44 protein-coding genes and 2 pseudogenes are annotated in these 46,302 nt (G+C 63.5%); 35 read left to right on the top strand and 11 right to left on the bottom strand.

Annotation, left to right across the window (positions count from 1 at the left end; genetic code table 11):
• Positions 1–54 precede the first annotated feature (54 nt).
• From BKN37_RS06665 to BKN37_RS06655, 3 genes are read left to right on the top strand one after another with little or no spacing between them, the layout of a single operon-like run.
• Positions 55–951, top strand: coding sequence for a hypothetical protein (locus BKN37_RS06665; protein WP_071023582.1), 897 nt, complete (start codon positions 55–57; stop codon positions 949–951).
• A 27-nt stretch (positions 952–978) separates the two neighbouring features.
• Entirely contained in the window at positions 979–1,593 is a 615-nt protein-coding gene (locus BKN37_RS06660; RefSeq protein ID WP_083341621.1) for a hypothetical protein, read from the top strand.
• On the top strand, positions 1,590–3,095 hold the full coding sequence (locus BKN37_RS06655) for a pyruvate, phosphate dikinase (protein WP_071023580.1): 1,506 nt from the start codon (positions 1,590–1,592) through the stop codon (positions 3,093–3,095). Before BKN37_RS06660 ends, BKN37_RS06655 begins: the two co-directional genes overlap by 4 nt.
• A 9-nt stretch (positions 3,096–3,104) precedes the next feature.
• On the opposite strand, the gene BKN37_RS29060 is transcribed toward BKN37_RS06655, so the two are convergent.
• Complete coding sequence (locus BKN37_RS29060) at positions 3,105–3,404, bottom strand: hypothetical protein (RefSeq protein ID WP_071023577.1); 300 nt, start codon at positions 3,402–3,404, stop codon at positions 3,105–3,107.
• A 438-nt stretch (positions 3,405–3,842) separates the two neighbouring features.
• Here BKN37_RS29060 and BKN37_RS29755 point away from each other — a divergent pair, with 438 nt between their 5' ends.
• From BKN37_RS29755 to BKN37_RS06625, 5 genes are all read left to right on the top strand, one after another.
• Positions 3,843–4,370 (top strand): hypothetical protein, encoded by a 528-nt coding sequence (locus tag BKN37_RS29755; RefSeq protein ID WP_242657120.1) that lies wholly within the window; start codon positions 3,843–3,845, stop codon positions 4,368–4,370.
• 71 nt (positions 4,371–4,441) lie between these two features.
• Positions 4,442–6,073, top strand: a complete 1,632-nt coding sequence (locus tag BKN37_RS06640) for a PEP-utilizing enzyme (RefSeq protein WP_083341620.1) — start codon at positions 4,442–4,444, stop codon at positions 6,071–6,073.
• Positions 6,074–6,455: 382 nt separating this feature from the next.
• Complete coding sequence (locus tag BKN37_RS06635) at positions 6,456–7,406, top strand: hypothetical protein (protein ID WP_071023575.1); 951 nt, start codon at positions 6,456–6,458, stop codon at positions 7,404–7,406.
• Positions 7,407–7,443: 37 nt separating this feature from the next.
• Positions 7,444–9,063: a PEP-utilizing enzyme gene (locus BKN37_RS06630; protein WP_071023572.1), complete on the top strand. Its 1,620-nt coding sequence runs from the start codon at positions 7,444–7,446 to the stop codon at positions 9,061–9,063.
• A gap of 177 nt (positions 9,064–9,240) precedes the next feature.
• Positions 9,241–9,900, top strand: a complete 660-nt coding sequence (locus BKN37_RS06625) for a TetR/AcrR family transcriptional regulator (protein ID WP_131823531.1) — start codon at positions 9,241–9,243, stop codon at positions 9,898–9,900.
• 644 nt (positions 9,901–10,544) lie between these two features.
• Here the strand turns inward: BKN37_RS06625 and BKN37_RS06620 are convergent.
• Positions 10,545–12,161, bottom strand: a complete 1,617-nt coding sequence (locus BKN37_RS06620) for a phytoene desaturase family protein (protein WP_071023568.1) — start codon at positions 12,159–12,161, stop codon at positions 10,545–10,547.
• Between the two features lie 69 nt (positions 12,162–12,230).
• Between BKN37_RS06620 and BKN37_RS06615 the strand changes: the two genes are divergently transcribed.
• Together BKN37_RS06615 and BKN37_RS06610 are read left to right on the top strand one after the other, a co-directional pair.
• The gene (locus BKN37_RS06615; protein ID WP_242657119.1) at positions 12,231–12,908 is read left to right on the top strand and encodes a TetR/AcrR family transcriptional regulator; all 678 of its coding nucleotides are present in this window, start codon (positions 12,231–12,233) and stop codon (positions 12,906–12,908) included.
• Positions 12,909–13,225: 317 nt separating this feature from the next.
• Complete coding sequence (locus BKN37_RS06610) at positions 13,226–14,068, top strand: hypothetical protein (RefSeq protein WP_423212771.1); 843 nt, start codon at positions 13,226–13,228, stop codon at positions 14,066–14,068.
• An 8-nt stretch (positions 14,069–14,076) separates the two neighbouring features.
• On the opposite strand, the gene BKN37_RS06605 is transcribed toward BKN37_RS06610, so the two are convergent.
• Positions 14,077–14,712 (bottom strand): TetR/AcrR family transcriptional regulator, encoded by a 636-nt coding sequence (locus tag BKN37_RS06605; RefSeq protein WP_071023562.1) that lies wholly within the window; start codon positions 14,710–14,712, stop codon positions 14,077–14,079.
• A gap of 217 nt (positions 14,713–14,929) precedes the next feature.
• Between BKN37_RS06605 and BKN37_RS06600 the strand changes: the two genes are divergently transcribed.
• The 7 genes from BKN37_RS06600 (at position 14,930) to BKN37_RS06570 (ending at position 21,934) form a co-directional block, all read left to right on the top strand.
• Positions 14,930–15,976: a DUF7064 domain-containing protein gene (locus BKN37_RS06600; RefSeq protein ID WP_071023559.1), complete on the top strand. Its 1,047-nt coding sequence runs from the start codon at positions 14,930–14,932 to the stop codon at positions 15,974–15,976.
• Between the two features lie 30 nt (positions 15,977–16,006).
• Positions 16,007–17,119: a phosphotransferase family protein gene (locus BKN37_RS06595; RefSeq protein ID WP_071023557.1), complete on the top strand. Its 1,113-nt coding sequence runs from the start codon at positions 16,007–16,009 to the stop codon at positions 17,117–17,119.
• A 105-nt stretch (positions 17,120–17,224) separates the two neighbouring features.
• Positions 17,225–18,832, top strand: a complete 1,608-nt coding sequence (locus BKN37_RS06590) for a phytoene desaturase family protein (RefSeq protein WP_071023555.1) — start codon at positions 17,225–17,227, stop codon at positions 18,830–18,832.
• Positions 18,833–18,991: 159 nt separating this feature from the next.
• Entirely contained in the window at positions 18,992–20,101 is a 1,110-nt protein-coding gene (locus BKN37_RS06585) for a phosphotransferase family protein (protein WP_071023553.1), read from the top strand.
• A gap of 8 nt (positions 20,102–20,109) precedes the next feature.
• On the top strand, positions 20,110–21,069 hold the full coding sequence (locus tag BKN37_RS06580; protein ID WP_242657118.1) for a DUF7065 domain-containing protein: 960 nt from the start codon (positions 20,110–20,112) through the stop codon (positions 21,067–21,069).
• Complete coding sequence (locus tag BKN37_RS06575; RefSeq protein WP_131823530.1) at positions 20,951–21,652, top strand: LLM class flavin-dependent oxidoreductase; 702 nt, start codon at positions 20,951–20,953, stop codon at positions 21,650–21,652. The genes BKN37_RS06580 and BKN37_RS06575 overlap by 119 nt, the downstream gene beginning before the upstream one ends.
• Positions 21,653–21,934, top strand: a complete 282-nt coding sequence (locus BKN37_RS06570; protein WP_071023545.1) for an LLM class oxidoreductase — start codon at positions 21,653–21,655, stop codon at positions 21,932–21,934.
• Here BKN37_RS06570 and BKN37_RS06565 read toward each other — a convergent pair.
• The 5 genes from BKN37_RS06565 to BKN37_RS06545 all read right to left on the bottom strand — a co-directional run bounded on the left by BKN37_RS06565 (position 21,931) and on the right by BKN37_RS06545 (position 27,969).
• Complete coding sequence (locus BKN37_RS06565; protein WP_083341616.1) at positions 21,931–22,578, bottom strand: TetR/AcrR family transcriptional regulator; 648 nt, start codon at positions 22,576–22,578, stop codon at positions 21,931–21,933. The genes BKN37_RS06570 and BKN37_RS06565 overlap by 4 nt on opposite strands.
• Positions 22,559–23,584 carry a DUF7064 domain-containing protein gene (locus BKN37_RS06560; protein WP_071023541.1) on the bottom strand — a complete coding sequence of 342 codons (1,026 nt, stop codon included), beginning with the start codon at positions 23,582–23,584 and terminating at the stop codon, positions 22,559–22,561. The genes BKN37_RS06565 and BKN37_RS06560 overlap by 20 nt, the downstream gene beginning before the upstream one ends.
• The gene (locus tag BKN37_RS06555; protein WP_083341615.1) at positions 23,557–25,260 is read right to left on the bottom strand and encodes a PEP-utilizing enzyme; all 1,704 of its coding nucleotides are present in this window, start codon (positions 25,258–25,260) and stop codon (positions 23,557–23,559) included. The genes BKN37_RS06560 and BKN37_RS06555 overlap by 28 nt, the downstream gene beginning before the upstream one ends.
• Before the next feature lie 273 nt (positions 25,261–25,533).
• Positions 25,534–26,250, bottom strand: coding sequence for a TetR/AcrR family transcriptional regulator (locus BKN37_RS06550; protein WP_071023539.1), 717 nt, complete (start codon positions 26,248–26,250; stop codon positions 25,534–25,536).
• Between the two features lie 72 nt (positions 26,251–26,322).
• Positions 26,323–27,969, bottom strand: a complete 1,647-nt coding sequence (locus BKN37_RS06545; protein ID WP_071023536.1) for a GMC family oxidoreductase — start codon at positions 27,967–27,969, stop codon at positions 26,323–26,325.
• A gap of 135 nt (positions 27,970–28,104) precedes the next feature.
• Here BKN37_RS06545 and BKN37_RS06540 point away from each other — a divergent pair, with 135 nt between their 5' ends.
• The 18 genes from BKN37_RS06540 (at position 28,105) to BKN37_RS27620 (ending at position 43,563) form a co-directional block, all read left to right on the top strand.
• On the top strand, positions 28,105–28,899 hold the full coding sequence (locus BKN37_RS06540) for an SDR family NAD(P)-dependent oxidoreductase (protein ID WP_071023534.1): 795 nt from the start codon (positions 28,105–28,107) through the stop codon (positions 28,897–28,899).
• Between the two features lie 42 nt (positions 28,900–28,941).
• Positions 28,942–30,042 (top strand): TIGR03857 family LLM class F420-dependent oxidoreductase, encoded by a 1,101-nt coding sequence (locus BKN37_RS06535; protein WP_071023532.1) that lies wholly within the window; start codon positions 28,942–28,944, stop codon positions 30,040–30,042.
• Positions 30,039–30,410 (top strand): FAD-dependent oxidoreductase, encoded by a 372-nt coding sequence (locus tag BKN37_RS06530; protein ID WP_071023530.1) that lies wholly within the window; start codon positions 30,039–30,041, stop codon positions 30,408–30,410. Before BKN37_RS06535 ends, BKN37_RS06530 begins: the two co-directional genes overlap by 4 nt.
• Before the next feature lie 67 nt (positions 30,411–30,477).
• Positions 30,478–31,482, top strand: coding sequence for a phosphotransferase (locus BKN37_RS06525; RefSeq protein WP_083341613.1), 1,005 nt, complete (start codon positions 30,478–30,480; stop codon positions 31,480–31,482).
• A gap of 193 nt (positions 31,483–31,675) precedes the next feature.
• Positions 31,676–32,329 carry a cysteine hydrolase family protein gene (locus tag BKN37_RS06520; protein ID WP_131823529.1) on the top strand — a complete coding sequence of 218 codons (654 nt, stop codon included), beginning with the start codon at positions 31,676–31,678 and terminating at the stop codon, positions 32,327–32,329.
• A 69-nt stretch (positions 32,330–32,398) separates the two neighbouring features.
• Complete coding sequence (locus BKN37_RS06515; protein WP_131823528.1) at positions 32,399–32,617, top strand: hypothetical protein; 219 nt, start codon at positions 32,399–32,401, stop codon at positions 32,615–32,617.
• 189 nt (positions 32,618–32,806) lie between these two features.
• On the top strand, positions 32,807–33,733 hold the full coding sequence (locus BKN37_RS06510; RefSeq protein WP_242657117.1) for an MlaE family ABC transporter permease: 927 nt from the start codon (positions 32,807–32,809) through the stop codon (positions 33,731–33,733).
• Between the two features lie 65 nt (positions 33,734–33,798).
• A complete protein-coding gene (locus BKN37_RS06505) occupies positions 33,799–34,605 on the top strand; it encodes an ABC transporter permease (protein ID WP_095407012.1) in 807 nt (268 codons plus the stop codon).
• 22 nt (positions 34,606–34,627) lie between these two features.
• Entirely contained in the window at positions 34,628–35,713 is a 1,086-nt protein-coding gene (locus tag BKN37_RS06500; protein WP_071023521.1) for an MlaD family protein, read from the top strand.
• Positions 35,713–36,774 carry an MlaD family protein gene (locus tag BKN37_RS06495; RefSeq protein WP_071023518.1) on the top strand — a complete coding sequence of 354 codons (1,062 nt, stop codon included), beginning with the start codon at positions 35,713–35,715 and terminating at the stop codon, positions 36,772–36,774. Before BKN37_RS06500 ends, BKN37_RS06495 begins: the two co-directional genes overlap by 1 nt.
• Positions 36,762–37,733, top strand: a complete 972-nt coding sequence (locus BKN37_RS06490) for an MlaD family protein (protein ID WP_194074144.1) — start codon at positions 36,762–36,764, stop codon at positions 37,731–37,733. The genes BKN37_RS06495 and BKN37_RS06490 overlap by 13 nt, the downstream gene beginning before the upstream one ends.
• Entirely contained in the window at positions 37,733–38,857 is a 1,125-nt protein-coding gene (locus BKN37_RS06485; RefSeq protein ID WP_083341624.1) for an MlaD family protein, read from the top strand. Before BKN37_RS06490 ends, BKN37_RS06485 begins: the two co-directional genes overlap by 1 nt.
• Positions 38,858–38,901: 44 nt before the next feature.
• On the top strand, positions 38,902–39,855 hold the full coding sequence (locus BKN37_RS06480) for an MlaD family protein (protein WP_423212769.1): 954 nt from the start codon (positions 38,902–38,904) through the stop codon (positions 39,853–39,855).
• Positions 39,852–40,805 (top strand): MlaD family protein, encoded by a 954-nt coding sequence (locus BKN37_RS06475; protein ID WP_071023516.1) that lies wholly within the window; start codon positions 39,852–39,854, stop codon positions 40,803–40,805. Before BKN37_RS06480 ends, BKN37_RS06475 begins: the two co-directional genes overlap by 4 nt.
• A gap of 33 nt (positions 40,806–40,838) precedes the next feature.
• A complete protein-coding gene (locus BKN37_RS06470; protein ID WP_083341612.1) occupies positions 40,839–41,600 on the top strand; it encodes a hypothetical protein in 762 nt (253 codons plus the stop codon).
• Between the two features lie 209 nt (positions 41,601–41,809).
• A complete protein-coding gene (locus BKN37_RS06465; RefSeq protein WP_071023586.1) occupies positions 41,810–42,391 on the top strand; it encodes a hypothetical protein in 582 nt (193 codons plus the stop codon).
• Between the two features lie 54 nt (positions 42,392–42,445).
• Entirely contained in the window at positions 42,446–43,036 is a 591-nt protein-coding gene (locus BKN37_RS29750) for a hypothetical protein (protein WP_242657115.1), read from the top strand.
• Between the two features lie 143 nt (positions 43,037–43,179).
• Positions 43,180–43,563, top strand: coding sequence for a hypothetical protein (locus BKN37_RS27620; RefSeq protein WP_083341611.1), 384 nt, complete (start codon positions 43,180–43,182; stop codon positions 43,561–43,563).
• A gap of 240 nt (positions 43,564–43,803) precedes the next feature.
• On the opposite strand, the gene BKN37_RS30260 is transcribed toward BKN37_RS27620, so the two are convergent.
• The 3 genes and pseudogenes from BKN37_RS30260 to BKN37_RS06450 form a co-directional block, all read right to left on the bottom strand.
• Entirely contained in the window at positions 43,804–44,358 is a 555-nt protein-coding gene (locus tag BKN37_RS30260) for a hypothetical protein (RefSeq protein ID WP_423212770.1), read from the bottom strand.
• 464 nt (positions 44,359–44,822) lie between these two features.
• Positions 44,823–45,875, bottom strand: a pseudogene (locus tag BKN37_RS06455) (lytic murein transglycosylase); the annotation flags it as partial.
• A 126-nt stretch (positions 45,876–46,001) separates the two neighbouring features.
• Positions 46,002–46,302 (bottom strand): annotated as a pseudogene (locus BKN37_RS06450) (ABC transporter ATP-binding protein); the annotation flags it as partial.

Raw genomic sequence — 46,302 nt, 5'->3', positions numbered from 1 at the left:
TGATGGAGTCGATACGCCGCTTGGGCGATGCCGAGAAAACTGGAAGGACCGTCGATGTCTGTGACCGCAGCTACCGATAACACCTGGGGCCCGCTGTCTGAACCGATTCACCCCGACGCCGCCGGTGCCGGTGACCCGGTTTGGAAGGACAACGCCTACCTCGCGTTCTGGGACGTCGATGCACAGGTATTCGGCACGTTGCACGTCTCGACGTCACCCAACGCGCCGAGCGCCCGCCGCGCGCGGTTCAGCATCTCCGTTGCCGGCCGTGTCGTGGAGGTCGTCGAGTCACTCGGCAACGGTTCGTTCGACAGCAACAGCATCCACTTCGGTCTGGACGGCCAGGCTCGCATCGACAACCCGAGCGTGCGCGCCGAGCTTATCAACGCCCCGCTGTTTGTCCCCGCTGACTATGCCACCACCGACCTGATCCCGCCGCTGGTGCCCGGTAAGCCGCTGCAACACTTTCAGCAGGCGTGCACCGTCGTCGGCAGCGTAACCATCGGTGACGCGACGGTGGCGATCAACGGATACGGTATGCGTGACCGCACCTGGGGTTTCCGTGATGAGTCTGCACAGTGGGTCGAATACGCCGGGCTCATCGTTGCCGACGACACGTCGTTCATCACCGCCATTAAGTTCGTCGGTACTGACGGCGCCCTCGCGATAGATGGTTTCGCCATCGACGGTGAGCATTCGGCCTCTATCACCGGTGCGACTTTCGCGCGTAATGCTGCCGCACAGTACCTGCGGGCCCGGCTGGAGCTCTCCGACGGCACCACACGAACGGTGTCGTTGCAAGACCGCCAGGCAGGATTCTGGGTGCCCATGGGCCCGGCCGAAACCGAAGGCCCGGCGTTTGGGACCTATGACGACTTCATGACGCTGGAGAGCGATGGCCGCACCGTCGGTGGCCTCTTCGAGCAGGGCATCATCCACCGGGCTGCCTAGCCACGCCCCCGAACACAAGGGTTCATCATGATGAACGATCTTCAGGTTCTGCAGGCGGCGCGGCTCAAGGGGCGCGCTACCGACGCCGATCTCACCGCCGCAGCGGGGATCTCCGACAGCGATGTGGCGACGTTGCTGCAGTCGCTGATCGACGCAGGCGAACTGGACCGTGCGGGTTCACGTCTCAAGCTCACCGCCGTCGGTCGCGCCCGACTCGAGACGCTGCTGGCCAGTGAGCGCGCCGAGCTCGACCCTGAGGTGCTCCAGGAGCATTACCAGGAATTCGACGTGATCAACGCGGAATTCAAGCAGTTGGTCACCGACTGGCAGCTCATCGACGGTGTGCGCCCCAACGACCACAGCGACGCCGACTATGACGCGGACATCGTTAAAAGGCTCGTCGACCTGCATGAACGCTTCGCGCCACTATTGGGCCGGCTTGTGCAGCTGGTGCCTCGGCTCAGCCCATACCCAGCCCGGTTCGGCTCGGCGCTGGAGAAGTTGGCGGCCGGAGAACGCAAGTGGTTCGCGCTGCCGCTCATCGACAGCTACCACACGGTCTGGTTCGAACTGCATGAGGAGCTGATCGGTGTTGCGGGCCTAACCCGTGCCGACGAAGCCGCGGCCGGGCGGGCCGAATGACATCCGAGGCGCTCGATCCCGCACCGCTCCTCACCCTGGACGGCAGCACCCCGGCGGGCCGGGAGCTGCTCGGCGGCAAGGCCTGGAGTATCCATCGGATGATGGCCCTGGGAATCCCGGTACCGCCGGCCTTTGTCATCACGACCGAGGTCTGCAGGCGCTATTACGCCGCGGACGAGACGCTGCCGGAAGATGTCTGGCAGCGCGTGCCGGACGCGATCGCAGAACTGGAGAGTGCAACGGGGCGGCGGTTCGGTGGATCGGCCAGCCCCCTGCTGGTGTCGGTTCGCTCGGGTGCCGCGACGAGCATGCCCGGAATGATGGACACCATCTTGAACCTCGGTGTGACCGCCGATGTCGAACGGGCCATCGCCGAGGAGAGCGGTGACGCTGCATACGCAGCCGATACCCGTCGCCGCTTCCTCGAACAGTTCGAGAAGGTCGTCGGATGTCCGGCGCCGTCCGATCCCTGGGAGCAGCTGCGACTCGCGGTGGTCGCCGTACTCGAGTCGTGGAACTCCAAGCGCGCCAAGAGTTATCGGGCAAGACGGGGGCTCTCGCACGATGGCGGTACCGCGGTCACGGTGCAGGCGATGGTGTTCGGAAACCTCGATGATCGCTCAGGTACCGGCGTATTGTTCTCCCGTGATCCGCTCACCGGGGCGGCGGAGGCCTACGGTGAATGGCTGCCTCGTGGTCAGGGTGAGGATGTCGTCTCGGGGCGTGCCGACGCACTGCCGCTGGATCGTCTGGCCGCGACGATGCCGGAGGTCCACGCCGAGCTGATGGAGGCTACCGCACGCCTCGAGTCAGACAGCAGAGACGTGCAGGACATCGAATTCACCGTCGAGAGCGGCACTTTGTGGCTGCTGCAGGCGCGGGACGCCAAACGGTCGCCCCAGGCTGCCGTTCGGCATGCCGTGCTACTGCAGCGCGAGGGCATCATCACAACCGTCGAGGCGCTCGACCGTGTGAACCCCGATCACGTCCGCGCTCTGCTTGCACCGCATCTCGACCCGACCGCCGTTCGTAGCGCCACGCCGATCGCCGCCGGCAAACCGGCCTGCCCAGGCGTTGCCACCGGAGTCGTGGTGACCAATGCCGATGAGGCCGAGGAACGCGCCGACGGGGGCGAGGCGGTCATCCTGGCGCGTCCCACCACTGATCCCGACGACGTCGCGGCGATGTCGGTCGCAGCGGCGGTCCTGACCGAGTTGGGTGGCTCGACGTCGCATGCCGCCGTCGTCTGTCGTGAGATGGCGGTGCCCTGTGTGGTCGGCTGTGGCACCGGGAACCTCATGGCGCTCGCCGGTCGGACCGTCACCGTCGACGCGACCGCCGGAACGATCTTCCCGGGGGAGGTGCGGGTCCTGGCAGCCACCGTAGCGGACGACCTCGATCTTGCGTTGCTCACCGCATGGGCACGTGAAGAGCAGGGGCCCGCCGCCCAGGGCTCGCTTCCTGAGCTGCTGCAGCGCCGCAACGAGGCAGCGCGCCGATGAGCCGGTGCGTCAGCGAGTCTCGGCGCCCCGGCTGCGTTTGAGGCGCTGGTAGTTGTCCCACCAGACCTCCTGGTAGGTGCAGTGTGTCACCCGGCCGTGCTCGTCCTCCCAGCGGAAGACGCTGTCGGCAAACCCGATGTTCGGCCAGGAGTGCATTGGGGACACGGCCAGTGCGCGGCCCTCGAAACGTGAACGGGCACCGGAGGAATCGACGATCTCAAGCTGCTGCCGGCTGGCAGTCCCGAGGACCGGGTGGCGTTCAATGACCCGGCGGCGGACCTCGGTGATCCGACAAACCGTACCTTTCAATAATCTAACGTGGGTTATATTCTTGTCGACATGAGGCTGCGCGGAACTCTGCAGGCGTTACGCGGGTTCGACGCATGACGGCGGGCACCGGGTCCGTGTGGCGGGTCCGAACGGGCGACAACCCGTTTGATGTCGACCCGGCCGTGGACCTGTTGTGTGCGGTCCCCGAGGGTATTCCCGGCTGGAGTGAGACGATGTTTTTCCACGTCTGGTCGCCAGCGGAGAACGTCGGCATCTTCATTCACATTAGGACGGTGGCTCGGCGATCTCGACCTCTGGTGGGCGCAGGTGATTGCGCTGTTGCCCGACGGTGTATTACTCGTGAATCGGTCGTGGGGTCGGGCGGGCGATGAGCGTGGACCGGCGACCGGGAATCTTCGCGTCGCATGTCTGGAACCGCTGCGGCGCTGGCGGCTCACCTTCGACGGTGCCGGAGCGATGACCGATCTGGGTTCGATGGCGGTGGCGCCGGTGGGCGCGGGGACGGCGCGGGATTTCGGCTTCGAGGTCGAACTCGAGGCGGCAGCCCCGGTTTGGGATCTACACGCGGCGCTCGGCATTGACGGTCTGAACTGGGTCAACGGTTTGGTCAACTGGCGGCTGGACGGTCGGGTCGACCATCGCACCTACGCGTTTCAGGAGGCGGGACGGTGCGAGACCGGCGGGGACGTACGGGTGACAGGGCTGGAGAGCTACGTCAGCCATGAGCCGCGGCAGCTTCAGATCACGCTCGGCCGAGCCGCCGGATCGGTGCACACGATGGATGCCGAGTGGTTGCACGGCTATACACTCACCTTGCTCGAGCCCAACGAAAACATCAACGGCGTCGATATTTCCGTTCAGCAGGGCCCGCTGATCATCACTCAGGGTACGGTCCGGGTGGTGGCGTCAGACGGTGAGGTCGGCTACGGCGTCATCGAGCGGGACTACCGCCCCTCGATGCTGCCCTCGCCGGAAGAACGTTGAGATGACCGGGGTGGCGACGACCGTATCCCCAGGTGTGTACCACCGAATGAGAAGAGATGGGGTAGCGGCACATGCTTGACGACCTCGAGATGAGTCCGGCTGCACGCGAGAAAAACCCGATCCACGCGGGCATGTGCGATCCGTCGGTGGGATGGTCCACCACGAATGCCAGCGAGGCGCTGCCCGGGGTGGTGACCCCGCTGACCTGGTCGATTTTCGGCGACGGCGTCGAGCGGTCCATGCGCGGTGCCTTCGCCGACATGGGGGTCCTGCGAGAGTCCGAATGTGTGCCGCCTGCACGTACCGAGCAGCGGTTGTGGGATCTGTGGTACGGCCGTGCGGCGGGGAACCTGAACACGTTTCGGTTCGTCGGCGACCGTACCCCGGGTACCAGTGGTGACGCGGTTGAGGAACAGATCTTCGGCCGAGTGCGGCCGGGCGTGACATCGAAGAAGGTCTATTCGCGCTATCCGATCGTGGCGGTCAAGATGCCCTACAGCGCATTGCGCTGTCAGGCACGGCTCCGCGAGGCCACCGCCACCATCTACCCGTGGTGGCAGCGCTCGGTCGGCGGTGGCCGACCGACCGAGCTTGCCCAGGCCCAAGCCTTGTTGCGTGAGGCGGTCCAGAACTTCGAGCGGGTCATGCGGCCGCACACCCTGGCAGCGATGCTATGCCAAGCGCTCTATGACCAGGTCCGTGCCGCCGCGGAGCGGGCGCACCGCCCCGGGCTGGAGATTTCCCTGGTTACCGGATATGGCGATATGGCGGAAACTGTCGTGGTGGGCGATCTCTGGGCGGTATCACGAAACCGCCTGTCGGTCGAGGAATTCGTAACGCGACACGGGTTTCACGGCCCCAACGAGGGCGAGCTCTCCGCGCGCGTGTGGCGGCTTGACCAGGCGCCGCTGGAACGTCTCGTGGCCGCCTACCGCGAGATGCCCGACGAACGCGATCCACACCGCGTCGTCGCCGAGCGTGGCGACGAGCGCCGTCGGGCCGAGGCCGAGCTGATGCGTGCCTTGCCGTCGTGGCAACGTCCCCCGACACGGGTCCTGTTGGACATCGCAGCCAACCTCATCCCGCTGCGGGGGATCGGTAAAGCGTCGTTTCTGCAGTGCCTCGACGTTGCGCGCGTTGCCGCGCGCGTCTGCGGCGAGGTGCTGACGCGGTCGGGTGCCTTTGCCGTTCCCGAGGACGCATTCTGGCTCACGGTCGATGAACTCACCGGGGCGCCGGCACCGGACGTGGACGCCCTGATCGCAACCCGGCGTGCAGTGACCGACGAATACCGCAGGGTGGGCGTACCCGAGGTGTGGCAGGGCACACCCCGGCCGTTCGTCCTGGCCGCAACGGCCGATCGGATCGACGGCGAGATCAGCGGTGCGGCAGTGTCTCCCGGAGTCGTGGAAGGCACTGCGCGACTCATCCTCGATCCCGAGGCCGACGAGGAGCTCAAGCCGGGTGAGATCTTGGTGTGTCGGACCACGGACCCAAGTTGGGCGTCGCTGATGATGGTGGCCTCGGCGCTGGTGATCGACATCGGCGGAGCGATCTCGCACGGTGCGATTGTTGCCCGCGAGCTCGGAATCCCCTGCGTGATCGGTACGCGCACCGGTACCCAGATCCTGCGCACGGGGGACCGAATCCGCGTCGACGGCGAGCGTGGTGCGGTGGAAATCCTCGCGCCAGCCGCACCCTGAAGGGTGTTGGGGTTTTCCCGAAAATGTGGATACGGTTGGCATCGGCTGCAATCAGCTCCGCGTTCCCTGGCCAGGTTTGCCGGTAGCGGCATTCGCGCTTGAATATTGACTTAGCTCCCCAGCGAATCATGTCCGTCACGTTCGCGGCGCGCCTTCCACCGAATGTGAGAACGCCTGTTAAGTGTTCGTTCGTCACACCCTTCGGACGGCGAGGGAAGTGCGATTGGAAGCGGGCGTCGCGGTTCTCGGTGCGGAAGATCCGACACAACGGTGGTCGTGTATAGCCATTGGAGGTATACTAGTAGACATGCCGAGTCAAAGGCCTGCCTCGACGGAGGCTCAGGTGTCCGGCGACGAGGAAGACCGATTACGGAGTTGACCCATGCCCAAGAAGTCCGAGTGCGGGCTCGAAGCGCCCCACGACCCGCCAGCCGACGTGCCGCTGTGGAGCGAGAACTTCGCCTGGTTGTGCCACGACGCGGAAACGGGAGCGGGAATTCTGCTGCACCTTGGGCGGATGCCGCACCGTCAGTCGCTATGGCGCAGCACCGTCGTCGCGTACCTTCCGGATGGCCAGCTCGTGGTGTCGAAAGCGGTCACGCCCAGCCCGGGCAGTGCGTTGGGTACCGGTAACCTCACCCTGACCTGCCGCGAGCCGATGCGCGAGTGGTCACTGCGATTTGTCGGGGTTGGCCGGCCGACCAGCCGGACAGCGCTAGGGCAGGGGCGGCTCGTGGACGCCGAAGTTGTGCCGCTCGAGATCGATTTGACGTTTACTGGGCTGACGCCGGTGTGGGACCTCGGCGCGATGGAGAGCCTCGGTGACACCCATTACGAACAACACGGGCGGTTCACTGGCACCATCACGGCCGCAGACCGTCGGCACGGTATCGACGCCAGCGGTTATCGCGACCACACCACCGGCAAGAGAGACCTCACCGGGCTCGGCGGTCACGTCTGGACGCACGCACTGTTCCCGAGCGGCCGGGCGTTTTGCGCATTCCGCGCGTTCGCCCCGGACGGCACGGTCGTGCTCAATGACGGCATCCTCATCGAGGGCGACCAGCTCACACCGGTCAGCCCTGTCGACGTCCCTGTTCTCACCGATCCGCTCGGCGGGCCGGAATCAGGCGCGATCACCCTGGAGGGGCACAATCCGATCACCGCGACCGTGCTGCACAGCGTGCCGATCAGCCTCGGTGAGCCGAACGACTTCTACCTCGGGTACGACGCCGACCTCGGGCGCAAGGTCATGGTCGATTGCCCCGCGCGATTCGAGTGGAACGGTGAGACGACCTTCGGTTGGCTAGAACGTAGTGCCATCCTGCCGTGATGAGCACGATCGAGACCTGCACGGCGGTGGAGAACAGATGAACCCAAGTGAGAATTTCGTAGACCCCGTCGACCACACCAACTGCGACCCGGCGGTGGCGTGGACGTCTGGCAACGTAGCGGAAGCCTTCCCCGGGGTGTGTACGCCGCTGGGCTTCAGCTTCATGCACGCCCCGGTCGAGCTCGCTCTGCGCGGCGCCTTCCGCGATATCGGGGTGCTGACCGACGCCCAGCTCGTCGTCCCGGAGCTGGTCGAGGAGCAGTTCTGGTCGGTGTTCGCGGGGCGGGCCGCCGCAAACATGGACCAGTTCCGCGCGCTGGCCGATCTCACCCCGGGCACGTCGGCGACCGCGGTGGAGAACCAGCTGTTCGGCTACGTCCGCGCCGGCATCGTGGACAACAACAGCTATCGGCGGTACCCGGTGATCGCCGTGCGGGCGCCACTGCTGATCGCCAGGTTGAGCCGGGCTCACGATGCGTACTTCGCGGAGGTGCGGCAGTGGTGGCAGACCGTCGTGCGACGCGTCGCGACCGCCGGCCAGGCGGAGTGTCTGGACATGCTCGAGGTGACCCAGGAACGATTCGGCCACATGATGCGGCTGCATTTCCTGGCCACATTCGTCGGCAATGGCCTCGCCGACCGGTTGGCGGCTCTGGTCGCCCAGCATGGCGAGCTGGGGCTGGAGGCCAAGCTGCTCTCCGGGGTGGGGTCCGAGGAGGCCGACGTCGCGGAGGATCTCTGGGAGCTGGCACACGGCGGACTCGACCTGCAGGTTTTTGTGGACCGGCACGGCTACCACGGCCCGCAGGAGGGCCAGATCGACAGTGTTTCGTGGCGTGAGAGCCCCCAGCTGCTGGCGTCCCGTCTTGCCGAGTACCGCGCCATGGGACGCGATAGCGCCCGAGCACCCCAGCAGCGTGCTCGTCAGCGGCGGCAGGAACGGGAGGCCGCCGAACGGTTGGTCAGGGAACGTCTGCGGTGGACATCCCGGGTCCAGCTGCGACCGCTGGTCAAGGCGGCGAGCCGGTTCCTCGCGCTGCGCGAGCAGGGCAAGGCCGGCTACCTGATGATGTTCGACGCTGCCCGGGCGTGCGCCAGACGCCTCGGCGACCTGAAACAGGCCGACGGGCTGCTGGACCGCGCCGACGACGTCTTTTTCGTGACCTACTCTGAGCTGAAAGCGGGGCCGCCGCCCGCTGGCCGGGCGCACATTTCGGAGCGCCGGGCCCGGCACGAGCTGCGCCAGAATCAGCGACTGCCCGAGTCCTGGGTCGGGGTGCCAGAGCCGATCCCGCTGGGCGGCCCCACCGGCAGCGGCGCCGAGGCCGGAACGGTGATCACCGGTGTCGGGGCCTGCAACGGAGTTGTCGAGGGGCGCGCCCGCGTGATCACCGACCCGGACGAGATCGACCTGGACGAGGGCGACATCCTGGTTTGCGAGGCCACCGACCCTAGCTGGATCTCGTTGTTCATGGTCGCCTCCGGTGTGGTTACCGACCTCGGCGGAATGCTCAGCCACGGCGCCATCGTGGCCAGGGAGATGGGAATCCCGGCCGTGGTGGGTACCCGGACCGGGAGCCGGACCATCGCTGATGGCCAGCGCGTGCGGCTGGACGGGGACAACGGCACCGTCGAAGTCCTGGGCGGAGTGGAGTGACGGCCTGTGGGGACCGAGGGGCTTCGTAGACTGCCGCACTGTGATCCAGAATCGCGCATTGTCGATGAAGCCCCCATCGCAGCTTGACCCCGGACACCTCACGCTGGTCCGCTGTGCGCTCTGGAACGGTCCCGAGTTCGGTGCCGAGTGCGTCGGGGCAGCAGGAGGCACGACTTCGTGAGCGCCCCGTATCGTCCGAGCGGCATAGCAGCGGGGCTGTCCCCCGATCAGGTGGTCGAGGCGGCGCTCGAGCACATCGAACGTCACGGGTACGAAACCCTCACGATGCGCAAGCTCGCTACTGAGCTGCACGTCTCGCCCATGACGATCTACCGCCATGTGGCGGATAAACGCGCACTATTGAGTCAAGTCGCCGACCATTACTTCGATGAGCTCCGTGTCCCGTCCGTCATGGCCGATTGGCAAGACTATTTGGGCGAATGGTTCGACGCGCTGCACACCTTGATGCTCCGCCGTCCGGTGCTGGCCCACGTCATGGCTGAGCAGCCACTCGACGGGCCCGTGGCCTGGAAAGCCGCCGACCACGTCATCGGGGTTCTCGCCGATAACAGGTTCACGCCGGCAGAAGCCGGGGAACTGTTCACCGCGCTGCTCAGCTACACAATCGGGTTCACCCAGCTGCGTCGCGGACGGTCGGCTGACGACTCTTCGATCCAAGCGGCTGATCGCGATCAATTGCGCGCTGAGTTTCCGCATCTGGCCGAAGCAGTTGAGAGCTACGGCAGATGGCTGTCCAGGCCGTCGTTCGCCCACGGGGTGCGATTGTTGATCGAGGCCTGGACGGCCGAGCGAGGCGCGTCACCGTCGATCCCGTAGTTCTTTGCGGATGGGTTGCCGAATCTCGCACCGTTTCAAGGGATCGAAGCCCGGCTGACCGGCCCTTCCGGGAGCAATGATCAGAACCTGTGGATGGGTCTCGGCGAGTGGTGTAGGAAAGGGCGGTTTCTCACACTTGGCGACGAAGCTAATCACATTGACTTCGTTATGATCTCGATTTCCAGTCCAGACAAACGTCAACCGCCCGTAGTCGACACCCGCCCGAGCCTGGACCCGTAGAATACCTGCATCGGCAAGTCTCGGCCTCCCTGCAATTCTTCAAAGTCAGGATGCCCAGCGCCCTGGTCTCCAACGAAGGGGAAACTGATGCTTGGAATCGCCCGCTTGTCGACGCCGAAAATCACGCATGACTACGTCACCGGACTGATCCGCCGTCAAGCTACTCATGCGATAACCCACCGATCTTCCAACAGGCCAATCCAGCAGAACTCGGCATCCCACATTGAACAAAGAGCAACAAATGCCGGGTCACAGCGGTTCGGTGCCAGCGTTCTCCCAGCACGATTCATCAGTCGAAATCCTCACGCCCCCACCGAGATCAGGCTCAGGGGCGTTACCGGGCCACCGTCCCGCTATCCCAGATGGCTCCTCGTATAGGGGTCCTCCGGTCGTCTACGTCCGCCTCAGTGGCCTTTGGCCAGGTCGCGCAGCACGGTTTGAGCGGCGAGTTTTCCGGGCAGCGCGCAGACCCCTCCGACTGGATGAGTGCCTGCGCCGCTCAGGTATAGGCCGTCGACGGGAATGCGGTAACCGCCAAGCCCCGGTGCAGGCTTGAGAGGCCCGAAGCGGGTGATCAGCGGATCGACGTGGTAGACGTTGCCCGCCGGGGCGTTGAAGCGCTTCTCGATGTCGGGTCCGCCGAGCACGGCGCGGTCGACCTCCAGGCTATCGAGCCCCTCATAGTACTGAGCCGTGTCACGCAGGACGGCGTCACCGACCTTGTCCCGCACGTCCTCCCACGGGACCTCTGGAGTCACCGGGATCACGCCGGACCACAGCCAAAGGTTGCTGGAACCGGCTGGCGCCTGGGTGGGGTCGACCGCGGAGGGAATGATGGCGCAACTGACCGGTACCGGGTCGGGCCATTGGCCACGCACGACTGCGTTCCAGGCGGCGTCTTGTTCCTCCAGGGTGTGCCAGGCGATCAAGTACTTGCGCAGGTCCAGGCCGTCGTTGCGCCACGCTTCGTGGCGGCGCATCGAAACCTCGCCGTTGAGAGCAACATTGATCTTCAGCGACGTGGCGTGGGTCTTGCGGATCGGGATGTCCCTGGCTCGCGCAGACATCTTGAAGTCGAGCACCCCTTCGGGGAGCAGCTCGTTGAGTGTCACCACCGGATTGCAGGTGGTGAGCACACCCTTGCGTGCCCGGATCGTCTGGCCGGAATCGAGGAGTACCCCGGTAACTCGATTGCCGGACATGACGAGTTCGCTCACCCGGCTGTTGGTGTGGACCGTGCCGCCCAGCGCGGTCAGGCAGCGATGCAATGCGGCGGGGAGCGCTCCGGTGCCACCGATCGGCATGGCATTGGAGACCCGTTGCACCACACCGAGGTAGATCATCGCCCATGCGGTCATGTCGAGGCGCATCTGGGAGAACGCCGCCATCGCAGCCAGCGCGCCCTTGGGCAGTTCTGACTCGAAGGTCTCCTCGAGGAACTCGGTGTGGGACGCGGTGGCGAAGTGCCGCAGCGACCACAGCTGCTTGGGGTGTCGGGCTGCCCGAGCCACGGCACGACCCATCTCCTTATTCCACGGCCGCAATGGATGGGACTTCATGTAGGCGACCACCAGGTCCATCGCGGGGTCGAGCGCGTTGGCCAGGTCGAGCCAGGCCCGAGCGTCCTTCGGGGAGAAGCGACGAAGCTCATCGGCGGTGCGGCTGGCGTCCTTCCAGATCGCCAACGAGCTGCCGTCGGGTGCTAGCTGGACGTGTGCCGGGTCGACCGAGATTTGGCGCAGGCCGTATTTGTGCAACTCCAGTTCCTCGGCGACACCGGAGAGTCGGAAGATGCCCGTGAGTTGGATTGCACCTTCGTTGAAGAAATGACCCGGAGCGCTGGGCAGTGTGGCGTTGGTTGATGTCATCCCACCGACGGTGGGGGATGCCTCCACAACGGTTACCTGGTGTCCCTCGCGTGCCAGGTAACAACCCGCCGTCAGACCGTTGTGGCCTGCTCCGACGATTACGAAGTCAGTCTCGCGGGGGAGGGGCGTGACTGCCGGTGTCTCAGTCTCCATGGGTCGATCATGGCGAAACTCGATTCATAAATCAAGAATAATTTTTGCTTCAGATGCGATACTTCGATCATGAACGCACCAGCCGGACCGATGGGCCGCCGTGCCCGCCGCAAAGCCGAGGCCAAACGTCGGTTGCTGTCGGCGGCTCGGCAGGCGATCGCCCAATCCGGCATCGTGGGGGTGCGGATCAGCGACGTGACCGCGCTCGCCGATCTGGGCTTTGGCACCTTCTATAGCTATTTCGAGTCCAAGGAAGCCCTCGTCGATGCGGTTGCCGAGGAGGTACTTTCCGGGCTGGGAGCCACGATCGGCGGCGCGGCGTTGGAGTTCGAGGACCCCGCCGAGGCCGCCTCGGCGTCGTATCGCAGATTCCTCCGGTTCGGTCGCGACCAACCGGAGTTCGCCAAGATCATCGTCGAACTCGACCGCGCCAACGACATGTTCGAAGATGTCGTCAGGCCGTGGGCGCGCGAGACCCTCGAACGCGGCCAGCGGCTGGGGCGTTTCGATATCCCGAACGTCGAACTGTGCTTGACCTCCGTCGCGGCCTCAGCCCTCGCGGTGATCAGCGGGATCCTCAGCGGCCACATCGCGGCGGGGCCCGATACGGAATCGAGCGGAGCCGAGATGATGTTGCGGGCGTTCGGTGTCGACCGGGCCGCTGCCCACCGAATCGCATACCGGGAACTGCCGGCTCTGGGGTCGATGGGCTCCGACGGACCGGCCGGTGAGCCAAGCGGCAACTGACCTGCGCGCGAGTGGTCTGTCCGCGGTGTCGACTCGGCGACTTGCCGGCGTTCCGCGCGCTGCGCGACGTGTGTCGAAGCCTCAGATCCCGCGCGAAGCCCGGCGAGATCCATCGTGGATGAATAAAGATTCAATATTGATGTTTTGCTCATGCCGCTGTACCGTCAGTGCGCAGCCAGGCCGAGAGCCATCGGCCATGAGGTGCCTACCGCCGTCGAGGGGGCGCGCGGAATCAACGTCGGATGTGAGGATCGACCGTGACATCTTCGGTGAGCGTGCTGGCCGCAACGCCAATTCCCGAACACCCGGGGACCCCGATGCCGTTCTGGCCGGAGATCCTCTTCACGGTGTTCCTGGGCATACCCGTGGTTTTCGGTGTTTTCTTCGCGATCCGGCACCTCATCATCGGGCGGGGGCCGTTGCTGGCCTACTGCATCATTGGCGGCGGGATCGCATGCCTGTTCGAACCGATTGTCGATCTCTTGGGCATGGCCTACATGCGTGAGCATGCAACACTGACGACGTTCTCCTCGATGGGCCGAGACTTCCCGCTCTTCATTAACTTCGTCTACATCTGGTACGTCGGCGGGTTGGCGTATCTCGCATATCGCATCTACTCCACCGGGGTCACTCGAAAAGGTCTGTTCGCGCTCTACGTGATCGACGTGTTCATCAATATCTGGCTGGAGAGTCCCGGTGTGTTGATGGGTGCCTACGAGTATTACGGGCATCAGCCGCTGAACTTCTGGGGACTGCCGCTGTGGTGGGTGTGCGTCAATCCGGTCATGCCGATGACAGCGGGCGCGTTGATCTACCGGCTGGCTCCGCACCTGCACGGGTGGAGGTTGGCCCTGATCATTGCATTCATCCCGATGGCGGACGGTATCGCCAACGGTGCGACTGCATGGCCGATGTGGACGTCGCTGAACCTCGATGCCCCGGTGGGGGTCGCATACCTGGCATGGCTGGTCACTCTCGGATTGGCACTGACCTCGGTGTGGATCCTGTCGTTCGCGGTGAGTCGCCCCGATGATGAGGTATTCATCAAATCGAAGGTCGGCTTGCTCAAGGCCGCGATTTTCGGGACCCCTGGCGAGACCGTCTCGGATGCGTCGGCCGGTCAGCACGCCGACGGCATAGCGGTGCCGGCCGCCGGTTGACGGCGCGGTTAGGTGGCTGCTGACCCCGCGGTCCTCGTCACGATCGCGGAGGCCTCGTCGGGGCGCACCCCGAGGGACGCGAGCACATAGCAGGCGAACGCCTCCGCGGCTTCGGGTTGGTGGCGTCCATCGAGGATCTCGCGAATCAGCGCGAACGCACCGCCGATCACCGCCGTCAACAGGACCTCGACATCGGGGACGCTGAATCGGCCGGTGGCGATCCCGCGTTCTACGGCCATCCGGGCATACGGGTGTACGGCCTGCCCGAACAACGCTTCGGAGTGCGCGATATTGACGATCAGTCGAGCGAGATCCGGCTCCCGGCGGGCCAATCCGATGACGCGCACATTAGCCATCGCCACGATCTCGGCGGGATCGGTATCGTCACTGGTCTCGGTGATGGTCGCCGACGCCAGATCGGAGAGAGTCTCGGTGATGATGGCCTCGACCAGCTCGTCCTTGGACGGAAAGTAGTTGTAGAACGATCCGAGTGCGACGTCGGCGAGTTCGGTGATTTCCTGCACGCGCAGGCCGGAGACACCCTTGGCCGCAATCAGGGTGCGTCCCGCGTCGAGCAGTTGGCGCCGGGTCCGCAGTTGCTGGCGCTGGGTGCGCGTCACGGTGTCCTGTTTCTTGGGGGCCATAGCGGTAATTATCGTAGATGAACCGATGTTCAGTATTGATACGTTGCTCACGTTCGGCTACGCTTAATGGCGGTTAGATTTGTGATCCGGCTGACAAATCCGGTCTGGGGCTCACCGCAGACTATCTCCCCCACGGCTCTTCAGGGCCGTCTGGTGGAGCCTGCGGGAGCGGTCGGACCGCCGCGCCCGTCGATGTGACGTTGAGAGGATTTGCGATATGGCATTTCGTACGCACCCAGGTGACACCGATATGGTGCTGCCTCTGCCGAAACCTGGTGAGCGTTGGGATCCGCACCTGATCCACACGCACTATTTCGGCTTCTCCGTGCCCGAGGCGGCCATCGGGGCATTCCTCTACGTGCGCTACCAGCCGGCGTATCCGCTCTCTCAGGGTGGGGTGTGCATCTTCCAGGGCACCGACAATGTCGAGTACGCCGATATGGCGTTCATCGACTACGAACTCACCATGCCCTGGCCGACCGTCGAGGGCAACACGATTACGACCGACAACGGGCTATCGATCGAGTTCCTCGAGCCTGGACGTACGGCACGTCTGCGCTATGCGGCCGGTGACGGACGGATGTCGTTTGACCTGCTGGCCGACGCGGTGACCCCGTTGTTTGCCCGTGGCCACGTCATGCCGGGTGAGGAAGCTCACCACGATGCATCCCGGGAGTCCGGCGGCACCGAGCAATTCATGCATGTCACCGGACAATTGCTGCTCGACGGGACGAACTACGACGTCGACTGCTATGCACCGCGCGACCGATCGTGGCGCCAGGTGCGCGTGGAGAAACGCGGCGCGGTGCCGGTGCCGCCGGTCGGATGGTCGCCGATGTACTTCGGCGAGGACCTGATCTTCAACCAGATCAGCTTCGAACCGCTCGACACCGACCCCGCCTGGGCGGGCCTCTACGAGGTCGGCGACAGGCCCTCGCACCACTTCGCCTGGGTCCAACGCGGGCAGGAATCACGCGAAGTCGTGTCGGTGCGACGCAACGTCCTCGAATACCACTCACGTATCCACATGGCGACCCGCCAGGAGATCACGGCCGAGGACGACCACGGCGACACGTATCGGTTCCGTGGCGAAGCGATCGCTGCGGCGTCGCTACCGGCTTGGCCCAACGCATCTTTCCACGACAGCCTCTACCGCTGGGAAGACGAGCAAGGTCGCGTCGCGCACGCCACCTATCAGGAGATCTGGTTCGACGACTACCAACGGGCCATGGTGCGCCGCAGTGCGCAGACCGCCCGAACGTAACCGGCAGCCCGCAACCCACGGAGGACCCCTATGGCACTGCAGAATTCGATCGATACCGACGCCGCCGCAGAACGGCTGGCCACATGGTTGACCACGCAATGGCCGGGTGTGCAGAACATGAAGGTGCAGGACCTGACCGTCCCCGCCTCGGCGGGCCTGTCTAATGAGACGGTGCTGTTCAACGCCGCATGGCAGCGCGACGGTCAGTCAGATTCCAGGGCGATGGTCGCCCGGGTGCAGCCCACCAGCGAGGGTGTGTTCCCGACCTACGACCTCAAAAAGGAGGCGAAGGTCCTCGGCGTACTCGGCGCCAACGGGGCCGTGCCGGTGCCGGAGATCTACTCCTACGCCGAGGACCGCTCGGTATTCGGCGCACCGTTCATGGTGATGGAGCGCGTTGACGGACGGATCCCCTCCGATGACCCGCCGTTCACCGCCGGCGGATGGGTGCTCGATCTTGAGGCGTCGCAACGAACCAAAATGTGGCAGAGCACCATTGAGGTGCTCGCCAGCATCCACGGCACCGACTGGAAGGGCCTAGGCTTAGATTTCCTCGATACGCCGGATTACGGCAGCGGGCTCGACGCCCAGCTTGCGTACTGGGCTGAATTCTTCAACTGGGCCGCCGCGGGCGAACCGAACCCCACCATCGAACATGCGCTCACCTGGCTGGTCGACCACAAACCCACCGACACCGAAGACAAGGTCCTCAACTGGGGTGACGCACGAGTCGGCAACGTCATCTACGGTGAGGACCTCGCTCCGGTTGCCGTGCTGGACTGGGAGATGGTCACTCTGGCCCCCAGGGAACTCGACCTGGGCTGGTGGTTCTTCCTGGAACGCCACCACACCGAGGGCATCGGGTTACCGACGCCCACGGGCATCCCTGACCGCGCCACCACCGTCGCTCGGTACGAGGAACTGACCGGCTACCGGGTGCAAAACCTCGAATACTACGAGATATTCGCGGGAGCGAGGCTGTCCATCATTATGGTCCGCGCTGCTCACATGATGATCGCCGGCGGCCTGCTCCCGCCGGACGCGCCGATGGCGGTGAGCAACCCGGCTAGCCAGCTGCTGGCCAAGTTGCTGGGCCTGCCCGCACCCACCGGGACGACCACCTCGTTTATCGGAAATCGCTAGATTCCGTGGAGTATGCCTCGCTGGGCAGGGCAGGAAGCCTTTGCGGTCGAGAGTGATTCGCACGTGTACCTGAACCACTCTCGCCCTCAGAAATAAGGAATTCGCATGAACAGCAAGATATCCCGCGATGTCATTGTCATCGGTGCGGGCCACAATGGGTTGACGGCCGCGGCGTACTTGGCCAAGGCCGGCCGGAGGGTGACGGTGCTGGAGGCCTCGCCGGTCATCGGCGGGATGTTGGGATCGAATTCCATCATCCCCGGCGCGCCGAATCATATCCACAACGAGGGCGGTATCCAGGCGTCGCTGTTCCGGGCGTCGTCGATCACCAAGGACCTCAACCTGGACCGCTACGGGTTGGTTCAGTTACCGGCAGACCCGTATCACGTGCACCTTGAACCCGAAGGTGCATCATTGGCATTCTGGCAGGACCCGCGACGCACCGCCGAAGAGATCCGTCATTTCTCGCCCCGCGATGCCCGCGCATTCCTCAAATTCGCCACCCTGTTGGATGCGGCGATGGACATCGGGCTTCCACTGCTGCTGGGCCACCCCACCCGTCCGGCCGCGCGCGCGGTGAGCGCAGCCGTCACCCAGATCGCCAAGCACCGGCGAGAACTCGCGCCCCTCACACGGTTCTTTGTCAGCGGTCACCAGGAAATCATCGAAGAATGGTTCGATCATCCGCTTCTTCGAGCCGCTTTAGCGGCGATGCCGCCGTTCTGCTGGATGACCCAGGATGGGACCGGCTGGGCCCTGATCTACCTCGGTATCTGCCACCGCATCATGAACGCCAGATTCCAAGGCGGGTCGGTGTCCTTGCCCAGGGCGCTCGCCGCGTGTCTGAAGGACCACGGCGGTGACGTGCGACTGTCCGCTCGGGTGGAGGAACTGATCGTCACAGGCGGTGCGGTTACCGGGGTGCGGCTAAGCGATGGCGAGGAGCTCTCGGCGGGATACGTGATGGCCGCGTGCAGCCCCGTCGTGACGCTGAACAGACTGCTACCCGAGGGGACCCTGTCGGAGGATCTGGAGCGGCGCGCCTCGGTCATCCCGACAACCAACACCGGAGCAGGCAACCTCAAGGTCGATTTTGCCTTCTCGGGTCGTATCGAGATGACCAAGCACAACAGGTGGCGTAAGGATGGCCTGGACTTACGTGAACCCGTGGTGAGTTGGCACACCTACGACGAACACCTGCAGGGATGGAACGACTCGGTGGCACGACGCTGGCCCGCCAAGATTCCATTCATCTCGATCGTCCCGACAGCCATCGACCCCACACAGGCCCCGGACGGGCAGGACACGTGCTGGATCTGGTCGGGGATTGTCCCGTCGCGTCCAGACGTACCGTGGTCCGAGGTTCGCGAAGACATCGGCGAACAGGTGGTCAACGAATGCGCGCAGTACTACGACAACTTTCGGGAGGCCGAGATCGGTCGAAGGGTGTTCCTGGCGCCCGATCTTGCTGAGCGTTTCAATGTGCCCGGCGGCAACGTCTACCATGTCGATCCGTTCCTGCTGCGCTTCGGGCCGGCACGGCCGGCGATCGGATTATCCAAATATGAGACTCCGGTACCGGGCCTGTACTTGACCGGCGCGGGCACTCACCCGACGGGCGGTATCAGCGGAATTCCGGGACAACAGGCGGCCTTGCGGCTGCTTCGCAGGTCGCAAGACCCCGCAAGGCCCCGGCTCGCGCGGCGCTCATGACTCGAACGGCGCATGGCGGCGGGAACGGTCGTCTGGGCGGAGGGGCCGCGCTGGTCCTCGGCTCGGCTCCTGGCTGTCGATAGCAGCCGGGGTGCAGCTCAACGCACCAGGGATTCTTAGCGAACTGACGCTCGGATATGACGTTCAAGGAGGGTTTGGATGGCGCTGAAGAACAATTTGGACGCGGAGACGGTGGCCGCAAAAGTGGCGGGTGCATTGACCCGCCACCTCGACGGCGTATCCGACGCCCGCGTGCATGGGGTGGAATTCCCCAGCACGAACGGCATGTCGAACGAAACACTGCTCTTCGAGGCGAGCTGGACGGCAGCAGATGGGCCGCAGCGTGAGTGCCTCGTCGCTCGGGTGCAGCCGGCCGGACCCGCGGTGTTCCCCCGATATGACCTGGGGCTGGAGTTCACGGTGATGAGCGCCCTGGCACGCGGCACGGATGTGGCCGTGCCGAGGATGTTCTTCCATGAGCCGGATCCGGATGTGTTGGGGGCGCCGTTCCTGGTGATGGCCCGGGTCGAGGGCCGAGTGCCCTCGGATGACCCACCCTTCACCACCACCGGGTGGGTGCTGGATCTGACGCCGGGTGAACAGGAGGAGCTGCACCGCAACGGCTTGCGGACGATGGGGCTCATCCATGCCGTCCACCTTGACCAGGTGGGGTTGGGGCAGTTGCGTGACCATCCGGAATCTGGGGTGGATGGCCAATTATCGTTCTGGCGGGACACTTTCGGATGGGCGTCGGAAGGCCAACCCAACCCGGTGGTCGAAGCAGCGCTGGACTGGGCCGAGGGCAATCGTCCGAACGATACCGGTGCCCCCGTGCTCAACTGGGGTGACGCGCGGATCGGCAACATGCTGTTCGCCGGCGACCTGACGGTGGCTGCCGTGCTGGACTGGGAGATGGTGTCGGTGGGTCCGCGTGAACTGGACCTGGGTTGGTGGCTGTTGATGCTCCGCTACTACTCGGAAAGCCTGGGTGCGCCCCAGCTGCCAGGATTTCCGACCCGCGACGAGGTGATCGCCGAGTATGAAAACATCGCCGGTGTGCAAGTCCGAAACCTGCACTATTACGAAGTTCTCGCGGCTCTTCGGCTGTCGATCCTGATGCACCGTGCAGGGAACCTGATGATCTCCGCGGGCCAGCTTCCGCCGGATGCCCCGATGCGGTTGAGCAATCCGGCGAGTCATCTGCTGGCGCGGCTCCTGGATTTGCCGGCACCGACCGGTGAAGCGCAGAGCTTTGTGGGGAATCGATGAGCGCAGCGATGAAGCAATACGACTACGACGATGAAGGGAGCCACGACACGGGCACCGACGCGCCGGACTGGCAGGAGAGCGTGTTCGTGCACTGGTATGACCGCCAGGCCGGGGTGGGGGGAGTGTCCCGCATCGGTCACGAGCCGAATCGTCCGGGTGGGGGTACTAGTGCGCTGCAATGCTTTGTCGCAACCGCCGACGGTGTGCGTTTCCGTCGCAACGACTATCAGTTGCCGCTGGAGCCTCCCGTGGCCGAGCGGGCATTCCGCGCCGGCGGCTCGAGCTGGCTCGTTGATCAGGGCAGACCGCAACTGGTGATCGATGAGCCGGGCGTGACTGCGGACCTGGTCATGGACAACTTCTACCCGTTGACCGACTTCTTCCCGCCGACCAGCAGCATGGCCCAGGATTTCGCCGCGGATCACTACGAAACCTCGGGTCGTATTCGTGGCAGCGTCCGCATCGATGGCCGCAGCTACGACGTGGACGGCATGTACCATCGTGACCACTCCTGGGGCCTGCGCAAGACCATGACGTTGAAGAGTCATCGGTGGATATCCGGCACTTTTGGGCCTGAGCTGTCCTTCGGATCGATCCTGTGGCATGCGTCTGACGAATCGCTGGTGAAGGTGGGATACCTGGTGCGCGACGGGCAGATTGACTACGCCGCTGATGTCGACGCTCTCGCGTACCTGGAACCCGATGGTCTTACCCACCGCGGCGGGGAAGTGCGTTGGACGATGCCGACGGGTGAGACGCTGGAGATGCGTGCGGAGTTGATGGACGCAGTGGTGGCTCAACTGCACAGTGTCTACTACATCGATGCCATCTGCGATGTCCGCCACCCGGATGACGGACGTCTGGGGATGTGCGACTTCGAGATCAGCAACAACGCGCGGATGGGTACCGGTGCGGTCGGCACGGCGATCAGCGCGACGTTGCAGGACGGCTTCAGCAGACGCAGCTGAGGCTGCCCCGGGCCGCACCCAGGATCCGGCGCCGGCGCTGCAGCAGGCAGTTGACGCCGAGCGGCTGGGTTTCCGACGGGCGTTCGTGTCGGAACGGTTCGACCTCAAGGAAGCCGGAGCGTTACTGGGTGGTGTTCTGGCCCGCACGAGCCGACTGGAGGCCGGGACGGGAATCGCGGCCGCGGGGGCTCGGAGCCCGCTGATGGCGGCTGCCATGGCCGCCACGTTGCAGGCTGCTTACGGGCATCGATTCATCTTCGGACTCGGACGCAGTTCGGGGCCTTACCTGGCTGGGCAGGGCATCCGGGAAATGGGGTTGAGGGGATTCGAGGACTACTTCGACTTGCTGCGACGCTTGTTCCGGGGCGAGGAGGTCACCTACCAGGGCCCAGCGGGGAATTACCAGGGCATGCGCACCGTGGACCCGAAAGCGTTTCGGATCCTGTACTACATGATCACGGCGAACGACCTCGATGAGGAATACACCCGCGCCATTGCGCATGCGCGCCTGGTCACCTATTCGGTCGGAATGCCCGCCTTTGCCCAGGCTTACATCACCAACAACGGTTGGGATGCGACGTAGATGCGGCGTCTGCTGGACGATCAACGGTTCCAGTCGATGGGACGGCCGACCGTCGATCAGACCTACCACCGTTCCGACCTGATCGAGGTGTCGAAACGGGTGCCCGAAGAATGGGTGCACGACACCTGTGCCATCGGATCGCTGTCACACTGCCTGGACAAACTCCGCCAGTACCGCAACGCGGGCGCCGATGAGATCGGCTTCTACGGCAGTACCCCGGCCGAGAACGCACGGCTGATCGATGGCTGGCGCGGGAGCGTCGATCGTAGCCCATCAGGCTAAGGGCCGTAGGTGCCGAGCAACCGATACAACGACGTCCGGAAGCGGTGCTCGGCCGAGTCGGCGTTGAAATGACCCGCGATGTGGGCCAGCGCGGGCAGCATCGTCGTATTGATCTCGCGGACCCGATACGTGTCGTGCAGGCGCTGACCGGTGCCGGGTAAGGAAGCGCCGAGGGTGTAATACGCCAATGTCACAACCGTATCTGCTGCCGCATCGGCATCGAAGCCGGCATCCAGCAATATCCCGACCAGACGGTTGGCGTGGCGGTGGAAGTGGGGACCGGCGACGGCCTGCTGGGCGACGATTGTGGCCACCGCGGGCAAGGCCACGAGCTTCGCCCGCATCGCCACGAAGAAATCCAGCAGCGAGTCCTGCCAGGTGATATCGGTGCGAGCATCGGGTATGTCCCCCAGAGCGGCGTCGGCGAGCAACTCAAGCACCTCGTCCTTGCCGGAGACGTGGCGGTACAAGGCCCTCGGTGTGCACCCCAACCGGTCGGCGAGTACGCGCATCGATACCGCTTCCAGCCCGTCGGCATCGGCGACCGCCGTAGCCTCGGCGATGATCGCGTCGAGAGTCAAGAAATTGCGGTAGTCGCGCGGCTTGGTGCGAGTGCCGCCGCCGTCACGACTGGAAGTTGGCACGGATGAAGTCCGTCCACATCGCCACTTGGCTGTCGCCGTGTCCGATTCGGCCGTCGCATTCCCAGCGGGTCAGGCCGATGCTCATGTGCACATTGGACCAGGTATGCCAGTTTGCGCCGGCCCGCACCCGCCCTTCCAGTCGGTGCTCGGTCCCGGTTTCGTCGACCACCATGACGTGATGCGCGGCCTGCCGACGACCCGAATCGTCCCATTCGGTCTGGATGTGTGCGGAAGTGATGGTCCGTAGCACGCCGTCCTGCCATACCCAGCCACGGTTCATCGCCTGTGACATCGCCGGCCGCTCGGGGAAACGGTCGCGCCAGCGCGCGGTCGCGGGATCCTCGAGTCCGGTGACGTGAATGGCGTAGTCATCGCTGAACATCGCCATCAGCCAATGGATTCCAGAAACCACCGTAGGATCTTCGGTTCGTGCCTCACCCCACGAGCGGTCGCGCACCGCGAGGCTATCGACCGGGTATTGCTGGCCGCGCAGCGTGAGGGTTCCCGTGCTCCGCATCACCTGGTCGAAGTGTCGGTTCGATGGCAGCATCGCCGGCGGCATGACCGCGGTCTGCGTGACATCGAACGAGTTACCGCGGGTCGGATCGTCATAGGAGATCCGGATCGACCTCAAGGGTTCGAGCACCTGGTAGCGGAAACCGTTGGGTAAGGTCACATCGCTGAGGTCACCACCGTCGTCGGTGATCGCAGTGTCGGGAACGAAGTCGCGCATATCGAATAACTCGGCCTCGAGTTGGGAACGCTTGAATCCCTGCCAGCACCACGCGCCACCACTCATCGTCCGCATGTTCGGATGCAGCCAAATGTAGTTCAGGCAGTGAATATCTGCCTCGGGAACACTGAACCCGGTGAACACCGTCTCCACCAGCGCGGGGTCGGTATTGTCGACGCGGGCCTCGCGGTGCATGCCTTCGTCGCTGGCGCGGGTCTCGCCGAACGAATCGGCGACCTGCGCGTTCATGAAGTACGAGGTGTTCTTACCCATCGCGCTCCTTGGTTGTCCTCGTCATCTGGGTGAGCTGGTTCCAGCACGGTGACGGTGCCGGCTCCGCCGTCGATCCGCACCCGGTCGCCGGTTCGCAGCAGTGCCGTTCCGTTGCCGGTTCCGATCACGCACGGCAACCCCATTTCACGGGCGACGATGGCGCCGTGCGACGACGTCGACCCGACGTCGATCACGGCACCCGCGGCAAGGTAGAACGCGGACGCCCACGAGGGATCGGTGGTACGGCACACCAAGATCTCGCCCTCCTCGAGATCGTCGCAGTCGCTGGCAGAGGCGAGTACCCGAGCTCTGCCCTCGGCGATCCCGCCCGCGGCGGCGGTACCGGTGACCTGTGAGATCCGCTCGTCACTGCCTGCCGACGCGGCGATCGGCTCAGGCTGGCCGATCCAGCAGTCCGGCACGTCGATCTTGGTGTAGGCCGTATGCAAGGCGCGGCGGTGGTCCACCAGGATCCGCGCATCCGCCGGTGCGCTACCGCGCACCTCGTCGATGGTCAGGAAGAACACGTCACGCGGCTCATCGATGACACCCTCGGTGACTAACTGTCGGCCGCGCACGCCGCATGCCGCGCGGGCGCCGTCGAACGCCTTGGCGAGAGCGGCTTTCCCCTCCTCGCGAAGCGGGATGAACGTCGCCGCCAGCTTCAGCAGCAACCAGCCGACGGGGCGCTTGGCCCTGGGCAGCGCACGGATCAGTTCGCGTTGAGCGGCATGGCGGCGGTAGGTCCGTTCCCGTGACTGTGCAGCCGGGTCCGGCCGGCCGGTGAGCGCGCGGTACTTGACGATGAGCCGCTCTACCGGGCGGGGATCCTCGCGCCAGGACGGATTGGACACCTCCACCTCGCCCGCGCAGCGGAAGCCGTACTCGGCGAGGAACTCGCCCAACGACGCCGACCCCCGCGCCACCCGTTCGAGTGCTGACACCAGTTCCACTTCGACCATCTGTCCGTAGCCGGTGGACAATTCCAGCTCCAAACCTGGTTTGCCCGCGCTGACTGCAAGCTTACCCAACGCGTCGAAAATGCCCTGGGCCACAAAGGTGCCCGCGACGTGGACCCGCATCGCGTACTCGAGCATCTCGAAAGATTCGTCGAACTGCGCCTCGACTGGACGGGACAAGCCAGCGGGCGACGTCGCGAAGCGCCACCAGTCGTCGATGCGGGACACCATCTTTCGCAACCGCTTCGGCAAGCCCAGCACAGTGATCGGCGCCTTGACCGCGATGATAGGGTAGCGCCGCGCCGAGGTGGTGTCCTCGACATTCTCGCGGGTGGAGCCGAAGATCTGCTCCTCGAATGCCGCGCCCGATGAGCCGGGGATGAGATCGCTGACCCTGCGGAAGTAGTTGATGCCCGCCGTGTAGCGGCCGTAGAACACCGCAGATGTCGCCTCGCCCGGTGTTGGCGCGACCACGACTTCCGACCGCTTGAGCACCCCGAGGTCGTAGAACGTGCCGTTGACCGCGAGGTCGGAGATCGGCAGCCACAGCGTTGCGCCGAGTGGGCTCATCACACCCTGGTAATTCTCCCGGGTGTTGATCGTCGACCAGGCGTCGTTCGGAGCGGATTGATGATGCATCGGGTTTGGGGTGTGCAGGTCGAGCGCCGGCGCGTCGCGCGACTCCGACAGAGGCGAATCGCCAGGCAGATCAGACATGGGTGAAGTATACGATGTGTACTTCGTGTTTCGCGACCGATGGTTCGAATGAGTTCTGTGCAAGTTGTTGGCGATCCGTCCGCCTAGGTAGCTGTCATCCGGGCAACAAGTCGCTGGGCACGTCTGGCATGGGAGTTACCGATTAGTGCGTGTCTGATAGATAGGGAAGTCAGAGGGTGACTGTGCCTAGGACGCACCTCAGGCGCGATATACCTCAAGCCTCAGGCATAACACCCGAAACATTTGTCAGAGACGCCCTAGGCGTCACCGTGCTCATTCAGGTCGATTTCCCTTGTCTCGGCTCGGTTGAGCTTTTGTGGGCGTGCACGTTGACCGGCTAGGGGACGGAGCACGCGGCACTTGCTGGCGCAGCGCTTGAACAATCAACGCGAGCCCAGCACGGAAGTCCTCCGGAGTGTTGAGGGTATCTCCTGCTGAGATCGACAGCAGAGTCGCAAACCGCACCGGCTCTGCTGAGAGGCGGCTGAAACGATGGGCGCGGGTCTCAGGGGCGCGGCGATACGCGGCACGACGGTGGGCGTACCCGGTTGCGAATGCGCTAAGCGTTGCGAGCCCGCTGCGGACGCCGTTGTCGTCGAAGCCGGCTGACCGCAATGCCCGGGCGATTCGTTCCATCGCGTCGAGAACCGCGGCGGCGTCGACCGGTTGGATGGCCATGATCTCGGCAAGGTGGGTGTGGGCTTCGAACTCAGCCCCGACCGCGAGAATGACCTGCTGGATTGCTTCGTGCCAGGGCAAGTCGTCGGTCGCTGGCAGCTCGACGTCCGCGAGATAGGTGTCGACGACGGCGCGGAGCAGTTCCTCCTTGGTGGCGACGTGACGGTAGAGCGACATCGGTGCCGCGCCACACGCGGTCGCGAGTTTGCGCATTGTCAGCGTGTCTACCCCGTCGGACTCGATCATCGTGATCGCGGTTGCAATGATCGAGTCACGGGTAAGCTGCCCTCCCCCTTTAAGTGATGCCGGCATCAGAGGATTGTCGCATTGGTGCGGATGCTGGTTGAGATCCGGGAGAGTCGGTGCCGTCGCCAGCCGGATGCATCAGTGCGTTTGGCGCCGCGTTGCGGCGGTGCGGTTGGCGGCGTTCGCGTCGCGATTCAAGATGATATCGGCGGCATGCCAGGCCATTGCGAGGATGGGGCCGTTGGTGTTGCCCGATGGCATCACCGGCCAGATTGAGCCGTCGACGATCCGGAGTGCATCGAGTCCCCGTACGCGCAGCCTGGCGTCGACAACGTAGCTGTCGTCTGGGCCCATAGCGCATGTGCCGCTGGCGTGGAATGCGCAGTTACCGTTACGGATGGCGTATCGAATCACGTCCTGATCGGTGTTGACGTGGGGGCCCGGGTAGGTCTCGTTTTCGACGAGGTCGGCTAGCGGGGATGCGGTGACGATGTCACGCAGTCGTCGCAGGAGGTCGACGGTGGCGCGTTGATCCTCGGGCTCTTGCAGGTAGGCGGGGTCGATCGCAAGTGGAGCATCAGGGTCGGCGCACGTAATGTGCAGGGACCCTCGACTTTCAGGACGGAGGATGTAGCCGCCGATGCTGAATCCTGGAAGCGCTTCGGGGGTGAGCTCCTCGACCATCGTGCCTTTGCGGAGGCTGAACGGGGCGACGAGGAACATGGCATCGGGTCGCGGGAACTCTGGGCGGGTGCGACAAAACGCCATGACGTCATAGGCGGGGAGGGCGAGCACACCCCGGCGGGTCACCAGATAGCGTGCACCGGTGAGTGCTTGTCGCAGCGGTGTGCTGATCTGCCGGTTGTAGCCCAGTCGTTCCCGCAGCCGCCACTGCGGGATGATCGCCCGGTGCTCTCGGAGGCGCGATCCCACCGCGGGTTGCTCTATCACGCAACCGACACCGGCTCGGGCGAGCACCGCTGGGTCGCCGACGCCGGAGAGTTCGAGTAGCCGGGGTGTCTCGATGCTACCGAGCGAGAGGATCACCTCTTGGCTGGCACGAAAGTCGTGTTCTTTGCTCCTGTAGCGTGCTCGCACTCCAACGACCCGGTTACCGTCGAGCAGGAGTCTGATCGCTCGGGCGCCGGTCACGATGTCGAGATTTGGACGGCCGGCGGCGCGTCCGAGGAAGGCGCGAGCGACGCTATAGCGTCGCCCGTTCTTGATCGTCGCCGGCGCGTAGCCGATGCGCTCCTCGTCGGTCGCGTTGACGTCGGGCACCCGACGGATGCCCAGCTGATGCGCCGCCTCGATCGCCGCCTCGCAGACTGGCTCGCGTACCGGGCTCACCGAGATGTGCAGTGGTCCATCGGCGCCGCGAGTGGCGCTTGCGCCGAGCTCGTGATGCTCGATAGCTCGATAGGCAGGCAGGATTGTGTCCCATCCCCAACCTGGGTTCCCAAGCGCCTCGACCGCGTCATAGTCAGCGGCGTGCCCGCGGTTCCAGAGCATGCCGTTGACAGCACTCGATCCGCCGAGGCCGCGTCCGTGCGGCCAGTTCTCGCCTCCGCTGAGGTCACCGAACGGAAGGGTGGGGTAGCTGTAGGAGAGCCGCGGTGAGGTTAAGGCGAACCGCAGACCTTTGGGAATCCCAATCCGCGGGTCCCGATTTCGACCGCCGGCCTCCAGCAGCAGAACGGTCGCGCCAGTGCCGTCAGTCAACCGGTCCGCAAGGACACAGCCCGCCGAGCCGGCCCCCACGATCACGTAGTCATAGCCAAGCATTCGCTTTCCAATGGTTGCGTACACGTACGCTTCATGGTACCTATTAAATATGTTCGCTGCCAATCTTGAGCCGACCACAAATGCCTCACGCTGGCGCACGGGCAGCACAGCAATGTGCCCGGAGGGAAAGTAAGCGTGGGCTCAGCGGAGCGTCGCACCTACGCGCTCGTCACGGGCGCCTCATCGGGCCTCGGCTGTGAACTCGCCCGGCAGCTCGCCGCCCAAAGACATGACGTCCTTCTGGTCGCGCGGCGACGCGACCGGCTTGAGCGCCTAGCGCAGGAGATTCGCCGCGATCACGGCGTCCTCGCGGAGATGATGGCATGCGATCTCGCCAGTGCGGAGGGTCGGCGCCAGCTGGTCGATGACATCGACGCCCTTGGCGCCCAAGTGGATCCGCTAGTGCTATGTGCTGGCTTCGGAATTGGCGGGAGCTTTATCGCGCAGGGCGCGGAACGTCTTGAGGCGATGATTCGGACGAACGTCGAAGCAACGATCATGCTTGCCCATGTGTTCGCGCGGCGGATGGCGGCGCGACGGACTGGGCGCATCCTGATCATCTCGTCAATCCTTGGCAATCAACCGATGCCGAACGTCGCTGTCTACGCGGCCACCAAGGCGGCGATCACGTCTTTTGCCGAGGCGCTCAACGAAGAGCTTCGCAGATGTGGTGTGACGGTGTGCGTCGTGCTCCCTGGATCGATCGAGACTGAATTCGCCGATGTCGCGGGGCTTGACCGCGCCCAGCGACGGATGCCCGGAGCGCTGGTCTCCACCCCAAACGCTGTCGCAGCCAAAAGCCTCCAGGCGCTCGAACGCGGCGCCCGCACGACCATTCCCGGCGGCCCCGCGGTGCGCGCGCTGCATTGGATGGGTGGCCACGCGCCGCGGGCGCTGTGGCTGTCGGCCGCGCGGCGTCTTATGGCATGAATCCGCGCTTGGCATTTGTCAACCAACATCGAGGAGACAACGATGAACAGCGACGATCTCGGCCCCCCAGGGCAGCTCGCCCCAGTGGTAGAGGACCTCAGCATCTATCTCATCTGTGGGCGGGTGACGACGCGGCACGAGCGCGGGTTCACTCACGTCGGCACCGCATTGACCGATGCGCAGGCTGCTGAGCGTCTCGGCTTTCGCCGTGGGTGGCTCAGCGAACGTTTCGACCTCAAGGACGCGGGCGCGATCCTCGGTGGTATCGCCGCGCGGACCACGCGTTTCGGCGTTGGCACCGGGGTGTGGTCGGCGTCCTCGCGGCATCCCATGGTGGCGGCGAGCTTCGGTGCGACGATGAACGCCCTCTACGGGCCGCGGTTCGTGCTTGGCTTGGGACGTGGTGTGCCGTTGCCGGATATGCCGGAGTTCTCGTTCGGCCAGTTCGTCCACTACGCAGAAACGGTCAAGGCACTCTGGTGCGGTGGCGTGGTGGACTACAACGGCACCCAGCTGAGGACCGTCGATGCCCTGGGTGAGGTGCCTAAACCAGAGATCTGGGCGTGTGGGTACGGGCGCCCCAAGTTCGCCAAGGCTGCCGCGCACGAGGTCTTCGATGCGGTGATGCTCTATCCATTTTTGACGGTTGAGGCGGTGCGCACCGTGGTCGAGCGGCTGCGCAATGCGTGCGCGGACCGCGGTCGTGACCCGGAGTCACTGCGGATTTGTCACCCAATCGTGGTAGCGCCGGAGCTCGATGACTTCACGACGCGCGCTTACGCGCACGCGCGTGCGGTGACCTACCTCGAATGGCCCGGCCACGGCGAGTCGCTCTGCGACTCCAACAAGTGGGACACTTCGGTGCTCACACAGCTGCGCGAGCACAAGCAGCTGCAAGGTAAGAACGCCGACCAAGATTTCCACCGCGCCGAGCTCCTGGAGCCTGCACGGCTCGTGCCGGATGAGTGGATGGAAGAGTCGTGCGCGATCGGCACCGCGGCGCATTGTGTCGACCGACTCGCCGAGTACCGGGCTGCGGGTGTGGACGAGATCGCGATCTACGCCAGCACCCCGGCCGAAAATGCGGAACTCATCGCCCGGTGGCGCGAGCGCGCAGCGAAGCGACAGGCGGCGGCGGTATGAGAATCACTGACGTCGACGCGGTCGTTGTCGGGTCGGGCTGCGGCGGGCTGATCGCCGCGACCAAGCTGCGTGAAGCGGGCCTGGACCCGCTGTTGATCGAGAAGACGGAATATGTCGGGGGCACGGCCGCGTGGGCGCTCGGCGGCCTGTGGTTCCCCGCGAATCCACTCGAGCCCGAGGCTGGCATCGCGGACTCAGTCGAGGACGGCCTGGCGTATGTGGAGGCCGCAGTTGGAGACCAGGGCCCGGCGACGACGCGCGCTCGCCAGGAGGCCTACATGCGTGGCGGTCAGCGTCTCATCCAGCGCCTCACTGTCTACCCGCAGGACACAGCCACGCTAGCGACGTTCCTCAAGTCGAACGCCTGAGCGTCAACGATTGCAGCGATATCTCGCACCGGAGCGCGGCGACAATCGAGAGGAGCGACAAGTCGCTATGCCAGTGACCGATGAGACCCTAGCGCCCGCCGAGAGGCTCGAAGATCTGACCCCCGACTGGCTGACCACCGCACTGCAACACGGTGGGGTCGTCGCGCCGTCGGCGCGGGTGGCCGGCGTCGAGGCCACCACGATAGGCACGGGGGCAACTCGGCTCGGTAGTCCGATGCACCCTTACCCATTCCGGGGTGAGGGGCCGGCGTCGGTGATTGTGAAGCTCCCGTCGACCGATGAGGGCAGTCGGCAGCTGGGCGCGGCAGTCGGCATCTACGAAAGCGAAGTCCGCTTTTTTCGGGAGATCGCTTCGACTGTCGACATTCGGGTCCCAGACGTCTACTTCGCGGCGCTGGAGTCCGATAGTGGCCGGTTTACCCTGGTGCTGGAGGACCTTGGTGGGTTCGCAACAGTCGGTGACATGATCGCAGGCGCCAGACCGGAGCAGGCCGAGCTGGCGCTCGCTGAGCTGGCCGGCTTGCAGGCGCCGCGCTGGAACGACCCCGAGCTGACGCGCCTGCCCTGGCTCGCCGACACGACACGTACCCGGATGCTGTTCGCCATGGTGGCCCCCGCCGTGGAAAATTTCGTCGAGCGCTTCGGCGAGCGGCTCAACCCTCGCCATGTCGACTTGATCCGCCGACTCGCACCCCTCGCCGCGCAGGTGCCAGACCTCGTTTGGCGACCGCCGTTCGTGGTGTGCCACGGCGACTACCGCGTGGACAACTTGATGTTCGGCAACACCGAGGACGCCCCGCCGATCACGGTGATCGACTGGCAGGTCGTACGCGTGGGGCCACCGCTGCTCGACGCGGCGACTTTCATGGCATCCTGCGTCGAGCCCGAGTGGCGCCGGGCCAACGAGCACCGGCTTTTGGACGCTCACCACCGTCGCCTCGTGGAGCGGGGCGTGTCTGGCGACAGCCGCGATGACGTCCGCGATGATTACCGCTGCTGCTCGCGGTGGCGATGTCGGTCACCCTACAGCGGACCGACCGCGGCGACATGATGTGGGCGCGGCTGGTGTCGGGTGCCGCCGAGTTGGTGACTGACGCCGGCGCGACGGAGGTGCTGGGTTGAGGTGTATTCGGTGGCTGCTGCGAGATGCCGGTCGCAGGCGCGTCGCGACGACGAGCGGTTAAGCCCGGATACGTCATCGAGATACCAGCAGATCCGTTCCAACCCCGTGAAGGAGGCCAGTCGTGACTGCAAGCACCGGCACCATTGAGACAGTTGACGCTGTACTTGTCGTCGACATGCAGAATAGTTTCCTGCACACCGATGGCGCACTGTACGAGTGCTTCGGTCAGCCGGTGGTCAACATCCCGGAGACCATCGATGCCAACGTTAGGCTTGTGAATGCGGCGCGTGCGGCGAAGAAACCGGTCGTTTTCACCCGTCATCGCTTCCGCCCAGTGTATGTCGACGCTGGGGTGATGGTGGCCCACAGTTACCGGACCGTGCTGGACGGCGCACTTCTCGCAGGCACCTGGGACAGTGCCATTGTCGACCCGCTAGAACCACGTCACGAGGAACTCGTTGTGGATAAGTCGCGGATGGACGGCTTCTACAACACCGATCTCGAGCTGATCCTGCGCGGGTACTCGGCACGGCGCATTGCTGTTGCGGGCGTGGTTACCAATGCTTGCGTCGAGACTACGACCCGGTCAGCCTCCATGCGCGACTTCGACGTCACAGTCCTGTCCGACTGTTGCAGCACCTATTCCGACCGTGATCAGCAAAACGCCCTGGAGGTCCTGGCCCGTTACGGCTTTGCGAAGGTCTGCGCCCTCGCCGAGTTCCTTACGTCATCGACACAGCAGGCAGCCAAATTGTCGGACACTGAAACCCGCTAGGATCTCGGTCGCGCACGGCGTTTCCGGCTCGACGACATGATGTTCGGCTCGCCGCGCGGCACACCACCGGTGACAGTTATTGACGGGCACGCAACAAGCTCGCTGGCCCCGCTGCTGCTGACGGTGGGGACGTCGGCGACGGTGGAGCGCTCGGCGCGCGGCGTCCTGATGTGGATCGGGGCGCTGACTCTATTGGCCTTGTGCAGCAACGTATCCCGGATCGTCATCGTGGATCGGCGTGGCCTGTTTGACGGGCTGCGGGCGTGCGTGGCATTGCGTCACCCCTAGATGCCATGTGAACGGATGACGGTACGGCTCTCCATCCGCCAGCCAGCCGCCGCCCGGCTGGCAGAAATTTTTTGAGATCCTATTCAAAAATGCGGTAGGCATGGTGTACCTTTCGACAGGAACCACGGGAGCTGTGAGCCGAAGCACAGTTAGAACACCCTGGTCGACTAGGGGAAGGTTGAGCGTTTTATGCCAACGGAGACCACGCGCGAAGCGGGTCAGGCAGCGACAAGCACGGTTGGCCTTCGCGAGCCCGGCAGCGCCGGGAGCGATCGTCGCTCCGCGGCATTGACTCCGCTCCGCGCCAGCGTCACTAAGACGGCGTCGCAGGTTGGCGGCATTCCTGCGCGCAGTGTTGCGACAACGGGGCGCGCCGTTCTCATGGCGGCCGAGGTTCTGCGCTACGCCGTGACCGACACACTCACATTGCGGCTACCGGTCGGCGAGCTTATCGTCCAAGCTTGGAGCTTGCTCAAAGTCACCGCGGTGCCGGCGGTGCTGATGGCGATTCCCTTCGGGGCGATGATCGCCGTTCAGGTCTCGGGCCTCGTCAACGAGGTGGGAGCCAACTCGCTCATCGGGTCGGCAATCGGGGTCGGCGTCGTTCGGCAGGGTGCACCAATGACCGCGGGCCTGTTGATGGGGGGCGCCGCGGCCTCGGCGATCGCCTCAGATTTCGGGGCAAGGGCCATCCGTGAGGAGCTCGATGCGTTACGGACGCTGGGAATCGACCCAGTGCGGCGTCTGGTCGTGCCGCGGTTTCTAGCGCTTGTGCTCATTGCGCCGATTCTTTGCACCATTGTCATCGCATCAGGAGTCCTGGCGGCCTTTATAATCTCGGTGACCGTTAATGACGTCACTCCGGGAAGCTTCTGGCTGTCATTCGGGGCATTCGCGAAGATCGTTGACGTTTGGTTTGCGATGATCAAAACCGTTAGCTTTGCTGGATTTGTCGCAGTGATTTCCTCGCTGCGCGGTATGGAGGCCAAGGGTGGCCCGCGAGGTGTCGCAGATGCAGTGAACGCATCGGTCGTGCTCAACGTCGTCTGTATTGTGACCGTGAATCTCGCAATCACCCAATTCGAGACGATGTTCTTCCCGATGGCGGTGGCATAGTGGCACTGTCATCGAAAAATCTCCATGCGGCACCATCAAAGTATCTCAACCTGCGCCTGATACCGATCGCACCTCTCCAAAAGCCGTTCACCACTGCCGGTCAGTGGGCGGCGTTTATTGCACAGACCCTGTGGTTATTGCCGGTAACCGTCCGCCGGTACGGGCGAGAAACTCTGAGGGTGATGAATAGTCTGGCGTGGGGGCGGGGATCACTCGTCGTCGACGGTGGCGTGATCAGTGTCTTGACGATCTTAGGCGTCACGATCGGCGCCATGGTCGCTATCGAGGCCTATGCGACCCTCGATCTGATTGGGCTGGGAGCGCTGTCCGGAATCATTGGTGGATGGGGAAACGTTCGTGAAATGGCACCGTTGGTGACCGGAGTCGCATTCGCGTCTCAGGCTGGCTGTCGGATGACTGCCGAGATCGGCTCCATGCGGATCGCCGAAGAGATCGACGCTACCGAGGCAATGGGGCTCCGAGCAATACCGTTCGTCGTGGGTACTCGCCTCGTTGGCGGAATGCTGTGTGTGGTGCCGGGGTTTCTGCTCGAGCTGATAGTGGCTTTCTTTACGTCCTACGCTGTGATTGGCCTGTCGTACCACCAGCCAGGCGGAACATACGATCACTACTTTGTTCAGTTCCTCTCGCCGACGGATATCGGATATTCCCTGCTTAAGGCCGTAGTTTACTGCACCGCCGCTACGTTGATTCATTGCTACTACGGCTATTTCGCGTCGGGCGGCCCTGTTGGTGTCGGTCAGGCTTCTGGGCGCGCTATCCGTGCAAGCCTTGTCGTGATCATGGTCCTGGACATCATGACGACCGTCATGATCTGGGGTTGGACGCCAAGTTTCGAGTTCAAGGGCTAGGTGAGCAACGTTGTTATTCCGGATGTCGGCGGAAGCCGAGGCGCGTCGGCTGACCATCATCGGTGTGGTCCTCGCGTTGTGCTTGGTCGGGGCGTGGGGGCTGATTGTCATCAACCCATTCGGTGGTCGCGGGGCTGACCGCATTTCCATCGTTATGGACCTGCCGTATCTAGGCGAGGGTGTCACCACGGGCACCGCGATGACGATGCACGGGGTCAAGGTGGGGGAGGTCACTGCCGTCTCAAGCCAGCCCAGTGGCGGTGTTCGACTCAAGGCTGATCTGCAACCCGGCCCTATCGCGGGTCTAACCGACTCGTTGGGTGTCGACTTTCGGCCGTCCAATTACTTCGGTGTCACCGGCATCAACCTGATTCCCGGCACGGGCGGCCAACCACTTCGAAATGGCACCCGAATCGGCACAGTGCCAAAGGGCAACTACACGCTGCAAGCATTGCTTTATCGCCTCGGTGAAATCACCGGTGGGGTGGTGACGCCGCAATTGGTTCAGGTGATCGATAGAGCCACGCGGTACACAGACGGGCTCAATCCGCTGATCGAGACGATGCTGATCGCGGCCGATGCGGTCGCCAAGGTGCAGACGGTGAGTACCGAGCAGCTCCTGAGGAATACAACGGGCGTCAGCGTGGCGTTCCCGCCGATTCTCGACGCGGTGACTGATGCGGGATATCAGTTCAACCATAATTCTGGCTTCGTCACGTTCCTGCAAGACGCCGATGGCGCACTTCCCGGCCAGGACTATGTTGACGTTGCTGCTACTGTCGGTCAGCGCCAAAGTCAGGAGTATTGGGACAAGCGGTCTATGGAGACACTCGACCTACTGGCCGTCAAGTTTTTCGGCGCGCTGGGCAAACTATTGTCATCGCACCCCAACGACCTCATTCCTGCCGTTAACTTGGTCCAAACCCTGACCGATGTGGTGCCGGGCCTAATAACGCCAGAAAATGTCGCTTCGGACCTAGTAGAATTGCGTACACGATTTGAAAAGCTATATGGTGGATCACCCGAACAGCGCGCGGTACAGGTGCAGATCGTGCTCGACAATCTGCCCGGTGTGGCGGCTCCAGTCAGTGCGATGGGGGGACCGTAATGAAACCTAAAGCCGCGTTGTGGCGCTTTGCGGCGGCTGCGGTCGCTGCGCTCGTCGTGTTTATCGTCCTGGTGAATGTGCTTAGACAGCCAATTGCCGCCGAGACGCGCTCATATACCGCCGAATTCACTGACGCGTCAGGCCTGCACATCGACGCAGACGTAAGGGTTCGGGGGGTGCGCGTTGGGAAGGTCAAATCGCTCGCGCTTCAGCGCAAAGCCGGGCAGAGCATTGCGGTGGTGGACTTCAGTCTCGACAAGCACTACGCAGTCGTGTCCGCGACGCGGCTCGCTATCAAATACCAGGCGCTCACCGGGTTGCGTTACGTCGACGTTGTCGATTCATCCGAAACCGCTCCTGCCGCGAGTATTATGACGCATATCCCGGCCAGCATGACGCAGCCGTCGTTCGACATAACCACGCTATTCAACGGCCTGCAGCCCGTGATCGCTACTTTAAGCCCCGAAGATATCGACATCTTTACGGAGAACGCCGCGACCTACCTGTCCGGTGAGGGCGGACTCGGGCCGATGCTCGATAGCATCCGGAAGTTAACCGAGTTCGCATCGAACCGCCAGCAGGTTATCGCGACCCTGATGCGCAATCTCAATGCCGTGGCTGAAGTGTTCGGGGGGCATTCCAAGGATTTCGTTCGGGTGCTGGACTTACTGAACCGACCCGTTGACGCCGCCATCAGCGTAATCGACGAATTCCGCAAGTCTGAGCTTTACGGGCCCGGATTCACAGCGGATGCGATCCGAATCCTTGAGAACGTAGGATTCCCACACGGCGAGAACCATAAAATCGTGCAAAAACCCGACGGAAGGATCGATATCGTCGACCCCTCGGGCGGTGATATCGCAGAGGGGCTCGACCGCGCAGTTACCGTCTTCGACGACTATATTCGCGACGTCGAGAAGTTGATACCCGTCATGTGGGACAACATCCCTCCGCCGTCGTCGCCGGACGTGCCACAACCTTGTTCGCGGGGGCGCGCCCAACTACCCGACTCCTTGGATGTACTGCTGAATGGCCAGAGAGTGATCTTATGCAATCAATAAAAGCGTTGGGCAGCTCAACGTTGTGGGGGGTGGGCGCGCTTGCGATGGTGGTGGTGCTGGCGATCGCAGCCGCCGCGGTCTATGTGAGCCCTCCCGGCCAGAGGACGGTTGTCTTCTACACCGATGACGCGGCGGCGGTCCGTCCAGGTGACACCGTGCGGATTGCCGGAATCACAGTTGGCAAGGTGAAGGACCTGGCGATCGAGCCGAACCGGGTAAAGGTCCGTACTACGGTGGACGACGACGTGTTTGTCGGTGACCAATCACAGGTTCAGGTGCGCATGCTCACGGTGGTCGGCGGTTATTATGTGAATCTCGTGTCACTGGGCAACAAACCATTAGCGAAAAATTCTATTCCGATGGAACGCGTGACCATGCCCTACAGCCTTATGCGTGCCCTAACCGATGCGACGAAGGTCACGGACCGCGTCAGTCCGAAGCCGATTCGTGAATCGCTGGACCAACTCCAGCAAGGGCTTACCGGTACAAACGTAGATACACTTTCCGCAGTCATCAATGCCGGAAATGCTCTCACGAGCACCATAGAGAAACAGCGGGGTCAGATCTCGTCGATTCTCGATCTTTCTGACGAATATATCGAATCCCTGCGTGATTTCAGCGGAGAGCTCAAACGACTCGTCGCCAAGCTTTCCATTTTGGAGCAGACGTTGATTTTGTACGGTAAGGGGTTTGGCGGTGCGCTCATGGGTATGGGTGACATCGGTGATATGTTCCTCCAACCGCTCGGTGAATTTTGGGTCAACAATCGGGAAGAATTTATCGAGAAGGTTCGCGATTGGCAGGACAGGATCACCAGATGGGTAGACAACAACAGCAGAATCGTACCCAGATTGCGCCGGATCAGAAACAAGATCGAGCGCGTGCTAGATGCCCAAAACGCGCCACCGGAGCTGCTTGCCACCGACCTGTGCATCCCGATGCCGGAAAGTCCGTGCTGATGGCCGCGGTAATAGTTCGTCGGATATTCCGCATCGCTATTGCTATGGCCACGGCCGCGGCAACCATCGCGATGACGGCCTCGTGCAGCGGCTCGAGTTCACGGGCGGACGCGGCATCATATTGTGCGATCCTGCCGGACACTGTCGGGTTGTATGTCGGTAACCCGGTCACCCAGATGGGGTACCAGATCGGCAAAGTGACGTCCATCGACGCCAATCCCACCCAGGTCCGGGTCGACTTCTCTGTGGGCGAGGGCCGGCCACTTCCGCATGATGTCAAGGCCGTCATCCGATCGCCGTCGATCCTTGCTGACCGTGCGCTGGAACTGGTCGGCAATTACAGTGGGGGCGCGCGCCTGGACGGCGGTAGCTGCATTCCCCTCGACCACTCCTTTTCACCCAAAACCATATCCGAAGTTGTTGGATCTGCGTACAACTTTATTAACTCGATTAATCCCGATGGGTCAACGAATATCGATGACACCGTTCGCGGAGTCGATCAGCTGGTGCACAATAATGGGGCAGGAGTCAACCAGCTTCTGACCAGAACGTCGTCCATGCTTGATAGCCCCGACCAGGCGATCAGCGAGATCGGATCGATCGTCCGCAACACCGCCGAGCTGACTGCGACGCTTGTCGAACTTCGGGACCCCCTCAAGGAGATCCTGCAGGATTCGCCCGTGGCAATTCAAAACGCCGGACAGGCTGTGAACGGTACCGCGGGGCTCGCCGGGCCTGGCAGCGGATATGGAACGCTCGGACCGCTGGCCGAGCTGGTGGCTATTCTGGAATCCAGGTTAGGCGAGCCGACGCAGATATTGCTCGACCACACAAGTGCCACCATTAGAAAGGTAACCCCCCACATCAACGCCTTGTCGGATCTGTTCGTCGTCGCGCCGTGGTGGATCAATACGGTAGCTAACCATTTCAACAGGCGCGATTTCCACACCTTCAACCTCGCCTACCGGCCTCCGTTGTATAGAATCCCAACACACAACGGGCTCGCGCTCTGCGGCATGATGAACGCAGCGTCGCCCGGCAGCTGCGCCGATGTGAACGGTCAGCCGTTTGCGGTCGATGTCGCGCTGCTGCAGTACGTACTCACCCAGGCGGCGAACCAATGAGCCGCCGGGGATGCGCGGTTGTCGCCGCTGTGGTAGCTGGTGCCATGCTGCTCTCATCGTGTGCGTCGATCACTGTGAACTCGTTGCCGCAGCCGGGTCGCAGCTATCGCAGCGGCTACGACATCGTTGTGGAGTTCGCCAACGTCCTCAACCTGCCCGACCGAGCAAAGGTCGTGGAGGATGGCACCGTCGTCGGTACGGTCACCAACATCGACCTCAAGAGCGATCATGTTGACGTCACCTTGCGGATTGGTTCCGAGGTGGTGGTGCCGTCGAATGTTCGCGCGACAATGCAGCAGGCCACGGTGCTCGGCGACACCTATGTAGCACTCGAGAGCGCCAAGCCGGGGGAGACGGCCCCGTCGTTGGGGCCGAATGGGCGAATTCCGTTGGCGCAAACAACCTCTCCGCCCCAACTTGAAGACACGATCGCCAACATGGCGAATTTTGTTGGCAGCGGGTCCATACAGCGCGCCCAGAACACAATAATCGGGATCAACAGGGTGACGCCGTCACGAACTACCGGCGAGCTCCCGAATCTGGTGAAACGTGTTGCGGGAGACCTCTCGGATCTAAGCGACAACATCGACACGGTCGATAAATGGCTCGACGGCGTATCCGGAACAGCCGATGTGATGTACAGAAATATTCCCAAATATGAATACTTTTGGTCACCGGACGGTATGCAGGGGTGGGACCGTTCAACACAGACGGCATGGTATGTGGCTACCGTACTTCCCTCTATCGGCACGATCTACAGTGGTGGATTCTGGCTGGTGCCACTGCTGGAGTCGCTCGGCGCTACAACGGAGGCCCTACAGAAGAGCAAATGGGCGTTCGAGAAGGAGGCGCCTGCATGGCAAAGATTGCTCACGGACTTCTTCCTCCCTGTGGACAAGTACCCGGCGATAAACATCACATCAGTGGTCGGTCCTGATGGAAGGGAACTGTTGGGCAATGTTCAGGATGTGTTACGGATGCTCGGAGCAACGCCATGAGAATACGGAACCTGCTGTCATTCGCTATGCTCGGTGCGATTATCGTCGTTGCGGTCAGCATTATTGCGTCGTACGGTGTGCGGACCGGGCTGCCCGCTAAACGAACCAATCTTTCCATGGCAGTGCCCGACATAAAGGGGCTTGTTGTCGGTTCAAATGTTCTGCTACGTGGTGTGGCCGTCGGCAAAGTGACCAGCATCAAGTCTACGGTCAGCGACGCTACCATCGACTTCTATGTTGAGGGCGACCGCCACATTCCCGTCGACTCTGAGGTGCGGCTGGACAATTTATCCGCGCTCGGCGAGGCGTTCATCGGACTGATGCCACGTACGAGCGGGGGGCCGATGTTGAAGGACGGTCAGCGCATCGCAACGGAGTCGATAAACGTGCCGCCCTCGATTTCACAGCTGGCAACGGCTGTTGTCCGAGTGCTCAACCAACTCGACCCCGAAGAACTCAAGCGAATCCTGAGTGAGGCCGACGCAGCCCTGCCGGCTCCCGCGCAGGTGCTGCCTAACCTGGCCCGGTCGAGCATGCTGCTCCGGGCGCAGGTGATGGGCATGCAGGGACGGGGACGGGAAGTAGTGGGTAATTTCCAGACGCTCCTGCAGAACGCGGGCTGGGTTGGGCCTAAGCTCGCTGACTCGGTGTCACCGACTTGGTACGCGGGATTGGGCATCGCGGGAACCTATCAGGGCATGATGCACACCATTCACTGGAATAACCCGAGAGACATGCAGCTGTTCGGGGATTTCCTCGAGAGGGTTCAGAAGTTCTTAGACTCGAGGGGGCCCGACCTCAAGGTGATCACGGAAGCGCTGTTGCCGCATTTCCAAGGTATCGGGGGAGCCCTTATGAATTTCGACAGTGCGCAGATCCTTTCCAACGTACTGCAGCACATCCCGGAGGATGGTGCGATTGAACTGCATGTCACCATTCCCGACCGTTAGGCCGGGCCATCATCGAGATTGTAAGGGGAACCCGTGACCGTGACTGAAAACGGAACCAAGAAGACGTCATCTGAGGTTACTGATGACGAGAAGACCGAGATGAGCACTAGGGACTCGAAGACATCCGCCGAAGCGTCTGGGTCTGGGCCGCCGGTCGGGTCTGATTCGAGCGATGACGAGCGGATCGAGGAGGACTCGAAGGCAATCGAGGAGGACTCCAAGGCAGTCGAGTCCGAGGCGTCCGGTCCGGAGCCGCCGGTCCAGAAGGTCCGCCGGCGTGTGTCGATTTCGGTGCGCGGATTGATATTGTCCGCGGTGATTTGTGTTTTAGTTGGTGCTATCGGCGTGCTGGCGTGGTTGTATATCGGTGCACACAGCAAATTGGATGCACAAGCCCGCGAGGCCGGCAACGATAAGCGTGCCGAGGAAATCGCGCTTGACTATGCCGTGCGTGCCGCGCAGATGAACTATCAGGACCTCAATGCCTGGAAGGTCGAGTTGGTCAAGGGGACTTCTCCCGAGCTGAAGGAAAAGCTGAGCAAGGCGGCTAACGATATGGAGCAGATTCTCGCTCCGCTTCAATGGACTTCGACGGCGCGGCCATTGGCGGCGAAAGTGCGCTCAGATACCGGCGGAACGTATATCGTCGATGCCTTCGTCAGCGTGCTCACCAAGACGGTGCAAGCTCCGGAAGGGCTTCAGTCCACCGCCACGTACAGCCTGACAATTGACAGCAACAAAGATTGGCAGATCAGCGATGTCGGCGGGATCGGCGCAACTCCTGGCCCAAGATAGCGAGTTGGGTTGGAGAAGCGGTTAGAGGATGGAGTATTCGGTGTCGGCGAAAGTGCGGCGGTGATGGGCGAGTGGATCTCGGAGGCGTCAGCCGGGCAGCTATCCCCTGCCCGGCTGACGATAACTGTTGCGGAGGGTGGCGTATGCGTATCTCAGCTGTACGAGCGTTGGTGAAGAGGAGCATCTCTTCCCGAGGCCCTGCCGTGATGATGTTGTGCGTCTTGATCGTGGTCTCGGGAACGGTCCTCGCCGGTCGTGCAGGGGCCGATCCGCTGGATCCGCCTGGACGCGATGAGGTCGCGCCGCGGCTGCCCGTGGTGATACCAACTGCCAGCAACTGGCAGCCTAAGTTTCCATTCCCGTTTGATCAGACTCGAGGCCAAGTTACCGAGACGGATATCAATGCCGAACGCGAAATGTGCCAATGGTTCAATGAGCAATACTCCGATCTGAGGTTCCAGATCGAGAGATTTAATAACAGTTTGGTGCGCAGGAACGGCCAATGGGACGCCGATGGTGTGCAGGAGCGGGCTGATGCCGTGACGGCGAATATCGACCAGTCGGTGGACTTCCTCGCTCCACGTGCTGAATCTCTTACCCAGGCCTATGACCATGCGGGAGACATGTACTTTCCGATCTACCAGGGCCAGGCCTTCTACCGCCTGTACCAGCATCTGTACAACGTCGGCAATGGCATTAAGGGCCGCCAGCCGACCTGGTTTACCGGCCCGTCGTTCCAGGAAGTGTTGCATTGGGGCAGCAGGATCAATCGGTCCCGTGTCTGTGACTGAGCATCGGCGTACAGACGCGTAGTGGGCAGAAGACATTTGGATGAGGAGGGATAGGTGCTGAGAACCTACGCCGACACTGGCGCGGCATCTCCGGGCGTTCGATGCTGCACACCGAGAGTCGGCAATGCAGTTGTGGCAGTGGCGGTTATCGCAGCCGCCGGCGTCCTGTTCACGCCGCCGGCTGCCGCCGAGGCTGATCCGAATCTCAAGGACACGGTGGTTTCGGAGCGGGCCAAGACGCAATGCCCGCCGCTTCGATATGACCCCATGGTCGAACACGCCGCGGAGATCGTGAATCGTTCAACCGACGACTATGTCAGCCACAGAACGAAGAACGTGCCAGCCGACGGGCCGACGGACTCGCTGCCTATTCTGAAGGATCTTGGTAGCAGTGCGACCGCGGCTTTGTCGCTTCAAGGCGCTGGCCACAACAGCGACAAGGACGCCATCCATGGCGTGGTATTGGAAGGGATTACCCCGGGCGTCGGTAAGGTCTTACACAAGGGCGTGGGTGTATTCAAGCCTTTGGAGGAGTTAGGCGCTCCCCCGTTCGGGGATTGCTCCTTGAACACTTTCGGTGTCAGCATGATTCACAATGTGGAGCACGGTTTCAGCCTCGCCACGGTCGTCCTGGCAACGATATGACCGGCGAGAGTGGGACGCGGCCGAACATATCTCCGCGGGATCGTCTGCGTGCACGGGCACCCGTGGTACCCGCTGATGGGCCCGCCCGCACCCGGTCAGCCGACACAGTCGAATCGATCGTCATAGCCCCTATAGGAGGCCGCATGCTGCGGGTCATAGAAGTGATGATCGCCTGCGTAACAGTCTGCATAGCAGCACTCGTAAACGCATCTACCGCTTCGGCCGACGAACTGGTGACGTATGAGGTGGTTTCCGAAGACATCGGAATGGCGAATATCGAATATGAGGATTCGACCGGGCGGGTAGCGCAGGAGGGTGTGATGCTTCCATGGCGCGTTGACGTCATGGTTCATGCGGTACGTAAACCGCCGCCAGATGGCAGTCAGGTCCGGGCGGATTGGCGCCCGGTCGCTGGGCCGGCCAAGTGGGTGAGTGTACGTATCATCTACCAGGGTAAACTGCTCTGCCAAAATACTTTAGACGTTGGGAACGCCACCTGTTACGGGATCACCCCGCGCATTACCTAAAATAGCTGCGGGCCGGTTTCGTGGTCCAGACGAGTCCAGACGAATGGGCGGATCGCTCACCGGGCGAGTGTGTCCACGACTCTGACGTCGCGCGGTCGCATCAGTGATGGCAAGTTCAGATGATGGCCAGCACCATCGTCGTCTACCCGGCAGGGCCCTGCCCCGGGTAGACGACGAACCCGCGCCTAGACCGGCGGCCGGTGTCCGCTTTGTGAACCAACTTTCACTATTGGCGCGTGACTAGCTGTAGCATGGGCCGCCGGTGTCTGGCGGGTTACATGCTGCGGGCCCCAGCGTCACCCAGCTCTGATCTGTCCAAGGCGCCGATAGCCATGTTTTGGTGGGCTCGATCACGAAACGAAGCGGACCGCGCTCGCAATAGGTCCTGTTATCCACCGTCGCTGCACAAGTTGTCCCTTCGTGCGTAATGCGACTGTGCGCGGGTAGCGGCCGTTCCGCTTGGGTATTCGGGAACCGTGCCGCTACTGTCCAGTCGTAGTGCATTGCCCGGTCTCCGTCGATCCAGCCAAGGTGGCTGACTCCTGGTGGGGCTCCGGGGATATCGCCAGCGCAGCCGAAGCTACCCCTGCGCCAGATCCCGCAATTCTGTCCCGTCGGGGACACGAACCACACGCCGCCGGGAAGGGCGTAACTGCCGGCGTCGACGTCGTCGTAAAACCGGATATCTGGATAAGGATTGGGCCCTGCGCCCGCTGGGTCCGGGTCGGCCTGAGCCGCCGCTGCGCTACTCAGCGCCAGAATGCCTACACCAACAACTGTCGCGGTGCGGTACAGGCGTTTTGCTGTCCGCTTTCCCCGGTGATGGATGTAATGACCCACGCAGATGACGGTATCAGAAAGTAGAGCAAACCGTTAAGTTTTCTGTCGGTTCCGGTCGAAAAGTGGGTTGCCGGCAGCGTTCGATTGGAACAGTAATCACTGTGGCGGATTGGGCAGAGATCTGGCGGTTGCGCCGGTCGGAATGAAGTGTATGCCGATCAAGGCGAACGCTGGGGGTGGGCCGCAATACGGTGCGGCGAGCGCTGGCAGCTGGCGGGGCCGCCAAAGTTCAGCGGCCAGCTGGCGTGTCGAAAGTCCACGCCGTCGAGCAGCAGACGGGAGTTGTTGCGGGCATATCCGTCGATGCCGGCGACGGTGATCGCCGAGCGGATCGGAAGGACGCATGGGTCAGTCAAGCCCATGAGACTCAGTTGCTTTGGCGCGAGCTGTTAAGCCTGGGTGCCTGCTGGCGGGGGCAGGGGGTCCTGTTGTTGGACGCAGTCCACGGTGCAACCGGGCGACCACGGGGCCGGCGGTCGATCGACGGCGTCAGGCGGTCCGACGTCGATCAGCGGCATCTGCGCCAGCGGATCGGTGGATGGCAGTCCGTGCATGTTGAGCGGCAGCCCTGGACCAAGCCCCTCCGGATTCTCCAAGTGCATGTCGCCGAGTGGCGGAGCGAGCCCGCTTATCGGGGGCAGATCGATTGGCACCACGCCTGTGGCATAGGCCGCGGCCCAGCCCAACACGTTGCGGGCATACGGCATCGAATTGTTGTAGCGCAGCACTGCGGACAGAGCCTGCGACTGGTCCCGTAAGTCCAGCCCGCCACTGCACAGGTACCGGGCAGCACCCAGCGCGGCGTCGTACAGGTTTTGCGGATCGGTGTCGCCGTCGCCGTCCCCGTCGGCGGCATAGCGCGCCCAGGTGCGGGGAAGGAACTGCATCGGTCCCATGGCACGGGCGTAGGTGATCTGACCGCCAGCTCTGCTTTGGACGATGGTCTCGTTGCCAGGCAACGTACCGTCTAGCGGCGGGCCGTAGATCGGCCGGACGGCGGTGCCGCGTGCGTTGGTGGCACCGCCGTTGGCGTGCATCGACTCGATGCGACCGATCCCGGCCAGCAGGCTCCAGCTGATCCCACAACCGGGGTCGGAGGCCGCCATCATCTGCTCGGCGTTGCGGTACGCGGACAACGCCATGGCCGGGATGCCCAGGGCGCCAACGTGGTTCATGACCGCCGCCGGCGGAGGTGGGGCCGACGGGGATGCCGACCCGATATGCACGCTGGCCGGCGGACGCTGGATCGCGACTACCGACAGGCCGGACGGGCCACTGTTACCGACCATCACGGCCGCCGGGGCAACGGCCGCGTCGCGCACAGGCACTATGGGGACCGGAGCTGCGCCGCCCGCACCGACCAGGACCAGGGGGGTGAGCACGGCGACGCTCAACGCCGGTGCCCGTCTCACCCGAATTGCCCGTTTACATATCAGCGGAAGGCCGAGGTGTGACCAACCGGCCACCGTCATCAGCAATTTGGGCACCAAGGCGGGCTCTTTAGCGTGCGGCATCCGACGGTGACGCGCCAATGTGTGCAACCTGCTTTCCGCGTACGCCGCAGCCGGCGCCGGCTTCGGGGTTTCGCTAAGTAGTGATCAGTTGGTGGGCGGTTCGTCGTCGGGGAAGTCGTGCACTTCGTATTTGTGGGTGCCTTCCAGGTCGTCGGTGATCGCGGCCTGGGCGTTCTTGGGCAGGGTGTGCAGGATCTCGCGGACCCGGGCCCGGCGCCGGGCGACCGCTTTGCGCTCGGGCATTCCCGGTGAGGTGGTCAGCTGCGGGGGCACGCCCTCGATCTCCTCGACACCGCCGTGGTGCTGACCGGCATCGAGCATGGCCTGCTCCTCGGCCATGGTGGCCTGGTCCTTTTCCTCCGACATCCCGATCGGCCCGATCCGG

It is taken from the genome of Mycobacterium talmoniae, assembly GCF_001854525.1.
Taxonomy (GTDB): domain Bacteria; phylum Actinomycetota; class Actinomycetes; order Mycobacteriales; family Mycobacteriaceae; genus Mycobacterium; species Mycobacterium talmoniae.
This window is presented reverse-complemented; position numbering and strand designations above follow the sequence as displayed.

Excerpts from the sequence above, each read along its gene's own strand:
- BKN37_RS06535 (WP_071023532.1), top strand. The coding sequence starts at position 28,942 with ATGAACAGCGACGATCTCGGCCCCCCAGGGCAGCTCGCCCCAGTGGTA.
- BKN37_RS06490 (WP_194074144.1), top strand. The coding sequence starts at position 36,762 with ATGCAATCAATAAAAGCGTTGGGCAGCTCAACGTTGTGGGGGGTGGGC.
- BKN37_RS06585 (WP_071023553.1), top strand. The coding sequence starts at position 18,992 with ATGGCGCTGAAGAACAATTTGGACGCGGAGACGGTGGCCGCAAAAGTG.
- BKN37_RS06640 (WP_083341620.1), top strand. The coding sequence starts at position 4,442 with ATGCTTGACGACCTCGAGATGAGTCCGGCTGCACGCGAGAAAAACCCG.
- BKN37_RS06655 (WP_071023580.1), top strand. The coding sequence starts at position 1,590 with ATGACATCCGAGGCGCTCGATCCCGCACCGCTCCTCACCCTGGACGGC.
- BKN37_RS06525 (WP_083341613.1), top strand. The coding sequence starts at position 30,478 with ATGCCAGTGACCGATGAGACCCTAGCGCCCGCCGAGAGGCTCGAAGAT.
- BKN37_RS06530 (WP_071023530.1), top strand. The coding sequence starts at position 30,039 with ATGAGAATCACTGACGTCGACGCGGTCGTTGTCGGGTCGGGCTGCGGC.
- BKN37_RS06590 (WP_071023555.1), top strand. The coding sequence starts at position 17,225 with ATGAACAGCAAGATATCCCGCGATGTCATTGTCATCGGTGCGGGCCAC.
- BKN37_RS06555 (WP_083341615.1), bottom strand. The coding sequence starts at position 25,260 with ATGTCTGATCTGCCTGGCGATTCGCCTCTGTCGGAGTCGCGCGACGCG.
- BKN37_RS06575 (WP_131823530.1), top strand. The coding sequence starts at position 20,951 with ATGACGGACGTCTGGGGATGTGCGACTTCGAGATCAGCAACAACGCGC.
- BKN37_RS06545 (WP_071023536.1), bottom strand. The coding sequence starts at position 27,969 with ATGCTTGGCTATGACTACGTGATCGTGGGGGCCGGCTCGGCGGGCTGT.
- BKN37_RS06500 (WP_071023521.1), top strand. The coding sequence starts at position 34,628 with ATGTCGGCGGAAGCCGAGGCGCGTCGGCTGACCATCATCGGTGTGGTC.
- BKN37_RS06510 (WP_242657117.1), top strand. The coding sequence starts at position 32,807 with ATGCCAACGGAGACCACGCGCGAAGCGGGTCAGGCAGCGACAAGCACG.
- BKN37_RS06465 (WP_071023586.1), top strand. The coding sequence starts at position 41,810 with ATGTTGTGCGTCTTGATCGTGGTCTCGGGAACGGTCCTCGCCGGTCGT.
- BKN37_RS06665 (WP_071023582.1), top strand. The coding sequence starts at position 55 with ATGTCTGTGACCGCAGCTACCGATAACACCTGGGGCCCGCTGTCTGAA.
- BKN37_RS29755 (WP_242657120.1), top strand. The coding sequence starts at position 3,843 with ATGACCGATCTGGGTTCGATGGCGGTGGCGCCGGTGGGCGCGGGGACG.
- BKN37_RS06620 (WP_071023568.1), bottom strand. The coding sequence starts at position 12,161 with ATGGAGACTGAGACACCGGCAGTCACGCCCCTCCCCCGCGAGACTGAC.
- BKN37_RS06660 (WP_083341621.1), top strand. The coding sequence starts at position 979 with ATGATGAACGATCTTCAGGTTCTGCAGGCGGCGCGGCTCAAGGGGCGC.
- BKN37_RS27620 (WP_083341611.1), top strand. The coding sequence starts at position 43,180 with ATGCTGCGGGTCATAGAAGTGATGATCGCCTGCGTAACAGTCTGCATA.
- BKN37_RS06600 (WP_071023559.1), top strand. The coding sequence starts at position 14,930 with ATGGCATTTCGTACGCACCCAGGTGACACCGATATGGTGCTGCCTCTG.
- BKN37_RS06635 (WP_071023575.1), top strand. The coding sequence starts at position 6,456 with ATGCCCAAGAAGTCCGAGTGCGGGCTCGAAGCGCCCCACGACCCGCCA.
- BKN37_RS06630 (WP_071023572.1), top strand. The coding sequence starts at position 7,444 with ATGAACCCAAGTGAGAATTTCGTAGACCCCGTCGACCACACCAACTGC.
- BKN37_RS06480 (WP_423212769.1), top strand. The coding sequence starts at position 38,902 with ATGCTGCTCTCATCGTGTGCGTCGATCACTGTGAACTCGTTGCCGCAG.
- BKN37_RS06550 (WP_071023539.1), bottom strand. The coding sequence starts at position 26,250 with ATGCCGGCATCACTTAAAGGGGGAGGGCAGCTTACCCGTGACTCGATC.
- BKN37_RS06580 (WP_242657118.1), top strand. The coding sequence starts at position 20,110 with ATGAAGCAATACGACTACGACGATGAAGGGAGCCACGACACGGGCACC.
- BKN37_RS06560 (WP_071023541.1), bottom strand. The coding sequence starts at position 23,584 with ATGGGTAAGAACACCTCGTACTTCATGAACGCGCAGGTCGCCGATTCG.
- BKN37_RS06570 (WP_071023545.1), top strand. The coding sequence starts at position 21,653 with ATGCGGCGTCTGCTGGACGATCAACGGTTCCAGTCGATGGGACGGCCG.
- BKN37_RS06485 (WP_083341624.1), top strand. The coding sequence starts at position 37,733 with ATGGCCGCGGTAATAGTTCGTCGGATATTCCGCATCGCTATTGCTATG.
- BKN37_RS06495 (WP_071023518.1), top strand. The coding sequence starts at position 35,713 with ATGAAACCTAAAGCCGCGTTGTGGCGCTTTGCGGCGGCTGCGGTCGCT.
- BKN37_RS06595 (WP_071023557.1), top strand. The coding sequence starts at position 16,007 with ATGGCACTGCAGAATTCGATCGATACCGACGCCGCCGCAGAACGGCTG.
- BKN37_RS06615 (WP_242657119.1), top strand. The coding sequence starts at position 12,231 with ATGAACGCACCAGCCGGACCGATGGGCCGCCGTGCCCGCCGCAAAGCC.
- BKN37_RS06605 (WP_071023562.1), bottom strand. The coding sequence starts at position 14,712 with ATGGCCCCCAAGAAACAGGACACCGTGACGCGCACCCAGCGCCAGCAA.
- BKN37_RS06475 (WP_071023516.1), top strand. The coding sequence starts at position 39,852 with ATGAGAATACGGAACCTGCTGTCATTCGCTATGCTCGGTGCGATTATC.
- BKN37_RS06610 (WP_423212771.1), top strand. The coding sequence starts at position 13,226 with ATGCCGTTCTGGCCGGAGATCCTCTTCACGGTGTTCCTGGGCATACCC.